The 56649-nt window shown below is 68.7% G+C and carries 49 protein-coding genes and 7 tRNA genes; 20 read left to right on the forward strand and 36 right to left on the reverse strand.

Annotated elements, in window-relative coordinates:
• The 10 genes from VDQ83_RS15990 to VDQ83_RS16035 all read right to left on the reverse strand — a co-directional run bounded on the left by VDQ83_RS15990 (window position 1) and on the right by VDQ83_RS16035 (window position 8178).
• Window positions 1-73, reverse strand: a tRNA-Asp gene (locus tag VDQ83_RS15990).
• 27 nt (window positions 74-100) lie between these two features.
• A tRNA-Val gene (locus VDQ83_RS15995) sits at window positions 101-175 on the reverse strand.
• Between the two features lie 11 nt (window positions 176-186).
• Window positions 187-504, reverse strand: a complete 318-nt coding sequence (locus VDQ83_RS16000; RefSeq protein WP_228320647.1) for an HU family DNA-binding protein — start codon at window positions 502-504, stop codon at window positions 187-189.
• Between the two features lie 183 nt (window positions 505-687).
• Window positions 688-3159 (reverse strand): endopeptidase La, encoded by a 2472-nt coding sequence (gene lon / locus VDQ83_RS16005; RefSeq protein WP_263397464.1) that lies wholly within the window; start codon window positions 3157-3159, stop codon window positions 688-690.
• A gap of 176 nt (window positions 3160-3335) precedes the next feature.
• Complete coding sequence (gene clpX, locus VDQ83_RS16010) at window positions 3336-4622, reverse strand: ATP-dependent Clp protease ATP-binding subunit ClpX (protein WP_003468538.1); 1287 nt, start codon at window positions 4620-4622, stop codon at window positions 3336-3338.
• Window positions 4623-4750: 128 nt separating this feature from the next.
• Window positions 4751-5377 carry an ATP-dependent Clp endopeptidase proteolytic subunit ClpP gene (gene clpP, locus VDQ83_RS16015; protein WP_145701584.1) on the reverse strand — a complete coding sequence of 209 codons (627 nt, stop codon included), beginning with the start codon at window positions 5375-5377 and terminating at the stop codon, window positions 4751-4753.
• 137 nt (window positions 5378-5514) lie between these two features.
• Window positions 5515-6810, reverse strand: coding sequence for a trigger factor (tig, locus tag VDQ83_RS16020; protein WP_263397463.1), 1296 nt, complete (start codon window positions 6808-6810; stop codon window positions 5515-5517).
• A 215-nt stretch (window positions 6811-7025) separates the two neighbouring features.
• Window positions 7026-7110 (reverse strand) — tRNA-Leu (locus VDQ83_RS16025).
• Between the two features lie 250 nt (window positions 7111-7360).
• On the reverse strand, window positions 7361-7966 hold the full coding sequence (locus tag VDQ83_RS16030) for a winged helix-turn-helix domain-containing protein (RefSeq protein WP_455435690.1): 606 nt from the start codon (window positions 7964-7966) through the stop codon (window positions 7361-7363).
• A complete protein-coding gene (locus VDQ83_RS16035; protein WP_455435691.1) occupies window positions 7963-8178 on the reverse strand; it encodes a hypothetical protein in 216 nt (71 codons plus the stop codon). The genes VDQ83_RS16030 and VDQ83_RS16035 overlap by 4 nt, the downstream gene beginning before the upstream one ends.
• 12 nt (window positions 8179-8190) lie before the next feature.
• Between VDQ83_RS16035 and VDQ83_RS16040 the strand changes: the two genes are divergently transcribed.
• The gene (locus tag VDQ83_RS16040) at window positions 8191-9378 is read left to right on the forward strand and encodes a S41 family peptidase (RefSeq protein ID WP_455435692.1); all 1188 of its coding nucleotides are present in this window, start codon (window positions 8191-8193) and stop codon (window positions 9376-9378) included.
• Between the two features lie 95 nt (window positions 9379-9473).
• Here the strand turns inward: VDQ83_RS16040 and VDQ83_RS16045 are convergent.
• The 4 genes from VDQ83_RS16045 to VDQ83_RS16060 all read right to left on the reverse strand — a co-directional run bounded on the left by VDQ83_RS16045 (window position 9474) and on the right by VDQ83_RS16060 (window position 9938).
• Window positions 9474-9549 (reverse strand) — tRNA-Lys (locus tag VDQ83_RS16045).
• A 76-nt stretch (window positions 9550-9625) separates the two neighbouring features.
• Window positions 9626-9702, reverse strand: a tRNA-His gene (locus VDQ83_RS16050).
• Between the two features lie 36 nt (window positions 9703-9738).
• Window positions 9739-9815 (reverse strand) — tRNA-Arg (locus VDQ83_RS16055).
• A gap of 46 nt (window positions 9816-9861) precedes the next feature.
• Window positions 9862-9938, reverse strand: a tRNA-Pro gene (locus tag VDQ83_RS16060).
• Window positions 9939-10092: 154 nt separating this feature from the next.
• Between VDQ83_RS16060 and VDQ83_RS16065 the strand changes: the two genes are divergently transcribed.
• A complete protein-coding gene (locus VDQ83_RS16065; RefSeq protein ID WP_286038036.1) occupies window positions 10093-10869 on the forward strand; it encodes a Bax inhibitor-1/YccA family protein in 777 nt (258 codons plus the stop codon).
• Between the two features lie 141 nt (window positions 10870-11010).
• On the opposite strand, the gene VDQ83_RS16070 is transcribed toward VDQ83_RS16065, so the two are convergent.
• From VDQ83_RS16070 to grxC, 3 genes are all read right to left on the reverse strand, one after another.
• Complete coding sequence (locus tag VDQ83_RS16070; protein ID WP_263397460.1) at window positions 11011-12018, reverse strand: isocitrate dehydrogenase; 1008 nt, start codon at window positions 12016-12018, stop codon at window positions 11011-11013.
• 176 nt (window positions 12019-12194) lie between these two features.
• Window positions 12195-12611: a carboxymuconolactone decarboxylase family protein gene (locus VDQ83_RS16075; protein WP_455435693.1), complete on the reverse strand. Its 417-nt coding sequence runs from the start codon at window positions 12609-12611 to the stop codon at window positions 12195-12197.
• Window positions 12608-12919: a glutaredoxin 3 gene (gene grxC, locus VDQ83_RS16080; protein ID WP_263397458.1), complete on the reverse strand. Its 312-nt coding sequence runs from the start codon at window positions 12917-12919 to the stop codon at window positions 12608-12610. Before grxC ends, VDQ83_RS16075 begins: the two co-directional genes overlap by 4 nt.
• Window positions 12920-13074: 155 nt before the next feature.
• Here grxC and VDQ83_RS16085 point away from each other — a divergent pair, with 155 nt between their 5' ends.
• The 8 genes from VDQ83_RS16085 (at window position 13075) to lpxH (ending at window position 23322) form a co-directional block, all read left to right on the forward strand.
• Window positions 13075-14718: a M48 family metalloprotease gene (locus tag VDQ83_RS16085; protein ID WP_263397457.1), complete on the forward strand. Its 1644-nt coding sequence runs from the start codon at window positions 13075-13077 to the stop codon at window positions 14716-14718.
• 82 nt (window positions 14719-14800) lie between these two features.
• Entirely contained in the window at window positions 14801-15490 is a 690-nt protein-coding gene (gene phoB / locus VDQ83_RS16090) for a phosphate regulon transcriptional regulator PhoB (RefSeq protein ID WP_003468516.1), read from the forward strand.
• A gap of 67 nt (window positions 15491-15557) precedes the next feature.
• A complete protein-coding gene (phoR, locus tag VDQ83_RS16095) occupies window positions 15558-16883 on the forward strand; it encodes a phosphate regulon sensor histidine kinase PhoR (RefSeq protein WP_263397456.1) in 1326 nt (441 codons plus the stop codon).
• 11 nt (window positions 16884-16894) lie between these two features.
• The gene (gene ppk1 / locus VDQ83_RS16100) at window positions 16895-18991 is read left to right on the forward strand and encodes a polyphosphate kinase 1 (protein WP_455435694.1); all 2097 of its coding nucleotides are present in this window, start codon (window positions 16895-16897) and stop codon (window positions 18989-18991) included.
• Between the two features lie 59 nt (window positions 18992-19050).
• The gene (gene ppx, locus VDQ83_RS16105) at window positions 19051-20574 is read left to right on the forward strand and encodes an exopolyphosphatase (RefSeq protein WP_455435695.1); all 1524 of its coding nucleotides are present in this window, start codon (window positions 19051-19053) and stop codon (window positions 20572-20574) included.
• Between the two features lie 152 nt (window positions 20575-20726).
• Window positions 20727-21857, forward strand: coding sequence for a glycosyltransferase family 4 protein (locus VDQ83_RS16110; protein WP_263397453.1), 1131 nt, complete (start codon window positions 20727-20729; stop codon window positions 21855-21857).
• Window positions 21841-22386, forward strand: a complete 546-nt coding sequence (locus VDQ83_RS16115; protein ID WP_263397452.1) for a phosphatase PAP2 family protein — start codon at window positions 21841-21843, stop codon at window positions 22384-22386. The genes VDQ83_RS16110 and VDQ83_RS16115 overlap by 17 nt, the downstream gene beginning before the upstream one ends.
• A gap of 198 nt (window positions 22387-22584) precedes the next feature.
• A complete protein-coding gene (lpxH, locus tag VDQ83_RS16120; RefSeq protein WP_455435696.1) occupies window positions 22585-23322 on the forward strand; it encodes a UDP-2,3-diacylglucosamine diphosphatase in 738 nt (245 codons plus the stop codon).
• A 40-nt stretch (window positions 23323-23362) separates the two neighbouring features.
• On the opposite strand, the gene VDQ83_RS16125 is transcribed toward lpxH, so the two are convergent.
• The 9 genes from VDQ83_RS16125 to VDQ83_RS16165 all read right to left on the reverse strand — a co-directional run bounded on the left by VDQ83_RS16125 (window position 23363) and on the right by VDQ83_RS16165 (window position 34529).
• A complete protein-coding gene (locus VDQ83_RS16125; RefSeq protein ID WP_455435697.1) occupies window positions 23363-23860 on the reverse strand; it encodes a hypothetical protein in 498 nt (165 codons plus the stop codon).
• Window positions 23861-24038: 178 nt separating this feature from the next.
• Window positions 24039-25283, reverse strand: coding sequence for a zinc-dependent metalloprotease (locus tag VDQ83_RS16130; RefSeq protein WP_455435698.1), 1245 nt, complete (start codon window positions 25281-25283; stop codon window positions 24039-24041).
• A 325-nt stretch (window positions 25284-25608) separates the two neighbouring features.
• A complete protein-coding gene (locus tag VDQ83_RS16135) occupies window positions 25609-26430 on the reverse strand; it encodes a ferritin-like domain-containing protein (protein ID WP_455435699.1) in 822 nt (273 codons plus the stop codon).
• A 22-nt stretch (window positions 26431-26452) separates the two neighbouring features.
• Window positions 26453-27919 carry an amidophosphoribosyltransferase gene (gene purF, locus VDQ83_RS16140; RefSeq protein WP_263397447.1) on the reverse strand — a complete coding sequence of 489 codons (1467 nt, stop codon included), beginning with the start codon at window positions 27917-27919 and terminating at the stop codon, window positions 26453-26455.
• Between the two features lie 28 nt (window positions 27920-27947).
• A complete protein-coding gene (locus tag VDQ83_RS16145; RefSeq protein WP_455435700.1) occupies window positions 27948-28709 on the reverse strand; it encodes a CvpA family protein in 762 nt (253 codons plus the stop codon).
• A gap of 97 nt (window positions 28710-28806) precedes the next feature.
• The gene (locus VDQ83_RS16150; RefSeq protein ID WP_455435701.1) at window positions 28807-29856 is read right to left on the reverse strand and encodes an SPOR domain-containing protein; all 1050 of its coding nucleotides are present in this window, start codon (window positions 29854-29856) and stop codon (window positions 28807-28809) included.
• Window positions 29857-29925: 69 nt separating this feature from the next.
• Window positions 29926-31188 (reverse strand): bifunctional tetrahydrofolate synthase/dihydrofolate synthase, encoded by a 1263-nt coding sequence (gene folC / locus VDQ83_RS16155; protein WP_455435702.1) that lies wholly within the window; start codon window positions 31186-31188, stop codon window positions 29926-29928.
• A gap of 364 nt (window positions 31189-31552) precedes the next feature.
• Window positions 31553-32197 (reverse strand): histidine phosphatase family protein, encoded by a 645-nt coding sequence (locus tag VDQ83_RS16160; RefSeq protein WP_263397443.1) that lies wholly within the window; start codon window positions 32195-32197, stop codon window positions 31553-31555.
• A gap of 178 nt (window positions 32198-32375) precedes the next feature.
• A complete protein-coding gene (locus VDQ83_RS16165; protein WP_455435703.1) occupies window positions 32376-34529 on the reverse strand; it encodes a S46 family peptidase in 2154 nt (717 codons plus the stop codon).
• A gap of 162 nt (window positions 34530-34691) precedes the next feature.
• On the opposite strand from VDQ83_RS16165, the gene tdh reads away from it, so the two are divergent.
• Window positions 34692-35723, forward strand: a complete 1032-nt coding sequence (gene tdh / locus VDQ83_RS16170) for an L-threonine 3-dehydrogenase (RefSeq protein WP_263397441.1) — start codon at window positions 34692-34694, stop codon at window positions 35721-35723.
• A 123-nt stretch (window positions 35724-35846) separates the two neighbouring features.
• Here tdh and VDQ83_RS16175 read toward each other — a convergent pair whose 3' ends face one another.
• The 5 genes from VDQ83_RS16175 to VDQ83_RS16195 form a co-directional block, all read right to left on the reverse strand.
• Window positions 35847-36554, reverse strand: coding sequence for a TorF family putative porin (locus VDQ83_RS16175; protein ID WP_455435704.1), 708 nt, complete (start codon window positions 36552-36554; stop codon window positions 35847-35849).
• Between the two features lie 368 nt (window positions 36555-36922).
• The gene (locus VDQ83_RS16180) at window positions 36923-37966 is read right to left on the reverse strand and encodes a sulfate/molybdate ABC transporter ATP-binding protein (RefSeq protein ID WP_455435705.1); all 1044 of its coding nucleotides are present in this window, start codon (window positions 37964-37966) and stop codon (window positions 36923-36925) included.
• A 7-nt stretch (window positions 37967-37973) separates the two neighbouring features.
• Window positions 37974-38933 (reverse strand): sulfate ABC transporter permease subunit CysW, encoded by a 960-nt coding sequence (cysW, locus tag VDQ83_RS16185; RefSeq protein WP_455435706.1) that lies wholly within the window; start codon window positions 38931-38933, stop codon window positions 37974-37976.
• A 1-nt stretch (window position 38934) separates the two neighbouring features.
• The gene (locus VDQ83_RS16190) at window positions 38935-40029 is read right to left on the reverse strand and encodes an ABC transporter permease subunit (RefSeq protein ID WP_455435707.1); all 1095 of its coding nucleotides are present in this window, start codon (window positions 40027-40029) and stop codon (window positions 38935-38937) included.
• A gap of 10 nt (window positions 40030-40039) precedes the next feature.
• Window positions 40040-41062, reverse strand: coding sequence for a sulfate ABC transporter substrate-binding protein (locus VDQ83_RS16195; protein WP_309912171.1), 1023 nt, complete (start codon window positions 41060-41062; stop codon window positions 40040-40042).
• A 196-nt stretch (window positions 41063-41258) separates the two neighbouring features.
• Between VDQ83_RS16195 and kbl the strand changes: the two genes are divergently transcribed.
• Window positions 41259-42461, forward strand: a complete 1203-nt coding sequence (gene kbl / locus VDQ83_RS16200) for a glycine C-acetyltransferase (RefSeq protein ID WP_455435708.1) — start codon at window positions 41259-41261, stop codon at window positions 42459-42461.
• A gap of 1 nt (window position 42462) precedes the next feature.
• Complete coding sequence (locus tag VDQ83_RS16205; protein WP_455435709.1) at window positions 42463-42870, forward strand: HNH endonuclease; 408 nt, start codon at window positions 42463-42465, stop codon at window positions 42868-42870.
• Here VDQ83_RS16205 and VDQ83_RS16210 read toward each other — a convergent pair.
• From VDQ83_RS16210 to VDQ83_RS16225, 4 genes are all read right to left on the reverse strand, one after another.
• On the reverse strand, window positions 42806-43642 hold the full coding sequence (locus VDQ83_RS16210; RefSeq protein WP_455435710.1) for a pseudouridine synthase: 837 nt from the start codon (window positions 43640-43642) through the stop codon (window positions 42806-42808). The genes VDQ83_RS16205 and VDQ83_RS16210 overlap by 65 nt on opposite strands.
• A gap of 46 nt (window positions 43643-43688) precedes the next feature.
• A complete protein-coding gene (locus VDQ83_RS16215; protein ID WP_455435711.1) occupies window positions 43689-44192 on the reverse strand; it encodes a hypothetical protein in 504 nt (167 codons plus the stop codon).
• Window positions 44193-44494: 302 nt separating this feature from the next.
• A complete protein-coding gene (locus VDQ83_RS16220) occupies window positions 44495-45589 on the reverse strand; it encodes an OmpA family protein (protein WP_263397432.1) in 1095 nt (364 codons plus the stop codon).
• A 278-nt stretch (window positions 45590-45867) separates the two neighbouring features.
• Window positions 45868-46779 carry a LysR family transcriptional regulator gene (locus VDQ83_RS16225; RefSeq protein ID WP_309912163.1) on the reverse strand — a complete coding sequence of 304 codons (912 nt, stop codon included), beginning with the start codon at window positions 46777-46779 and terminating at the stop codon, window positions 45868-45870.
• A gap of 97 nt (window positions 46780-46876) precedes the next feature.
• Between VDQ83_RS16225 and VDQ83_RS16230 the strand changes: the two genes are divergently transcribed.
• From VDQ83_RS16230 to VDQ83_RS16250, 5 genes are all read left to right on the forward strand, one after another.
• Window positions 46877-48118, forward strand: a complete 1242-nt coding sequence (locus tag VDQ83_RS16230; RefSeq protein ID WP_455435712.1) for an MFS transporter — start codon at window positions 46877-46879, stop codon at window positions 48116-48118.
• Entirely contained in the window at window positions 48115-49389 is a 1275-nt protein-coding gene (locus VDQ83_RS16235; protein ID WP_455435713.1) for an SGNH/GDSL hydrolase family protein, read from the forward strand. Before VDQ83_RS16230 ends, VDQ83_RS16235 begins: the two co-directional genes overlap by 4 nt.
• Window positions 49390-49432: 43 nt before the next feature.
• Window positions 49433-50467: an aldo/keto reductase gene (locus VDQ83_RS16240; protein ID WP_263397428.1), complete on the forward strand. Its 1035-nt coding sequence runs from the start codon at window positions 49433-49435 to the stop codon at window positions 50465-50467.
• 52 nt (window positions 50468-50519) lie between these two features.
• Window positions 50520-51545, forward strand: coding sequence for a zinc-binding alcohol dehydrogenase family protein (locus tag VDQ83_RS16245; protein WP_455435714.1), 1026 nt, complete (start codon window positions 50520-50522; stop codon window positions 51543-51545).
• Window positions 51546-52036: 491 nt separating this feature from the next.
• On the forward strand, window positions 52037-54085 hold the full coding sequence (locus VDQ83_RS16250; RefSeq protein ID WP_455435715.1) for an oxidoreductase: 2049 nt from the start codon (window positions 52037-52039) through the stop codon (window positions 54083-54085).
• A 28-nt stretch (window positions 54086-54113) separates the two neighbouring features.
• Here the strand turns inward: VDQ83_RS16250 and VDQ83_RS16255 are convergent, their stop codons facing one another.
• Window positions 54114-54497 (reverse strand): Rap1a/Tai family immunity protein, encoded by a 384-nt coding sequence (locus tag VDQ83_RS16255; protein ID WP_455435716.1) that lies wholly within the window; start codon window positions 54495-54497, stop codon window positions 54114-54116.
• 571 nt (window positions 54498-55068) lie between these two features.
• On the opposite strand from VDQ83_RS16255, the gene VDQ83_RS16260 reads away from it, so the two are divergent.
• Both VDQ83_RS16260 and VDQ83_RS16265 read left to right on the forward strand, forming a co-directional pair.
• Window positions 55069-55530 carry a cell wall hydrolase gene (locus VDQ83_RS16260; protein WP_228320640.1) on the forward strand — a complete coding sequence of 154 codons (462 nt, stop codon included), beginning with the start codon at window positions 55069-55071 and terminating at the stop codon, window positions 55528-55530.
• Between the two features lie 79 nt (window positions 55531-55609).
• Entirely contained in the window at window positions 55610-56218 is a 609-nt protein-coding gene (locus tag VDQ83_RS16265; protein WP_455435717.1) for a glutathione binding-like protein, read from the forward strand.
• Window positions 56219-56649: the final 431 nt, after the last annotated feature.

Raw genomic sequence — 56649 nt, forward strand, 5'->3', positions numbered from 1 at the left:
GGAGTGGACGGGACTCGAACCCGCGACCTCCGGCGTGACAGGCCAGCATTCTAACCGACTGAACTACCACTCCGCTTCTGAAACTTGTCGCTCGGTGCTCTGGTGGGTGCTGAGGGTTTCGAACCCCCGACCCTCTCCGTGTAAAGGAGACGCTCTACCGCTGAGCTAAGCACCCTAGCGAGTCGATTAGTTTACGGCATCCTTCAGCGCTTTGCCAGCCTTGAAGGTCGGATTCTTCGACGCGGCGATCTTGATCGAGTCGCCGGTCTTCGGGTTGCGGCCGGTGCGCTCGGCACGGTCGCGCACCTGGAAGGTGCCGAAGCCCACGAGGGTCACGCTGTCGCCCTTCTTGAGCGCCTTGGTGACTTCGGATACGAAGGCGTCGACGGCGCGACCGGCTTCGGCCTTGGAGATATCGGCAGCGGCGGCGATAGCGTCGTTCAGTTCGGCTTTATTCATTTCTTGATGACTCCATGTGCGGCAGAAAACCGCGGAATTGAGGATCGGGTGTCGGCTTGGCCTGCCTCGTCCGGGACGAGGCCCCCGATTGATTTTTCACTACCAAGCACGCCCGTTCGCAGTGCTCGCAAGTCGTGCATTTATACCAGCGGCCTCGTACCCGCGCAAGCCGAAAAGCCAGCAACGGCGCGGGTTTGAGCCACTTGGGCGGGTGCGGTTCAGCGCTTTTCAGTGCTTGACGCGCGCGTTCGGGGATGCTTTCGGCTTGGGCTTGCGCCGCACCGGCGCCTGCTCGCCATCGGCGGCGACCTTGGGCTTGAGCGGCGTCTCCAGCGCCAGATCCAGCACTTCGTCGATCCACTTCACCGGCACGATCTTCAGGTCGCGGGTCACGTTGTCCGGGATGTCGGCCAGATCCTTGCGGTTCTCTTCGGGGATGATCACCGTGCGGATGCCGCCGCGCAGCGCCGCCAGCAATTTCTCCTTGAGCCCGCCGATCGCCGAGACGCGGCCGCGCAGCGTGATCTCGCCGGTCATCGCCACGTCGGCCTTGACCGGCACCTTGGTCAGCATCGACACCAGCGAGGTCACCATCGCGATGCCGGCGCTGGGGCCGTCCTTCGGCGTGGCGCCATCGGGCACGTGCAGATGCACGTCGTGCTTCTGCAGGAAGTCGACCTCGATGCCGAGCCGCTCGGCGCGCGAACGCACCACCGACAGCGCCGCCGATGCCGATTCCTTCATCACGTCGCCGAGCTGGCCGGTCAGGATCACCGCGCCCTTGCCCGGGACCAGGGTCGACTCGATCTGCAGCAGGTCGCCGCCGACCTCGGTCCAGGCCAGGCCGGTGACCAGACCGACCTCGTTCTGCTCCTCGGCGCGACCGAAATCGAAGCGGCGCACGCCCAGGTACTTGTCCAGGTTCTTGGAGCCGACACTGACGCGCGCCTTGTCCTTGCGCGCCGCGCCCTTCTTCGCCACCGCCTTCTTGGCGACCTGTGCCTGCGGCCCGGCCAGCGCGATCTCCTTGACCACCTTGCGGCAGATCTTGGCGACCTCGCGCTCGAGGTTGCGCACGCCGGATTCGCGCGTGTAGTAGCGCACGATGTCGCGGATCGCGTCGGCGGCGATCTCCAGCTCGTCGCCCTTCAGGCCGTTGGCCTTCAGCTGCTTGGGCACCAGGTAACGCATGGCGATGGCGAGCTTTTCGTCCTCGGTGTAGCCGGGGATGCGGATCACCTCCATGCGGTCGAGCAGCGGGCCGGGGATGTTGAGCGAGTTGGAGGTCGCCACGAACATCACTTCCGACAGGTCCAGATCCACTTCCAGGTAATGGTCGTTGAATGCGTTGTTCTGCTCGGGGTCGAGCACTTCCAGCAGCGCCGAGGACGGATCGCCACGGAAGTCCATCGACATCTTGTCGATCTCGTCGAGCACGAACAGCGGATTCTTGCTGCCGACCTTGTTGAGGTTCTGCACGATGCGGCCCGGCATCGAGCCGACGTAGGTGCGCCGATGCCCGCGGATTTCGGCCTCGTCGCGCACGCCGCCGAGCGACATGCGCACGAACTTGCGGTTGGTCGCCTTGGCGATCGACTGGCCGAGCGAGGTCTTGCCGACGCCGGGCGGACCGACCAGGCACAGGATCGGGCCCTTCATCTGCTTCACCCGCGACTGCACCGCGAGGTATTCCAGGATGCGGTCCTTGACCTTCTCCAGGCCGTAGTGATCGGCGTCCAGCGTTTCCTGCGCGACCTTCAGGTCCTTGCGCACCTTGCTGCGCTTCTTCCACGGCACGCCCAGCAGCCAATCCAGATAGTTGCGCACGACCGCGGCCTCGGCCGACATCGGCGACATCTGCTTGAGCTTGTTGAGCTCGGCCTTGGCCTTGGTCTCCACCGGCTTGGGCATGCCCGCCTCGGCGATCTTGCGCGCCAGCTCTTCCAGTTCGCCGGGCGCGTCGTCGAGATCGCCCAGCTCCTTCTGGATCGCCTTCATCTGCTCGTTGAGGTAGTACTCGCGCTGGCTCTTCTCCATCTGCGACTTGACCCGGCCGCGGATGCGCTTCTCCAGCTGCTGGACGTCGATCTCGCCGTCGACCAGGCCGACCAGCATCTCCAGGCGCTCGCCCACTTCCAGGGTTTCCAGCAGGCGCTGCTTGTCGGACAGGCGCACGCCGATGTGCGCGGCGATGGTGTCGGCCAGGCGGCCCGGCTCGTCGATGCCCGCCAGCGTCTGCAGCAGCTCCGGCGGCAGCTTGCGGTTGGTCTTGACGTACTGCTCGAACAGCGACATCAGCGAGCGCGCGATCGCCTCGACCTCGCGCTCCTCGCGCGACTCGGCGGCCTCGATCTCGCTGCCTTCGCCCTGCAGCGCGCCGTCGCGTTCGACCACCTTGTCGACGCTGACCCGCGACAGCCCCTCGACCAGCACCTTGATGGTGCCATCGGGCAGCTTCAGCAGTTGCAGGACCTGCGCCAGGGTGCCGACGTTGTACAGATCGGCGGCCACCGGATCGTCGGTCTCGGCGGATTTCTGCGCGACCAGCAGGATGCGCTTGTCGGCCTCCATCGCGTGCTCGAGCGCGCGCATCGACTTGTCGCGGCCGACAAACAGCGGGATGACCATGTGCGGGAAGACCACGACGTCGCGCAACGGCAGGACCGGCAGGTCGAGGACTTCGGATTTGGACTGGGCCATGAGGGTTCCGATGTGGGGTGCGGGAATGCGTAAAAGGCGGGCATAAAAATGCCGATGGCCCCGTTATGGGGCCATCGGCTGGATGATGCAAGGGCAGCGAAAAAGCCCCTTTTCTTTCAACCGCTTAGCCGGCCGCGAAGACCACGGCGGGACAGCGCCGCGGCCTCACCCGAGCCTCACTCGGCGGACGCCACCTTCGGCGCCGGCGGCGGGGTCTGGTAGATCAGGTACGGCTCGGACTTGTGCTCGATCACCGACTCGTCGACCACCACCTTGCTGACGTTTTCCTGCGACGGCAATTCGTACATCGTGTCCAGCAGCACCGACTCGACGATGGTGCGCAGGCCGCGCGCGCCGGTCTTGCGCTTGAGCGCCTTCTTGGCGATGGCCAGCAGCGCGTCGGGCCGGAATTCCAGCTCCACGCCTTCCATCTCGAACAGCTTCTTGAACTGCTTGGTGATCGCGTTCTTCGGCTCGGTCAGGATCCGGATCAGCGCCGGCTCGTCCAGTTCCTCGAGCGTGGCGACCACCGGCAGGCGACCGACGAACTCGGGGATCAGACCGAACTTGATCAGGTCCTCCGGCTCCACTTCCGCCAGGATCTTGCCGACTTCGCGCTTGCGCTCGGAACTCTTCACCTTGGCGCCGAAACCGATGCCGCCGACGTCGTTGGAGCGCTGCTGGATCACCTTGTCCAGGCCGGCGAACGCGCCGCCGCAGATGAACAGGATGTTCTTGGTGTCCACCTGCAGGAATTCCTGCTGCGGATGCTTGCGCCCGCCCTGCGGCGGCACCGAGGCGACCGTGCCTTCGATCAGCTTCAGCAGCGCCTGCTGCACGCCTTCGCCGGACACGTCGCGGGTGATCGACGGGTTCTCGCTCTTGCGCGAGATCTTGTCGATCTCGTCGATGTAGACGATGCCCTGCTGCGCCTTGTCGACGTCGTAGTCGCACTTCTGCAGCAGCTTCTGGATGATGTTCTCCACGTCCTCGCCGACATAGCCGGCTTCGGTCAGCGTGGTCGCATCGGCGATCGTGAACGGCACGTTGAGCAGCCGCGCCAGCGTCTCGGCCAGCAGCGTCTTGCCCGAACCGGTCGGGCCGACCAGCAGGATGTTGGACTTGGCCAGTTCGACTTCGTCGTTCTTCTGGCGACTCTCGATGCGCTTGTAGTGGTTGTACACGGCCACGGCGAGCGTGCGCTTGGCGCGCAGCTGCCCGATCACGTACTGGTCCAGCACCTCGAGGATTTCCTTGGGCTTGGGCAGGCTGCTGCGTGCGGACTGCGCCTTCTCCTCGAGTTCCTCGCGGATGATGTCGTTGCACAGCTCGACACATTCGTCGCAGATGAACACGCTCGGCCCGGCGATCAGCTTACGGACCTCGTGTTGACTCTTGCCGCAGAACGAGCAGTACAGAATCTTGTTGCTGTCGCCGGAACGGCCTTGCCGGTCTTCGCTCATTGCTTCGCTTACCCAGTTACCCCACCCGATGAACGGGGGTTCGATTTCGAGAATAGCACAGGGCCGGGAGGACGCTAGCCCGACCCCGGCCCTGCGGAATACGCTGCGTTTTGCAGTACATGCAAGCCTTATGCCGGCTGAATCGACTCTTCCGGACGGCGCTCCAGCACCTGGTCGACCAGCCCGTAGGTCTGCGCGTCGACGGCGCTCTTGAAGTTGTCGCGCTCGGTGTCGCGGGCGATAGTTTCCAGCGACTGGCCGGTGTGCTTGGCGAGGATTTCGTTCAGGCGCGCGCGCAGGGTCAGGATCTCGCGCGCGTGGATGTCGATGTCGGTGGCCTGGCCCTGGAAGCCGCCCAGCGGCTGGTGGATCATCACCCGCGAATTCGGCAGCGCGTAGCGCTTGCCGGCCGCGCCCGACGCCAGCAGCAGCGCGCCCATCGAAGCGGCCTGGCCGACGCAGATGGTGCTCACGTCCGGCTTGATGTACTGCATGGTGTCGTAGATCGCCATGCCGGCGGTGACCACGCCGCCCGGCGAGTTGATGTAGATGCTGATGTCCTTTTCCGGGTTGTCCGCTTCCAGGAACAGCATCTGCGCCACGATCACGTTGGCCATGTGGTCGTCGATCGGACCGACCAGGAAGATCAGACGCTCCTTCAGCAGGCGCGAATAGATGTCATAGGCGCGCTCGCCGCGGCTGGTCTGCTCGACCACCATCGGAACCAGATTCAAGGCCTTGGTCACATTGTCCACGCGGGAACTCCTGCTCTGTGTGTCGTCCCTGCACGGGGATGTGCAGGGCTTGCATCGTGTCGCGCCCCCGCAATTGCGGAAGCCTGGGATTGCACCTCAACCCACATGCAATATGCGGGCCGCCGCGAAGCGTCGCCTTACTGGCGGATCGCTTCCTGGAACGTCATCGCCTGCTCGGTGTGCTTGGCGCGCTCGGCGATCCAGTCGATCACCTGCTCCTCCATCACACGGCTCTGCAGTCCACCCATCAATTGGGGGTCGTTGCGGTACATCTCAATGACCTGTTCCGGCTCTTCGTAGGTCGAGGCGATCAGGCGCAGCGTCTCCGAGACCCGCTTGGGGTCCAGGCGCAGCTCGTTGCGGCGGGCGACCTCGCCGACCAGCAGGCCGACCAGCACGCGCTTGCGCGCCGCGTCGACGAAGCCCTGGTGGGCGTCGTCCGGCACCTGGCCCGGATCGCGGCCGGAGCGGCGCATCTGTTCCACCTGCTGCGCCAGCATCGAACGCGCTTCGTTCTCGACCAGCCGCGGCGGCATTTCCACCGACGCGTAGGCGGCGATCAGCTGCTCGCCGACCTCGCGGCGCAGCCGGTTCATCAGCGCGCCCTTGAGCTCGCGCTCCAGGTTGATGCGGATGTCCTTGCGGAACTGCTCGGCATCGCCGCTCTTCACGCCGAAGCTCTTGATGAACTCCTTGTCCACCTCCGGCAGCACCGGCGCGGCGACGTCGACCGCCTTCACGTGCACCTGGACCTGCTTGCCGGCGAACTGCGGCACGCGCCAGTCGGCCGGGAAATCGACCGTCAGGGTCTTTTCCTCGTCCTTGGACAGGCCGACCAGGCCCTGCTCGATCGCCGGGAACATGACGCCCGACCCGATCACACTGCTGCCCTTCTCCACGCCCTCGGCGGGCAGGCGCTCGTCGCCGGCCTGCGACCAGGTCTCCAGGGTCACCAGGTCGCCGTCCTGCGCCGGGCGCTCGGCAGGCTGCCAGGTGCGGCGCTGCAGGCGCAGGTTCTCGATCATCTGCTCGATGTCGGCATCGGTGACCTCGGCGGTGTGGCGGACCACTTCCAGCTTGGCCACGTCGATGTCGCCGAAGTCCGGCACCACTTCGAAGGTCGCCACGAACTGCAGCTCGTTGTCGCCGGCGCGGTCGATGCGCGGATTGCCGGCCAGGCGCAGCTCGTGCTCGCGCACCGCCGAATCGAAGGTCTCGCGCAGCAGGCCGTCCAGCGCCTCGGCGCGGATCTGCGGGCCGAAGCGCTGCTCGATCACCTTCGGCGGGATCTTGCCGGGGCGGAAACCCTTGATCCGCGCGGTCCGCGCGACTTCGCGCAGGCGGCCGCCGATATGGGTCTCCAGGCGCTCCTCCGGCAGGGTGAAGGTCAGACGCCGTTCCAGGGTACCGGTGGTTTCGATCGAAGCTTGCATGTGGACTCCTGCCACCGGGAGCCCACGGCTCTCGGCACGATGTAGAGAAATACGGGTTGACGCGGGCACGGGACGGCCGCCGCAGCCGGATAGTTTCGCCTATTCCCGCGGTGCCTGCCAGCGCACCCGGTCGGCCGGCGCCGGCATGGGCCTGGCGCGACGGGCCTGCGGACGGGGCTGCAGGGGGACGGCGGGCCGCGCGAGCGGCGCCGGGATGGTGCGAAAGAGGGGACTCGAACCCCTACGCCTTGCGGCACTGGTACCTAAAACCAGGGCGTCTACCAATTCCGCCACTTTCGCGCTGCGGCGCAGGACGCGCTCGCCTGCGCATTGTTGCAGGCCTGCCGGCAAAGAAAAAGGCACCCGGCGGGCTGGATGCCTCCGGGCGGCTACCGGGATGCGCGGCTCCACATCTGGTGGAGCGCGGGACGCGACGTCGACCGGCTGCGAGCAATACGTTGGGCATGCGCGTCGCGAAGACGGGTCTCGGGTGGCCGACGGATGGGCGCCCCGCCAAACGCCAGCCGCGAGGCGACGTCCCGCCTGCCGTTCAGCGCTTGGGTGCTCGGCGCCGGCCGCGCACCGCCGCCGGCGCGAGCACGAACGCCAGCGACATCGGCCGGTCGCGCGACGGGTCGCGCGGGCGGCTCAACAGGTCGCAGAGCCGCTCCAGCAAGGCATTGGCTTCGGCCAGTTCGGCCGCGTTGAGCCAGCCCTTGTTGCGTGCCGCCCACAGTTGCCGGGCGGGGCCTTCGACCTCGACCCCGGGCTGCTTCAAGGCCGCCTGGAAGTCGCGCTCGGCGACCTGCGCCAGGCCCTTGGCATACGCGGCCAGGGCCACAGCCGCCTGTTCGTCGGCCAGATCGTAGGCCAGGCGCAGCGGTGCGCCGGCGCTGCCCGCGAGCCGGAAGATCCGCTCCCCGGCCGCGCCCTCGCCTTCGCGCACGAGTTCGCTCTCGGCGAGCAGTTGCAGGTGGTAGTAGAGACCGTCCGCCGGCCGCCCCAACTGTTCCGAGAGCTCCGCGACGCTGGCCTCCCCGCCCAGCGACGCCAGCGTATCGACCAGTTCCTGGCGGACCGGCGAGGCGAGAAGACGGATGTGGGCCGGATCACGGATCGCGGCCGCATCGAGCGGCGGTTTGGCTTTCTTTGTCATATTGAAATTTTATGGTATTTTTTCAACACACTTTCCGGAAGGTCTTCATGCCAAGGCTGCCACTGCTCCGAACATGCCTGCTCTTGCTTGCCGCCACGCCAGCGCTGATCGCGCCCGCCCTGGCGGCTGAACGCTACAGCACGCAGCAGCTGCGCGCCGACATCGACGCCCTGGAAGCGGGAATCGCCGCGACCCACCCGCAGCCATCGCATTCGACCGATCCCATGCGGCTGCAGTCCGCGCTCGACGCGCTGCGCCAGCGGGTCGCGACGAGGTTGGACCGCGATGCGGCCTGGCGGGAATTCTCCACACTCAACCCGCTGCTTGCCGATGGTCACTTCTTCGTCGGTTATGCCGACTGGCGCGCGGAGACGGAATGTCATCTGCGCGACGGGGGCGCCCTGTTTCCCTTCGAGGTCACGGTCGATGCGCAGGCGCGGGTGCGGATCCTGTCCGACCTGGGCGGCGCCCCGACCGCCCTCGCCGGCCGCCGGGTCGCGACCATCAACGGCGTTCGCGCGGACGCGGTCGCGCGCGCATTGCTCGCGCACGTGCACGGCGACAGCGCACGCTTCCGCGCCGACCTGCTGTCGCGGCGCTGGTGGTTCTTCTACTGGAAAGTGTACGGCGCACCCGCGACATTCCGGCTGACCCTCGCCGGGCCGCCGCAGGCGCGGCTGCACCAGACCGCAAGCCACGCCCGCCCTTCGATCCTGGTCGGCGAGGACGAGTTCGACCGGCAGTTCGGCTTCGAGCTGCGCCCGGGCGCCGCCGCGGTCATGACCATCCGCACCTTCTCGTGGCCGGAGCCGGCCGCCTTCCTGGAGTTCACACGCCGCGCGTTCCAGCAGATGCAGGCCAGCGGCGCGCGGACGCTGATCATCGACGTGCGGCAGAACGGCGGCGGCGACGATGCGCTGTGGCTGCAAGGGCTGCTGCCCTACATCGCCGATCGCCCCTACCGCTGGGCATCGCGCTACACCAAGAAGGTGATCCGCGCCGACCCGTCGAAACACGAACGGCTGGGCGAGGTGCTGAGCGGCCCCATAGAGACATGGAGCACCCCGCAGACGGCGGACCCGCTGCACTTCGACGGCAAGGTCTATGTACTGGTCGGCCGCGGCACCTATTCCTCGGCGGTGCTGTTCGCCGACACGATGCAGGACTTCGGCTTCGGAACGCTGCTCGGCGAAGGCGCCAGCGTCAGGAGCACGCAGACCGGCGGCGTGCAGAAGATCGTGCTGCCGCACACCGGGCTGGCGCTGTGGGTTCCGCGGCTGCTGCTGGTGCGGCCGTCGGCAGCGGCGACACCGACGCTGCTGACGCCGGACATCGCCATCGACGACGATCCGCTGCGGCCCGACGCGATGGTGCAGGCCGCATTGGCGATCGCGGCGGCGGCGCGGGACTGAGCAAGGCACCGTGCGCGCCCATGCCGTCGCCGGCCGTTCCGCGCGCGGCACATAAAAAAACAGCCACTTGGCTTGCGCTAAGTGGCTGCTTGATTTGGTGGGCCGTCAAGGATTCGAACCTTGGACCTATTGATTAAGAGTCAACTGCTCTACCAACTGAGCTAACGGCCCTGAAACTGAGTCGCGCATTTTATGCGCTTTTTTGCCTCGTTGCAACACCCCGCGAAGCAGCGGGTCACGCGATCAATGGGGTGGCTGAGGGGACTCGAACCCCCGACATCTGGAATCACAATCCAGTACTCTAACCAGCTGAGCTACAGCCACCATTGAACTCTTGCAACACCCTGCCCGGCACCGGTGTGGCGCGCCCGACAGGAATCGAACCTGTAACCGCCGGCTTAGAAGGCCGGTGCTCTATCCGGTTGAGCTACGGGCGCCCGGGGCCGGATTGTCGCATTCCTCTCCGCCGTTTGGACATCGGATTGGTCGGGGTAGAGGGATTCGAACCCCCGACATCCTGCTCCCAAAGCAGGCGCGCTACCAGACTGCGCTATACCCCGGCGGAACATCCCTCGCGGCCGAGGCCGGAAAGGTCGGCTATTGTGGGAACCTCGCGGCCCGGTGTCAACGGCACGCGGCGTCACCGTGGCCTGCGCTATGCTCGGCACTTGCGGCCGATACGGGCCAATCGTCTTTTTTACAGGGAGAAACAGCATGATCCGCAGCGGCAACCCCGCCTTGAAGGAATCCACCTTCCTCGACCTCGGCAGCGGCGCGGTGGTCTCGCGCGACGGCGAGGCGATGACCCTGAACGGCACCATCCACAAGACCGGCGCGTTGCTGCTGTTGACCGTGCTGACGGCGGCGTTCGCCTGGAGCCAGTCGATCTCGATCGACGGCGCCGGCAAAGAAGTGATCGCCCCGGGCATCATCGGCTACGTGCTGGGCGGCGCCATCGGCGGCTTCATCCTGGCCATGATCACCACCTTCAAGAAGACCTGGGCGCCGATCACCGCGCCGCTGTACGCGCTGGTGGAAGGCTTCTTCCTGGGTTCGATCTCGGCGATGTACGAAGTGCGCTTCAACGGCATCGTGCTGCAGGCGGTGCTGCTGACCTTCGGCACCCTGTTCGCGCTGCTGTTCGCGTACCGCAGCGGGCTGATCAAGGCCACCGAGAACTTCAAGCTCGGCGTGGTGGCGGCCACCGGCGGCATCGCACTCGTGTACCTGGCGACCATCGTGCTCGGCTTCTTCAACATCCAGATCCCCTTCATCCACGCCTCCGGCACGGTCGGCATCCTGTTCAGCCTGTTCGTGGTGGTGGTGGCGGCGCTGAACCTGGTGCTGGACTTCGACTTCATCGAGAGCGGCGTGGAACAGGGCGCGCCGAAGTACATGGAGTGGTACGGCGCGTTCGGGCTGATGGTCACCCTGGTGTGGCTGTACATCGAGTTCCTGCGGCTGCTGTCGAAGTTGCAGTCGCGAAATTAAGCCGGGAATCGGGAATCGGGATTGGGGATTCGCAAGAGCGGCTCCCCGCGATCGATGAGCGGAAGTGGCTTCAGACAAACTTCCGAGCAAAAGAAAGGGCGCATCGAGGCGCCCTTTCTTTTTTGCGATCTTCCGGCGCGCTCAGAGGCGGCTGGCGATGGCCTTGGCGAAGCCCATGGTGTTGCCGCTGCCGCCCAGGTCCGGGGTCAGCCCGTCCTTGGCTTCCAGCGTGGCGACGATGGCATTGCGCAGGCGCTCGGCGTTCTGCGGCTGGCCGACGTGGTCCAGCAGCTGCGCCGCGCCCAGCAGCAGCGCGCACGGGTTGGCCTTGCCCTGCCCGGCGATGTCCGGCGCCGAGCCGTGCACGGCCTCGAAGATCGCCGCGTCGACGCCGATGTTGGCGCCCGGCGCCAGACCCAGGCCGCCGACCAGGCCGGCGCACAGGTCCGACAGGATGTCGCCGAACAGGTTGGTGGTGACGATGACGTCGAACTGCTCCGGACGCATCACCAGCTGCATGCAGGCGTTGTCGACGATCATTTCCTGGAATTCGATCTCCGGGTAGTTCGCCGCCACTTCGCGCGCCACCTTCAGGAACAGGCCCGAGGTCGACTTGATGATGTTGGCCTTGTGCACCGCGGTGACCTTCTTGCGGCCGGTCGCCCGCGCCAGGTCGAAGGCATAGCGGACGATGCGCTCGGAGCCCTTGCGGGTCACCTTGGCCATCGACACCGCGGTCTCGCCGTCGGCCGACACTTCCTGGCCTTCGCTCAGGTAGGCGCCTTCGGTGTTCTCGCGCACGGTGATCAGGTCCACGCCGGCGCCGAAGCGCGACTTGGTGTTCGGGAACGACTTGGCCGGGCGCACGTTGGCGTACAGGTCGAACTGGCGGCGCATGGCCACGTTGATCGAGCTGAAGCCCTCGCCCACCGGCGTCGTCAGCGGGCTCTTCAGCGCGATCCTGTTCTTGCGGATCGAGTCCAGGGTGGCGGCCGGCAACAGATCGCCGTGCTTCTCCAGGGCGACCAGGCCGGCGTCGGCGTATTCGTAGGTGAGGCCGGCGTTCAGCGCGTCGAGCACGAACAGCGTGGCGTCCATGATCTCGGGGCCGATGCCATCGCCACGGATGACCGTGATTGTCTGCGTCATAGGATTGCGGTTTCCGTACAGAGGGGGAGCGCGCCGGCCGGAAGCCCGGGCTGCAGGCGCAAGGAGGTTTCACCGGTAATTATGCCCGAAGCCGGTGAAGGCTCCCAAACCGCCGCGGCGCCGAAACGCAGCGCGCCGCCCGCAGGCGGCGCGCATCGGGCCGATCCGGGCGGCGCTCAGGCGTGCGCGTGCTCCGCCGGCGCGGCGGCCGCGCCGTCCTCAAGCTTGTCGAGGAAATCCACCGCCCGGCGCAGGTGCGGGATCACGATCGAGCCGCCCACCACCAGGCCCACCGAGAAGGTCTCGAAGAACTCGTCGCGCTGCACGCCGGCCTCCTTGCACTGGGCCACGTGGTAGCTGATGCAGTCGTCGCAGCGCAGCACCAGCGAGGCGACCAAACCAAGCAGTTCCTTGGTCTTCACGTCCAGCGCGCCGGCCTGGTAGGTCTGGGTGTCGAGCGCGAAGAAGCGCCGCACCACCTGGTTCGGCTCGGCCAGGATGCGCTGGTTCATGCGCTGGCGGAACTCGGTGAACTCGCGCACCCGGTCCTCCTGGCCGTCACCACCTTCGCCGCCGGTCTGCGCAGCGCTCATGCCTGCGCCTCGGGCGCCTGGCCGTCGAGCAGCGGCTGCAGCTTGCCGGCGCGGTGCAGCGCCATCATGTCGTCGTAGCCGCCGACGTGGGTATCGCCGACGAAGATCTGCGGCACGCTGGTGCGCCGCGCCAGGGCCACCATCTTCTCGCGCTCGGCCGGGTCCAGGTCGATGCGTACCTCGGTCCAGCTGCGGCCCTTGCTCTTCAGGAAGTTCTTGGCCGCCACGCAGTACGGACAGATCGCGGTGGAGTACAGGGTGATCGGCGGGCCGCCGGCCTGGCCGGCGTCGGCATGCTGGGTGTCCATGGGAAACTCCGGGCGCTGTAAGTGGTCCAAGCCACTATGGTAGCGGGCGGGTGGATTTTCGAGTCCGCTGCCGCAACACTGCGGATTACCCTGGATTCACCCGTCGTATCCGGAACGCCGCCCGCGGCGCCCTTGCTTTTCTCCTGGAGCCTGCCTTGCGCCCGCTGCCGCTTGCCTTCGCAATTACCCTGGCCACTGCCGCCGCCGTCGCGCCGGCGCAGGAGAACAAGCTCCCGGACATCGGCTCCTCGGCCGGGGAATTGCTGACGCCGGCGCGCCAGGCCGAGTACGGCAAGATGATGCTGGCCGAGCTGCGCAACTACGACTACGTGCTCGAGGACCCGCTGATCGGCGACTGGCTGCAGACCATGGGCACCCGGCTCGGGGCCAACAGCGACCAGCCGCAGCAGAAGTACACCTTCTTCATGCTGCGCGACCGCCAGATCAATGCCTTCGCCACGCTGGGCGGCTACGTCGCGGTCAACGCCGGACTGGTGCTGACCGCCGAGCGCGAGGACGAGGTCGCCGCGGTGCTGTCGCACGAGATCGCGCACATCACCCAGCAGCACGTGCTGCGTGGGGTGGAGCGGGCGCAGCGCGACCAGGTGCCGATCCTGCTCGGCATGCTCGCCGCGGTGGTCGCCGCGCAGCAGGCCGGCGGCCGTTCCAGCGGCGACGCCACCCAGGCGGCGATCGCCAGCGGCCTGGGGCTGATGCAGCAACGCCAGATCGACTACACCCGCTCCAACGAATCGGAAGCCGACCGGCTGGGCATCCGCACCCTGGCGCGCAGCGGCTACGACGTGGATGCGATGGCCGGCTTCTTCGAGCGCATGTCGCTGGCGATGCGCGGCAACCAGGGCGGCTACAGCACCCCCGACTACCTGATGACCCACCCGGTCACCACCACCCGCATCAGCGAGGCGCGGCAGCGCGCCGAGCAGATGAAGAAGAACACCGTGACCCTGACCACCCGCGTGCCCGGCGGCACCTTGCAGGAGCGGGTCGACCCCAACGACGTGTCGCTGAGCCAGCCGCTGGGCGCGCCCAGCAACCCGTTGCTGCCCGGGAGCCTGCAGCTGCCGTTCGACACCTATGCGCGCGGCACCAGCGGCCAGTTCGAATGGGCCCGCGAGCGCCTGCGCGTGCTCAGCGCCAACACGCCGGCCGATGCGGTGCGCGAGTACGAGGGCCTGCGCCAGGGCAGCAAGCAGGGCCTCAGCGATGCCCAGCGCTATGGACTGGCGCTGGCCCGGCTGCGCGGCGGCGGCAGCGCGCTGGACGCGACCAAGACCCTGGAGGAGCTGTTGCAGGCGCACCCGGACAGCTGGTGGTTGGGCCTGGCGGTGGCCGAGGCCGAATCGCGCAACGGCCGCGTCGCGCAGGCCAATCAGCGCTTCGACGGCCTGCTCAAGCGGCTGCCGAGCAACCGCGCGGTGGCGCTGACCTATGCCGCCGCGCTGAACGAGCAGGGCGGCCGTGCCGCCGGCCAGCGCGCGCAGGCGGTGCTGCGGCCATTGCTGGCCGCGGCGGCCGACGATCCGGTGTTCCAGCGCACCTTCGCCCGCGCCTGCGAACTGGCCGGGGACGGCAATCGCGCCGGCGAGGCCTATGCGGAAGCCGCGTATCTGAACGGACGCCCCGAACAGGCGCTGATCCAGTTGAACAACCTGAAGAAGCGCGAGGACCTGGATTACGTGGCGCGCGCCCGCATCGATGCGCGCATTGCGGCGATCACGCCCACGGTGCTGGAGCTGCGCCGCCAGGGCGTGGAGGATCCGGATGTGAAACAACGCTGAAACGCCATACAAGCGCCGTCACTGAATCGTAATAAAACCGTAGTCTACTGGCGACCTCTCCTCCCAGTCCCACGGTGCCGTCGTGCAGAAACGCATCCTGATCGTCGACGACGAACCCGCCATCCGCGACATGGTGGCGTTCGCCCTGCGCAAGGGCGACTTCGAACCGGTCCACGCCGGCGACGCGCGGGAAGCGCAGACCTCCATCGCCGACCGCGTCCCCGACCTGATCCTGCTGGACTGGATGCTGCCCGGCACCAGCGGCCTGGAACTGGCCCGGCGCTGGCGCAAGGACGCGATGACCCGCGAGGTGCCGATCATCATGCTCACCGCGCGCGGCGAGGAAAACGATCGGGTCGGCGGCCTGGAAGCCGGGGTCGACGACTACGTGGTCAAGCCGTTCTCGGCGCGCGAGCTGCTGGCGCGGATCCGCGCGGTGATGCGCCGCACCCGCGACGACGACGAGGACGGCAGCGTCTCGGTCGGCAGCCTACGCATCGACGGCGCCGCGCACCGCGTGTTCGCCGGCGACGCGCCGGTGCCGATCGGCCCCACCGAATACCGCCTGCTGCATTTCTTCATGACCCATCCCGAGCGCGTCTACAGCCGCGCGCAGCTGCTCGACCACGTGTGGGGCGGCAGCGTCTACGTCGAGGAGCGCACCATCGACGTGCACATCCGCCGGCTGCGCAAGACCCTGGAGCCGTTCGCGGTGGAGAACATGGTGCAGACGGTGCGCGGCTCCGGCTATCGCTTCTCCTCGTCCATCTGACTGTCGCCGTCGCCTGCTATAAACGGCGGACGACGAACACGATCCATTGCGACAGAGCGCGCTCCCGATGCCCCGCCACATCCGTTCCGCCTGGTTCAAGACCCTCGGCACCCTGGCCGCGCTGCTGCTGCTGGCGGTGCTGGTCGGCTGGCTCGGCGGCCACGTGTGGATGGCGCTGACCCTGATGTCGCTGGCGGTGATGGGCTGGCACTACTGGCGCCTGCGCCGCGTGCTGCGCCGGCTGACCGCGCGCCAGCGCTGGGAACCGCCGGCCGGTACCGGCGTGTGGAACGAACTGGACCGGCTGCTGTATCGCAGCCAGGCGGAAATGCGCACGCGCAAGCGGCGCCTGCTGGACATGCTGCGCGCCTACCGCGCCGCCGCCGCCGCGCTGCCCGACGCGGTGGTGGTGGTGGACCGCAACAGCCAGCGCATCCAGTGGTTCAACGAGGCCGCGGGCACCCTGCTCGGCCTGCGCCATCCCGGCGACCTCAACGTGCCGGTGGTCGAACGCCTGCAGCCGATGCCGTTGGCGCACTGGCTGGCCGGCGGCCGCAACGCCGAGCCGATGCTGGACACGCCCTCGCCGATCGACGACCGGCTGCGCCTGAACCTGCGCCTGATCCCCTACTCCGACGACTACTGGCTGCTGGTCGCGCGCGACGTCAGCAAGCTGCTGCAGCTGGAGCAGGTGCGCCGCGACTTCGTCGCCAACGTCTCGCACGAACTGCGCACGCCGCTGACCGTGGTGCACGGCTACCTGGACATGCTCGACCCGGAGGATTTCCCCGATTCCGGGCCGATGATCGCCGAGATGCGCAAGCAGTCGCAGCGCATGACCCAACTGGTCGAGGACCTGCTGACCCTGTCGCGACTGGAATCGCAGGAACACGCCAACGAGGAGAGCATCGCGATGGCGCCGATGCTGGCCACGCTGCGCCGCGAGGCCGAGGCGCATAGCCAGGGCCGGCACCGCATCGAAGTGCACGACGAGGCCGATCTGGACCTGGTCGGTTCCAACAAGGAACTGCACAGCGCGTTCTCCAACCTTGTGACCAACGCGGTGCGCTACACCCCCGCCGGCGGCGCGGTCAGCATCACCTTCGCCCGCGAAGGCGACGGCGCGGTGCTGTCGGTGCGCGACAGCGGCTACGGCATTCCGTCGCACCATCTGCCGCGCATCACCGAACGCTTCTACCGCGTCTCCAGCAGCCGCTCGCGCGAAAGCGGCGGCACCGGGCTGGGACTGTCGATCGTCAAGCACGTGCTGGGCTTGCACCAGGCGCGGCTGGACATCGAAAGCGAAGTCGGCAAGGGCAGCACGTTCTCCTGCCACTTCGGCGCCGGACGCGTGCATCCGCGGCACGACCATGCCACCCTGACCTCCGCCTAACGAGTACCGCCATGCCCCGCGCCGCCGCCCTGCCGCCCACGCCGCCACCGGACGTTCCCAGCGACCCGCTGCGCGACCCGTCGTTGTACCTCAACCGCGAACTGTCGCAGCTGGACTTCAATTTCCGCGTGCTGGCGCAGGCGCAGGATCCGAGCGTGCCGCTGCTGGAGCGGCTGCGCTTCCTGTGCATCTCCTGCACCAACCTCGACGAATTCTTCGAGATCCGCGCCGCCACCGTGCGCCATGCGCTGGAATTCGGCTTGCCGCCGGCGCCGGACGGGCTGAGCTCAAGCGCGATCCTCAACACCATCCACGATCGCGCCGCACAGCTGGTCGACCATCAGTACCGCTGCTGGAACGAGGTGCTGCGCCCGGCGCTGAAGGAAGCCGGCATCGGCGTGCTCGGCCGCAACAGCTGGAACGCGCGGCAGAAGCGCTGGCTGCGCGCCTACTTCCGCAACGAGATCATGCCGGTGCTGTCGCCGCTGGGCCTGGACCCGGCGCATCCGTTCCCCAAGATCCTCAACAAGTCGCTGAACATCGTGGTGGTGCTGAAGGGCACCGATGCGTTCGGCCGCGTCGGCCACCTGGCGATCGTGCGCGCGCCGCGCTCGCTGCCGCGCATCATCCAACTGCCGGAAAGCCTGTCCGAAGGCGGGCAGAGCTTCGTGTTCCTGTCCTCGGTGCTGTCCACCTTCGTCGACGAACTGTTCCCGGGCATGGAGGTGATGGGGTCCTACCAGTTCCGCGTGACCCGCAATTCCGAGCTGGTGGTGGACGAGGAGGAAGTGGAGAACCTGGCGCTGGCGTTGCGCGACGAGCTGGTCAACCGCGGCTACCGGCCGGCGGTGCGGTTGGAGATCGCCGCGGACTGCCCGAAGTCGATCATGCGCACGCTGCTGCAGAACTTCGAATTGCCGGAGAACGCGGTCTACCGCATCGACGGCCCGGTCAACCTGAGCCGGGTCAACCAGGTCTACGATCTGGTGCAGCGCCCGGACCTGAAGTACCCGTCGATGAACCCGCGCACGCTGCGCGACAGCGAGGGCATCTTCGAGATCGCCGCAGCCGGCGACGTGCTGCTGCACCATCCGTTCGACGCGTTCACCGCGGTGCTGGACCTGATCAAGCAGGCCGCGGTGGACCCGCAGGTGCTGGCGATCAAGCAGACCCTGTACCGCACCGGCAAGGACTCGGGCATCGTCGATGCGCTGGTGCTGGCCGCGCGCAACGGCAAGGACGTGACCGTGGTGGTCGAACTGCGCGCGCGCTTCGACGAGGAAGCCAACCTGGGCCTGGCCGATCGCCTGCAGGAAGCCGGCGTGCAGGTGGTGTACGGCGTGGTCGGCTACAAGACCCACGCCAAGATGCTGCTGATCGTGCGCCGCGAAGGGCGCAAGCTGCGCCGCTACGTGCACCTGGGTACCGGCAACTACCACAGCGGCACCGCGCGCGCCTACACCGACCTGAGCCTGATCACCGCCGATGCGGACATCTGCAACGACGTGCACCTGCTGTTCCAGCAGCTGTCCGGGCTGGCGCCGAAGATCCGCCTCAAGCGCCTGCTGCAATCGCCGTTCACCCTGCACCCGGGCGTGCTGCACCGGATCGAGCGCGAGACCAAGCTGGCCCTGGCCGGGCGTCCGGGCCGCATCATCGCCAAGATGAACGCGCTCAACGAACCGCAGGTGATCCGCGCGCTGTACGTGGCCTCGCAGGCCGGGGTCAAGATCGACCTGATCGTGCGCGGCGCGTGCACGCTGCGCCCCGGCGTGCCGGGCGTGTCGGACAACATCCGGGTGCGTTCGATCGTCGGCCGCTTCCTCGAGCACAGCCGCGTCTACTGGTTCGGCAACGACGGCGCGCCGGAGCTGTTCTGCGCCAGCGCCGACTGGCTGGAGCGCAACCTGCTGCGCCGGGTCGAGACCTGCTTCCCGATCCTGGACCCGAAGCTGATCCAGCGCATCCATCGCGAAGTGCTGAAGAACTACATGGACGACAACCTCAACGCGTGGGAACTGGACGCCAGCGGCACCTACCGCAAGCTGACGCCGGGCCAGGACCAGCCGCCGCATTCGGCGCAGCTGGCGCTGCTCGACGGGCTCTGAGCCACGCCACCCGCGCGCCGATGGACGGCACCCGCCGTGCATCGGCTACCATTCCGCCCATGCCTCCCATCTCCCCGTACACGCCGTTGCGCGATGGCGACCTGCTGGCCGCCGTCGACCTGGGTTCCAACAGTTTCCACATGGTGGTGGCGCGGTATCAGCTCGGGCAGCTGCGGGTGGTGGACCGCCTGCGCGAGACCGTGCGCATGGCCGACGGCCTGGACAACAAGGGCGGGCTGTCGAGCGAAGCGCGGCAGCGCGCGCTGGAGTGCCTGGCGCGCTTCGGCCAGCGCATCCGCGACGTGCCGTCGCTGCGGGTGCGCGCGCTGGCCACCAACACCGTGCGCCAGCTGCGCTCGCCGCAGGCGTTCCTGATTCCCGGCGAGACCGCGCTCGGCCATCCGATCGAAGTGGTCAGCGGACGCGAGGAAGCGCGCCTGATCTACCTGGGCGTGGCGCATGCGCAACCGCCCAAGCCGGACCAGCGCCGGTTGGTGATCGACATCGGCGGCGGCTCCACCGAATTCATCATCGGCCGCGGTTTCCAGACCCTGGAGCGCGAGAGCCTGCAGGCCGGCTGCATCGCCAGCACGCGGCGCTTCTTCCCCGGCGGCAAGCTGTCGAAGAAGAAATGGAAGGACGCGCTGACCGAGATCGGCGCCGAGTTCCAGCAGTTCGCCGGGCTGTACCGCGCGCTGGGTTGGCACGAGGCGCTGGGCTCGTCGGGCACGCACAAGGCGATCGGCGAGATCTGCGCGGCGATGAAGCTGACCAAGGGCGCGATCACCGCCGAGGCGCTGCCGCAACTGCGCGAGCGCCTGCTGCTGGCCAAGCGCATCGAGGACATCGACCTGCCCGGCCTGTCCGCCGACCGCCGACCGATCATCGCCGGTGGCGTGCTGGTGCTGGAAGCCGCGTTCCAGGCGCTGGGCCTGCAGCGCCTGATGGTGAGCAAGGCGGCCATGCGCGAAGGCATCCTGTACGACATGCTCGGCCGCGGCGGCGAGAACGATCCGCGCGAGACCGCGATCGCCGCGCTCACCCAGCGCTACGGCATCGACGAGACCCAGGCCGCGCGCGTGGAAGGCACCGCGATGGCGCTGTTCGAACAGGTCGCCACGGCCTGGGCGCTGGATGCCGACGACGGGCGCATGCTCGGCTGGGCCGCGCGCCTGCACGAGCTGGGCCAGGTCATCGCGCACAGCCAGTACCACGTGCACGGCGCCTACGTGCTCGAGCACTCCGACATCGCCGGCTTCTCGCGGCAGGAGCAGCAGGTGCTGGCGACGCTGGTGCGCACCCACCGCCGCAACGTGCCCAAGACCGCGTTCGATGCCCTGCCCGACCGCCTGCTGCTCAGCGCCAAGCGCAAGGCCGCGCTGCTGCGGCTGGCGGTGCTGCTGCATCGCGCGCACGAATCCGAACCGATCCCGTCGCTGGAGCTGAAGGCCGACGGCGACAATCTGCACCTGATCCTGTCGCAGCCGTGGATCGAAGCGCGGCCGCTGCAGCGCGCCGACCTGATCGGCGAAGTCGAGGGCATGGCCGGGTTGGGGATCAATTTCCGGCCGTTCGTGGCTTGAAGGCCGGGATTGGAGATTGGGGATTCGGGAGGGTAGCGGCGCAGTAGCTGGCGCGTCGCTAAACGCCCTGGGCCGGCGTCATCATTCCTACATCCTCTGGACATGTTCGCTTCACCGCTGCGCGCGAAGCTTTGGCAAACCGGAGCCTCAACATGCGCTACGCGATCGTCACCGAGACGTACCCCCCTGAGGTCAACGGCGTCGCGCTGACCGTGCAGGGGCTGGAACTGGGATTGCGTGCGCTCGGCCATCAGGTCGACGTGGTGCGGCCGCGTCAGGTCGGCGACCACGACGACGATGCGCACTTGGTGCGCGGTGCGGCGCTGCCGCGCTACCCCGGCCTGAAGTTCGGCCTGCCCGCGCCGCGGCGCCTGGCCCGGTTGTGGCAGGCCACGCCGCCGGACGCGGTCTACATCGCCACCGAAGGCCCGCTGGGCTGGTCGGCGCTGCGCACCGCGCGGCGCCTGGGCATCCCGATCGCCACCGGCTTCCACACCCGCTTCGACGAATACCTGCCGCAGTACGGCGCCGCCTGGCTGCAGTCGACCGCGCTGCGTTGGATGCGGCGCTTCCACAACCAGGCCGACGCGACCCTGGTGCCGACTCGCGAACTGCTCGGGTTCCTCGCCGGACAAGGCTTCGAGCGCGTGCGCCTGCTGGCGCGCGCGGTGGACAACCGCCAGTTCGAACCGCAGCGCCGCGATGCGCAGCTGCGCCGCGAATGGGGCCTGGACGACGCTGGCTGCGCGGCGCTGTACGTCGGTCGCATCGCCTCGGAGAAAAACCTGCCGCTGGCGGTGCGCGCGTTCCGCGAGCTGCAGCAGCGGCGGCCGGACGCGCGCTTCGTGTGGGTCGGCGACGGCCCGATGCGCGAGCGCCTGGCGCAGGAGAATCCCGACTTCATCTTCTGCGGCGTGCAACGCGGCGACGCGCTGGCGCGTCACTTCGCCAGCGGCGACCTGTTCCTGTTCCCCAGCCGCAGCGAGACCTTCGGCAACGTGACCCTGGAAGCGATGGCCAGCGGCGTGGCCACCGTCGCCTTCGACTACGGCGCGGCGCGCGAATACCTGCGCGACGGCGTCAACGGCGCCGCGGTGGCCGACGACGCGGACTTCGTCGCCGCGGCGCTGCGCCTGGGCGGCGACGACGCGCTGCGCCGGCGTCTGGGCGAAGCCGCCTGCGCAGCAATGCAGCAGCTGCGCCCGGAACGGGTGGTGGCCGATTTCGAAGCGCTACTGGGCGAACTGGCATCCAGCAGGAGGACACATGTCGACGCGGCTTGAGATCTTGCGCGGGCACGAAGCCCGCTGGTGCCGTCAGGCCAACCACTGGTGCCGGCAACGTTCCGTGCGGCGCTTCTTCGCGATGATCAGCCGGCTCGGCGACGGCGTGTTCTGGTATGCGCTGATGGCCTTGTTGGTGGTCTGCGACGGCATGGACGGCGTGTTCGCGTCCGCGCACATGGCCGCCACCGGGGTGGTCGCGCTGAGCCTGTACAAGGGCCTCAAGCGCTGGACCCGGCGCCCGCGCCCGTACGCGGCCGACCTGCGCATCCGCGCCTGGGTGGCGCCGCTGGACGAGTTCAGCTTTCCGTCCGGACACACCTTGCATGCGGTGTCGTTCGGCATCGTGGCGCTGGCGTACTACCCGTGGCTGGCACCGCTGCTGATCCCGTTCATCGCCTGCGTGGCGCTGTCGCGGGTGGTGCTAGGCCTGCACTACCCCAGCGACGTACTCGCCGCCACCGGCATCGGCGCGCTGCTGGCCGGGATGTCGCTGTGGCTGCTGCCGATGCCGGCATTGCTTGGGTAGCGGGGACCGGGGACCGGGGACCGGGGACCGGGGACCGGGGACCGGGGACCGGGCCAGAATCTTTGACCTCGCTTCGATGTCAACCGTTCTTGAATTGCATTGGGAAAGTTAAAAAAAAGCGCAATTCCCGCCGTGCCAACACTGCGCTTTTCCGGGTCCCTGGTCCCTGGTCCCCGGTCCCCGCTCTACAATGCCCCAATGACCACCCTGTTCATCTCAGACCTGCATCTGGATCCGGCGCGGCCGGCGATCACCGAGTTGTTCCTCGAGTTCCTGCGTGGCGAAGCGCGCGCTGCCGAGGCCCTGTACATCCTCGGCGACCTGTTCGAGGCGTGGATCGGCGACGACACGCCGTCCGCGGCGGCCGATGCGGTAGCGCTCGAACTGCGCGCAGTGAGCGATGCCGGCGTGCCGGTGTATTTCATGCATGGCAACCGCGATTTCCTGCTCGGCGCCGACTACGCGCGCCGCGCCGGCATGCGCCTGCTGCCCGATCCGTGCGTGATCGACCTGTACGGCGAACCGACGCTGCTGCTGCACGGCGACCTGCTGTGCACCGACGACACCGCCTACCAGGCGTTTCGCGCACAGACCCGCGGTCCGGCGTTCCAGCAGCAGTTCCTGGCGCAGCCGCTGGCCGCGCGCATCGCCTATGCGCAGCAGGCGCGCGCCGCCAGCCAGGCGCGGCAGGCGGAAATGAAGCAAGGCGATCGGGCGCAGTTCGAAACCGTCACCGACGTGGCGCCGGACGAGGTCGTGGCCACGTTCGCGCGCTACGGCGTGGCGCGGATGATCCATGGCCATACCCATCGCCCCGCGGTGCACACGCTGGAGGCGAACGGCCGCAGCTGCACCCGCATCGTGCTCGGCGACTGGTACGAACAGGGCTCGGTGCTGCGCGTGGACGCGCAGGATTGCCGGCTGCAGCAGCTGTAGTCCGCCGCCGCGAAACAACGCGACAGACGAGCGGCGCGGGCTAGAGCATGCCGCCGGTGCGGTCCTGCGCACGTTGCGCATAGCCGACGAAATCGCCCTCGGCCACGTCGTACCACAGGATCGCGCCGGAGCGTTCGACCCGATAGCGGTCGCGCACTGGTGCGGTCTGCGGGTCGCCCGGACAGCCGTCGCCGTGCTTCTCGCGCACCGCGAACTCGATCGCAGCCGGTGCGGCGGCGGCGGCTCCGCCGGTCGCGGGTGGCGGAGCAGCGGCGTCATCGGCCACCGGTTCGGCGTCGGTCTCGGCGTCGTACTGCAGGCACTGCGCATCGGCATAGACATGGTCGGCCGCCAGCCGCGTCTCCAGCATGTCCAGCGCTCGGGTTTCGTCGAATGCCGCGGCAGGTGCGGCGGCCGGTGCGGCAGCGCTGGCCGGCGCCTGCTGCGGCGCTGCCGGCGGATCGGCCGCCGGGCCGCAGCCCATGCTCAACATCGCCAGCGCCAAGGCGGCTGGCACGCCAATGCTCTTCAACACCATCGCCGGATCCACACGTAGTGAGCGGTGCGCGCCCGGCCATGCCGGACACCTCGTCGCGCAGCATAGCCGAAGCCGGACGCCACGGCGTCCGGCCGGCCTGCAGGATCGGCAAGCGGGGCGTTCCGGCACGGGCCTGGCGCGGCCTGCACCGGAACGCCCCTGGAACGTACTGCCTCGATCAGCGGAACGCGGCGACCGCCGCCTTGGTGTTGACCAGCACGCGCTGGTTGTCGGCGCTGGTGGCATTGCCCATCGGCACGCCGCCGTAGCTAATGTTCGGGTTGGACCAGTAGTTCAGGCGCGGGCAGTTGACCGGGCAGTTGTAGGCCATGATCGTGCGCCAGTTGTTGCCGTAGCGGTAGCCGTGGCCATAGGCGTACGGCGAGGTGCTGGGATCGGTGGCGATGTCGTGGCGCGCGCTCTGCAGGTGGCCGATCTCGTGGGCGAAGCTGTAATAGCCCGTGGCGCAGTCCCAGTACACCGCGGCGAACGCGGTGGCCGCGGTCGAGCCGATGCCCGAGGCCAGGCCACAGTAGCTGGCGTTGTCGATGATCAGCACGCCGACGTCGGCGGCCACGCTGTTGCGCGTGGTGTGGATGCTGTCCATGTAGCCGTCGCTGGTGCCGCGGAAGCGGGTCAGGTCGGTGGTGAAGTTGCCCGACTCGGTATAGGTGGTGGTCTGATAGCCGGCGAGGACCAAGTTGATGCCGACGTTGCTGTTGACATAGCCCTGGTTGGACTCGGCCACCGCCAGCTGCACCAGCGACTGCATGTTGCCGCCGTAGCCGCTCACCGCCTGGTTGGTGGCCACCACCAGCACGCGGATCGTCGCGGTCGGGCCGGCGGTCGGGGACGCGATGACCGCGCGGTCGTCGATCGCGGCCTGCGGCATGCGGATGGTCGGCAGCAGCGCGTATTCGCCCGGATGCTCGGCCGGCATGCGGCTTTCGTCGACCTCGACCAACACGTGGCCGCCGCCGGCGATCGGACGCAGGTGGAACAGCGTGCCGTTGCTGCGGATGCTGCCGGTGATGGTGTCGCCGCTGCGCACCAGGATCGCCGAATTCAGCGGATCCAGGCCGGAGCGGGCGCGCGCCTTGGCCGCGGCGGCATTGCCGAGATTGCCGTACCAGATGCTGTTGCCGTCTTCCAGCCGCTCGGTCTTCAGTTGCGTGGCGGTAATGCGCTGGCCCAGCAGGTCCAGTTCCAGCTGCGCCTGCGTGGCGTCGACCGCAGCGGCGTCCACGCGCACGCTCTGCACGGCGCCGGTGGCGGGATTGGCCAGCACGCGACTCAACCCGGGCTCGCCGGGAATGGCCTTGGAAATGTACTGACTGCTCTGGAACAGGGGTTTTCCGGCCGCGGAGGCGGAACCGGCGACACACAGCGCAAGCATCGCGGTAAGGCAGCAGATCGACTTCATGTCGTACTCCCAGGGGTGGTGAGAAGAGACGGAGCGTCGTCCCTCGCGCAGAAGGCGCGTCCACAGCGCGCGGGGGATTCCGATTAGCCGCCCGGCCGACAGCCAGCGCAAGCGACAAATGCGCGGCGTTTCCACTCAGAGATAGCCATTCCAGAAGGCGCCGTGATCGCCATCAATGCCGACGACATGATGGTTCGCGCATCGACTGCACCTGCACGCCATTTCATCTTCGTCATGTCAGCGGCCCGCGCCAGTCGGTGCCGTGCGCGGTCGGTGCAGGAAGGCCCACCCGGCAGCGCGCGCTGCGCAGTTTCGCCGCCGCGCGTCAGCCTGCCTGGTGCTGCAGCGCCAGCAGTTCGTCCTCGTCGAAGCCGGCCAGCAAGCGTGCCGGCAGATTGAACGGGCCGTGCAGATAGCCGCCGGCGTATTCGCGCAGCAGTTCGGCGAAACGGGCGCGCGGCTCGATGCCGGCGCGCGCGCAATACCAGCGGTACCAGCGCGAGCCGGCGGCGACGTGCGCCACTTCCTCGCGCAGGATCAGTTCCAGGATCTCGACCGTGGCCTCGTCGCCGAGCGCGCGCAGCTTGACGATCATGCCCGGGGTCACGTCCAGCCCGCGCGCCTCCAGCACGCGCGGCACCAGCGCCATGCGCGCCAGCCCGTCGTGCGCGGTCTTCTCGCACATCTCCCACAGCCCATTGTGCGCGGCGAAATCGCCGTAGTCGTGGCCCAGCGCGCGCAGCCGATCGCGCAGCAGCGCGAAGTGGCGCGACTCATCGGCTGCCACCGCCACCCAGTCGGCATAGAACGCGTCGGGCAATCCGCGGAAGCGGTACACCGCGTCCCAGGCCAGGTCGATCGCGTTGAGCTCGATGTGCGCGATCGCATGGACGAAGGCGGCGCGGCCTTCGGCGCTGCCAAGGCCGCGCCGCGGCAGCTCGCGCGGATGCACCAGCACTGGCCGCGGCGGACGCCCCGGCATGCGGATCGGCTCCGCTTCGCCGGCATCGGCCGGCACGCGCAGTTCGCCGGCGGCGAACGCAGCGGCGTAGCGCTGGGTCAGGGCGACCTTGTCCTCGGGCGCGCTGGCGGCCAGGCACCGCCGCGCGGCTTGCAGCAGGTCTCCGCCGGCGTGCGCGTCCTGCATCCGTGCGTCCCGCAGCGCCGCGTCAGGCGCGGCGCTTCTTCTTCGCTTCGTCCGAACGCAGTTGCATGATGCGCTCGAAGTAGCCGGGCTCGATGCCGGTGGTGTATTCGCCGTTGAAGCACGAGGAATCGAAGGTCTTCAGTTCCGGGTTGCCCTCGCGCACCGCGGTCTCCAGGTCTTCCAGGTCCTGGTAGATCAGCCAGTCGCAGCCGAGGAATTCCTGGATCTCCTGCTCGCTGCGGCCGTGCGCGATCAGCTCGTCGGCGGCCGGCATGTCGATGCCATAGATGTTCGGGTAGCGCACCGGCGGCGCGGCGCTGGCCAGATAGACCTTGCGCGCGCCGGCCTCGCGCGCCATCTGCACGATCTGCCGGCTGGTGGTGCCGCGCACGATCGAATCGTCGACCAGCAGCACCACGCGGTTGCGGAACTCCAGGTGGATCGGATTGAGCTTGCGGCGCACCGACTTCACCCGCTCGACCTGCCCCGGCATGATGAAGGTGCGGCCGACATAGCGGTTCTTGACGAAGCCCTCGCGGTACTTCACCCCGAGCACGTTGGACATCTCCAGCGCGGCGTCGCGCGAGGTGTCCGGGATCGGGATGATGGTGTCGATGTCGTGGTCCGGGCGCAGGCGCAGGATCTTCTCGCCCAGCTTCATGCCCATGCGCATGCGCGCCTTGTGCACCGAGACGTTGTCGATCATCGAGTCCGGACGCGCGAAGTACACGTACTCGAAGATGCACGGGGTATGGTCGGTCGGCGAGGCGCAGACCTCGGAGAACAGTTCGCCGCGGCCGGTGATCACCAGCGCCTCGCCCGGGCGCACATCGCGCAGGCGGGTGAAGCCGAGGATGTCCAGCGCCGAGGACTCGGAGGCGACGATGTATTCGTCGCCTTCGGCGCTCTCGCGCTTGCCCAGCACCAGCGGACGGATGCCGTGCGGGTCGCGGAACGCCACCAGGCCCAGGCCCAGCACCACGCTGACCACCGCGTAGCCGCCCTTGCAGCGGCGGTGCACGCCGGCCACCGCGCGGATCGCCGCTTCCGGGGTCAGCATGCGCTGCGCGTCCAACTCGTAGGCGAACACGTTCAGCAGCACTTCGCTGTCCGAATCGGTGTTGATGTTGCGCCGGTCGGCCTCGAACACCTGCTGCCGCAGCGCCTCGGTGTTGATCAGGTTGCCGTTGTGCGCCAGCGCGATACCGTAGGGCGAATTGACGTAGAACGGCTGCGCCTCGTCCATGCCTTCCGAGCCGGCGGTGGGGTAGCGGCAATGGGCGATGCCGACCCGGCCTTCCAGCACCGCCATGCGCTTCTCGTCGAAGACGTCGCGGACCAGGCCATTGGCTTTCTGTACGCGCAGGCGGGTGCCATCGGCGGTGGCGATGCCTGCGGCATCCTGTCCGCGATGCTGCAGCACGGCCAGGCCGTCATACAGTTGCGCAGCGACATTCTGATTGCCGACGATTCCGACGATGCCACACATTTGAGCGCTCTCCGCGGCGACTGCGCCGCTATTGGGAAGGTGGCCGTGCCTGGCCGTTGGATTCGACCCGTGCCGGGTCGTTTGCTGCCGGACGCGCCTGCGCCGGATCGATGTTCGCAGGCAGGACCTGCGCCGGATCGCCTCCGGGCTGCGCGGATTGGGCACCCGGACGCCCCAGGGCCTTGGACACGATGTCCTGCAGGCCGCTGGCCGACAGGGCATTGCCCAGGGCGGCATTATCGCCTGCCGCGGGCAACTTGCCCAAATCCATCTGCTGCATGTTCATCTGCTGCATGTTCAGCTGCGGCATCTGCGGCATCTGCGGCATGCGCCAGTCCGGCAACTGCGCGCGCATCCAGTGCACGCCGGGGCTGAGCACCGGCAGCACCACCGACTGGTGCCAGGCCGGTTCGCGGGTCAGCGGGGTGAAGCTCATCAGCAGCACCAGCACCGCGGCGAAGAACCCGCCGCGCAGCGTGCCCAGGCCGAAGCCCAGCGCGCGGTCGGTGCCGGACAGCGCGGTGGCGCGCACCGCGCTGCGGATCACCATGCCGGTGATGCCGACCACCGCCATCGTCACCACGAAGGTCAGCGCATAGCCGCCGAGATAGTAGGTCATGCTCGGGCGCGCGCCGTCGGCCAGCCAGCGTCCGGCGTCGCCGCCGAACTGGAAGGTGGCCCAGCCGGACAGCAGCCACGACAGCGTGCCGACCACGATGCCGACGAAGCCGCGCAGGGCGCCGAGCAGCGCCGACACCAGGATCACCGCCAGCAGCACCATGTCGATCATGCGCGCCTCCCGCGGTCGGGCCGCGCCATGGCGGCGGCAGCGCGCCGCGGTTCCCTTCCCTGGTACATGCTTGCGACTCCGCGGGCCGAAACCCGGTTCAAGGGTGTGGACGTACCATACCGCTGATGCCGACCTTCGATGCGACCTGCGCGCGCAGCTGTTCGGCATCGGCGCGATTGGCGACCGGGCCGACCCGCACCCGGTTCAACGCGCCCTTGTCGGTGCGCACCTGTTCGACGAAGGCGCTGAAGCCGGCGGCGCGGACCTTGTCGCGCAAGGCGTTGGCATCCTCGGCCTTGCCGAAGGCGCCCAGCTGCACGGCGAAGCCGGTGCCAGACGCGGCCGGGGCCGCCGGCACGCTCGGGGCGGGCTTGGCCGCCGCGACCGGCGCCGGCGTCGCCGCCGGCTTGGCCGGTTCGGGCCTGGCCGGTTCGGGCTTGGGCGTCGCGGCGACCGGCGGCTTGGCCGCGGCCACCGGCTTGGCCGGCTCCGGCGGCAGGGTTTCGGTCTTGGCCGGCGCGGCGGCGGCCGCTGGCGCCGCGGCGGCCACCGACGTGGCGCTCGGCGCGTCCAGGGTCACCACCTGGGCGTTGACGTCGTTGCGCACCTTGACCGCCTGCAGCCGCACCGACTCGGCCTGGGCGCGGTCGGCATACGGGCCGATGCGCACGCGCCAGGCCTGGCGCCCGCCGATGGTGGCCGCCTCGCGGAAGCCCGGCAGCTGCGCCTGCTTGAGCCGCGCGATCACCGCATCGGCGTCGGCCGGCGTGGAGTAGGCGCCGAAATTGACCGCGTAGTTGCCGGCCGCCACGGTCGGCGGCAGCGGCTGCGCGGCACTGCCGGCGGCGGCCGGCGCTGGCGTGGCCAGGTCGGCGGCATCGGGGTTGTCCTGCACCGGCGCCGGCGCCGGCGCGGCAGGCGCGCTGGCCATGCCCACGGCGCCGCCGCTGGGCGTGTCGCCCGGCGTCACCAGCGGCAATTCGCGGGTCTGGAACTGGCCGTCGGCCGGAGCGTCCGGGGCGTTCAGCGGGACATTGGCGACGCCGCTGTCGGGCGCGGGGCCCTTGACCAGCATCGGCAGGAAGATCACGGCGAGCGCCACCAGGACGAGGGCGCCAATCAGTCGCTGTTTCAGGACGGTATCCACGGAAAGCTTGAGGGGGCGGCATGGCGGAGTGCCGCCGCGATTATAAGGTCGAGCCGGCCGCGGGCGGGGTCAGCCGGCTGAATGCAGCCAGTGCAAGGCGTCGGCGGCGGTGCGGAACGAGCCGAATACCAACACCCGATCGCCCGGCTGCGCCTGCGCCAGGGCCTGCTGCAGCGCCTGCGCCACGCTGTCGGCGACCGTGGCCGCAGCCGCCGCGTCGGTACCGGCCAGACGCGCCTGCAACTGCGCACCGCTCTGGCCGCGCGCGCCGGGCAGCCCGGCCAGGTACCAGGCAGCGACCTGCCCGGCCAGCGCCTGCACCACGCCGGCCGCGTCCTTGTCGGCCAGGGCGGCGAACACCGCGCGGGTGCTGCCGGCGCGCGGTTGCGCCTGCAGCGCCGCGGCCAGCTCGCGCGCGGCCTGCGGGTTGTGGCCGACGTCGACCAGCACCTCCACGCCATCGCGCACGAACGGCTGCAGGCGTCCGCGCAGCTGCGCCGCGGCCACGCCTTCGGCATAGGCGGTGCGCGGCAAGGCCTTGCGCAGCGCGCGCAACGCGGCGATGGCGGTGGCGGCATTGGCGCGCTGCACCGGCGCGCGCAGCTGCGGCGATGGCAGTTCCAACGTGGTGCCGACGTCGCGCCAACGCCATTGCTCGGCGTCGATCGGCTCATGGAAGAAATCGCTGCCGGCGCGGATCGCGTTGGCGCCGATCGCATAGGCGCGGCGCAGCACGCTCGACGGCGGATCGATCTCGCCCAGCACCAGCGGCTTCCACGGCCGCGCGATGCCGGCCTTCTCCGCACCGATCGCCTCGCGGTCCGCGCCCAGCCAGTCGGTGTGGTCGATGTCGACGGTGGTGATCACCGCTACGTCGGCATCGACCAGGTTCACTGCGTCCAGGCGCCCGCCCAGGCCCACTTCCAGCACCGCCAGGTCCAGGTCGGCCTGCTCGAACAGCCACAGCGCGGCCAGCGTGCCGTACTCGAAATAGGTCAGCGGCGTGTCGCCGCGCGCGGCCTCCACCGCCTCGAAGCCGGCCACCAGTTGCGCGTCGCCGGCCTCTTCGCCGCCGATGCGCACGCGCTCGTTGTAGCGCAGCAGGTGCGGCGAGGTGTAGCTGCCCACCGCCCAGCCGCCAGCGCGTGCGATCGCCTCGACGAAGGCCACGGTCGAGCCCTTGCCGTTGGTGCCGCCGACGGTGATGACCTTCTTCGCCGGCCGGGTCAGGCGCATGCGTCCGGCCACCGCGCGCACGCGCTCCAGGCCCATCGCGATGTCCTGCGGGTGTTGCTGCTCGATGTAGGCGAGCCATTCGGGGAGGGTTTTCATACGTTCGACTGGACTCGACTGATGCGCCGACAGCGCTTGAATCGCCGGGGTTGTGCTTTGCATTTGCTTTGGCTTTCCCGGGCCCCGTGAGGCACGGCAAGCCGATCGGACGAAAACCCCGCAGGGGCGGCGCGCACGATGCGCGCCGTTTTTCGACGGCACATGGATGTGCCGCCGAAAAATGTCCGGTCGGCTTGCGCACCCGGAGCGCGCAGCGCGGAGGGCGTGCCGCCCGGGTGTGCTTTCTTTTGGTTACTTTTCTTTGCACAAGCAAAGAAAAGTGACTCGCGCCAAGCGCGAAAGCATTTGCTCATGTCTTTGCGTCGCGCTAGCGAACCATGATGCGAAAACTTGGAACAGAGCCCTACAGCGCCCGGTGCTTGGCCTCGCCGAAGAACGGGGTGTGGTGCGCGCAGTCGTTCAGGCGCACCACTTCCAGATGCTCCACGTCCGGGCCTTCGAGCAGGTTCAGCGTGGTCGGCGCCTGGCGGAAGCTCCACAGCTTGGCAATCGGCAGGCCCAGCACCCGGCACAGGATCACCCGGTTGACCGCATCGTGCGCCACCACCAACAAGGTGTCGTCCCCGCCCAGGCCCTCGGCGGCGCGGGTCAGGCCGCGCCAGGAACGGTCCAGCACCTGGCGCAGCGATTCGCCGCCCGGCATCAGCACCGTGTCCGGCTCCTCGCGCCAGGCGCGCAGCCGCGCCGGATCCTTGTCGTTGATCTCGCTGGCCAGCAGGCCTTCCCATTCGCCGTGAGCGATTTCCTGCAGGTCCGGGTCGGTCAGCAGCATCGCCTCGCGCTCCGCGCCGAGCGCGTAGCGGGCCGTGCTCTGCGCGCGCGACAGCGGCGAGGCCACCGCGCGGGTCAGCGGCACCTCGCGCAAACGTGCGCCGAGCGCCTGCGCCTGCGTTTCGCCGACCGGCGACAACGCGATGTCGATCTGGCCCTGGTAGCGGCCTTCGGCGTTCCACGGGGTTTCGCCGTGACGAGCGAGCAGGATGCGCATGCTGCGGAATTCCGTTTGGGAGAGGTCCCGCCTCGCGAACGAAACGGAGCGGCATGATACCTGCTCCGTTGCCGGAAACCCCCGAACCGCATCCCGCTCCGCCGCCGCAACCGCCGCCGTTTAGCGGCGGGCAGGCCAGGCACTGGCGGCGGCCGCGCGCCGCCGCCGCGCCGCGCGGTTACTGCTTCAGGTTCAGCTCTTTCAGCAGCCGCGGCGCCGGCGCCACTTCCTGCATGATCCAGTGCAGGTAGCGCGCATCGACCGCGATCATCCGGGTCATGGCCGGGTCGAACACCCAGTTGGAGCTCACCGACTCCCAGTTGCCGTCGAACGCCAGGCCGACCAGCTTGCCCTGCGCATCGAGTACCGGCGAGCCGGAGTTGCCGCCGGTGATGTCCAGGTCGGACAGGAAATTGACCGGCACCGAACCCAACCGCTTGTCCTGCAGCCCGCCGTAGCGCTTGGCCTTGGCCGCATCGAGCAAGGCCTTCGGCGAATCGAACGGATCGGCGCCGGTGTCCTTGGCCAGCACGCCTTCCAGCGTGGTGAACGGGGTGTAGGCCACGCCGTCCTTGGGCGTATAGCCCTTGACGTTGCCGAAGGTGATGCGCAACGAGGAGTTGGCGTCCGGATAGACCGACTCGCCCTGGCTCTTCTTGTAGTCGGCCAGCGCCTGCAGGTAACGCGGACGCGCCAGCAGCTCCTCACCTTCGCGGCGCTTCTCCTCGCGCTCGATCTGCAGCAGCGCCGGCATCAGCGCGACCGCGTAGCGCAGCGCCGGGTCGTCGCTGGCTTCGAACGCGGCACGATCGGCGCGCAGCCACTTCAGGCGTTCCTCGGTGCTGCCCAGCTTGGTGCCGGCCAGGCGCGCGGCGGCGGTCTGCGCATCGGCGCCGGCCAGCCACTGGTCCAGCGCCGGCAGCCGCTGCGCCTTGGGCAGCTTCAGGTACTGGTCGAACCAGTAGCGCTGCAGCTGTCCATCCATCGAGGCGACGTAGCGGCGCTCCATCTGCTTCTGCGCGCCCTCGATCTCCGGCAGGTCGCGCTCCTGGTAGCCGGGCTCGCGCTCGGCGTCGGGCTTGGCGCGTTCGATCGACAAGCGGTACAGCGACACCGCACTGCCGAGCACGCCGGTGCGGCGCAACTGGCGCAGCACCAGATCGCGGTCGCGGGTCGCCTTGGCCTGGTCGTCCAGCGCCAGCAACTGCGCATGCGCCTGCAGCGCGGCTTTGCCGTCGCGGCCCTGGCGCTTGAGCCAGGCCAGCACCGCGCGTTCCTCGGCCTGCTTCTGCGCGGCCGCGTCGATGCGCTTGAAGCCCTCCAGCTGCCCCTCGTAGTTCTTGGCGACGTTGTTCCAGCTGGCCATCGTCGCCGCGTACTTCACCTGGATGTCCGGGTCCTGCTTGCCGGCCTGCTCGACCAGCGCGATCAGGTCGCGGTACTGGCGCCCTGCGGTCGGATAGGCCCAGCCGGCGGTGGCATCGAACTCCGACGCCAGCGCGTACCGGTTGGTGCGGCCCGGATAGCCGGCCACCATCACGAAATCGCCGGCGCCCAGCGGCTGGTCGGCGAACTTCAGGAAATGCTTGGGCTGGTACGGCACGTTGTCCTTGGCGTAGGCGGCCGGCTTGCCATCCTTGCCGACATAGGCGCGGTAGAACGAGAAATCGCCGGTGTGGCGCGGCCACATCCAGTTGTCGACGTCGCCGCCGAACTTGCCGATCCCCGACGGCGGCGCGTACGCCAGGCGCACGTCGCGGATCTCCAGGGTGCGGAACAGCCGGTAGGTGTTGCCGCCGGCGAAGCTGTACAGCTCGCAGCGGTAGCCGGCCTCGGCTTCGCAGGCCGCGACCTGGGCCTTGTCGAACGCCTCCAGCGCCTGGGTGCGCTTGAGCGCGTCGGTGCCGGCAACCGCCATCGCCGCCTTGGCCTGCTCGGTGACGTCGCTGATGCGGTCGAGCACGTAGATGCGCGCGTTCGGCCCGGCGCTGAGTTCGGCGCCGGCGCTGGCGGCGCTGAAACCGTCGCGGATCAGGTTCTTCTGCGGCGTGGAATTGAGCTGGATCGCGCCGTAGGCGCAATGGTGATTGGTCACCACCAGGCCCTGCGGGGAGACGAAGCTGGCGGTGCAGCCACCCAGCGACACCACCGCGCCCATCGGATCGCCGGTCAGGTCGGCCAGTTGCTGCGGCGACAGCTTCAGTCCGGCCTGCTGCAGCGGGCCGGCGATATCCGGCAATTGCTGCGGGACCCACATGCCTTCGCCGGCATGGGCGGCCGGGGCACAGGCCAGGGTGGCGACAACGGCGACAGCCAACAGATTCGAGCGCATCAAATGGATTCCTTCGCGACTAACGTTAGACAGACGTTAGATTGTAACGAACGCAACCGATCCCGCGACCGTGACCAACGGCACCCCGCACGCGCCGCAACATGGCCGCGCCCGCGGGCGGCTTATACTTCGCGCCCTCCCAACCCCGAGTCTTGCACCGCCATGGCGCAAACAATGAAAGCGCTGGTCAAGCGCGACGCAGCCAAGGGCATCTGGCTGGAACAGGTGCCGGTGCCGGTACCCGGCCCCAACGAGGTGCTGATCAAGCTGGAGAAGACCGCGATCTGCGGCACCGACCTGCACATCTACCTGTGGGACGAATGGAGCCAGCGCACGATCAAGCCTGGCCTGACCATCGGCCACGAGTTCGTCGGCCGCATCGCCGAGCTCGGCTCGGCGGTCAGCGGCTACCAGATCGGCCAGCGCGTGTCGGCCGAAGGCCACATCGTCTGCGGGCATTGCCGCAACTGCCGCGGCGGCCGCCCGCACCTGTGCCCGAACACGGTCGGCATCGGCGTCAACGTCAACGGCGCCTTCGCCGAATACATGGTGATGCCGGCCTCCAACCTGTGGCCGATCCCGGACCAGATCCCGTCGGAACTGGCCGCGTTCTTCGATCCGTACGGCAACGCCGCGCACTGCGCGCTGGAGTTCGACGTGATCGGCGAGGACGTGCTGATCACCGGCGCCGGTCCGATCGGCATCATCGCCGCCGGCATCTGCAAGCACATCGGCGCGCGCAACGTGGTGGTCACCGACGTCAACGACTTCCGCCTCAAGCTGGCCGCCGACATGGGCGCCACGCGCGTGGTCAACGTCGCCAACACCTCGCTCAAGGACGTGATGGCCGACCTGCACATGGAAGGCTTCGACGTGGGCCTGGAGATGAGCGGCAACCCGCGCGCGTTCAACGACATGCTCGACTGCATGTACCACGGCGGCAAGATCGCCATGCTCGGCATCATGCCGCGCGGCGCCGGCGCCGACTGGGACAAGATCATCTTCAAGGGCCTGACCGTGCAGGGCATCTACGGCCGCAAGATGTACGAGACCTGGTACAAGATGACCCAGCTGGTGCTGTCCGGCTTCCCGCTCGGCAAGGTGCTGACCCACCAGCTGACCATCGACGAGTTCCAGAAGGGCTTCGATCTGATGGAAGAAGGCAAGGCCGGCAAGGTGGTGTTGAGCTGGTGATGCCTGCCGCGGCGGCGGCGATGCCGCCCGCTGCGCCACCTGGTTTGCGTAAACCGTCCTGACATCGCACAAAAAGAAGGGCGCCACCAGGCGCCCTTCTTCGTTCGCGACGCTGCGGCCCGATCAGAACGCGATCGTGCCGGAGACCACGACACGGTGGTCGGCCAGCTTCTCGCCGAAGTTCTGGTTGCCCTTGTCGTCGGTGTCGTAGTAGCCCACGCTCAGCGCCAGCGGACCGACCGCCTTGCCGACGCTGACGCTGTAGTCGGTGTAGTCCTGGTACTGGGGCAGCGCGCTGGCATAGGTAGTGCGGCCGACGTGCGCGCCGATGGTGAACTCGTGCGGCAGGGTCCAGTTCCCGTCCAGCGCGTAGTAGAAGCTGTCCTCGTCCAGGCCGTAGACATCGTCGGTGTAGGCGACGGTCAGCGCGTAGGTGTCGAGGAACTTGGTCTTGGTGATCAGCTCGTTGTAGTTCGAACCGCCGGCACCGGGATAGCCGTAACGGTTGATCATCACGTCGAAGTTCCAGTTCTCGGAGAAGTCGACGTTGTAGCCGATAAAGCCGTCCACTTCCCAGTCCGGATCGCCGGCGCCGAAATCGACGTTGGAGCCCCAGGTGCCGACGTACAGGCCGAACGGCGAGGTGTAGGTGAGGCCGGCCTGGAACGCGGCGCCTTCGTCGGTCTGCGACACGCCGCGGAACACGTAGTCGCTGACCACGCCGTAGGAACCGGAGATCGGCGAGGCAGGCGCCTCGTCCTGGGCCAGGGCACTCAACGGAGAGGCGGCCAGCGCTACGGCCAGGGCGACACCAAGCTTGATCTTGTTCACCGGTAATTCTCCTGCGGTTGTCGAGGGGGTGGTTCCAGCGCCTTGCCCCGCACTGGCTTCACACTTTTTTAACCGCTTTTTTCTTGCAGTGCAACACTTTCAAGACAAACCAGTCATCCCAGGCCTTGTGCGGGTGCTCTTGGGGTCAAAGCTTGTCTACGTCATGCCCCGCGTGCGGCGCTGGCACAGGCCGGTCGGCAAAAGCACTTGTGGGAGCGACTTCAGTCGCGACGGGCCTTCCCTGGAAAGCCTCGTCGCGACTGAAGTCGCTCCCACAACCGCTCCGCTGGCTGCAAATACTCGATCGACGCAACTATTCGATCGAAGAACGCGCAAGCGCCGCTATGCGCCTGCACCCGAACGAATCGCTAGCTGCGCTGCGCGAACAGGCCGAAGCGGCACGCGCTCAGTTGCAGCACCTGGCCGGGCGCATAGCGCGCCGTGCCCTCGCCCGCCGGCAGTTCCACTTCCACTTCATCCTGGCCATGCGTCAGTTGCGCGCGCAGGCGCAGCCGCGAACCGCTGCGCTGCGAGGACAGCACCGTCGCCGTCCAGCCGCTGTCGCCGGGTGCAAGATCTTCCGGGCGCACGTACAGGTCGACCGGACCGCTGGACAACGGCGTGTCCGGCGCCGGCAACGCCAGTCCGGCGACCTGCAGCTGGCCGTCGCGCAGTTGCGCCGGCAGCCGGTTGACCGCGCCGACGAAGCCGTACACGAACGGCGACACCGGGCGGTCGTAGACGTCGGCCGGGCTGCCGAGCTGCTCGATGCGCCCGCGGTTGAGGATCGCCACGCGGTCGGCCAGTTCCAGCGCCTCTTCCTGGTCGTGGGTGACGAACACCGTGGTCAGCCCGGTGCGGTCGTGCAGCTCGCGCAGCCAGCGCCGCAGGTCGCGCCGCACCTGCGCGTCGAGCGCGCCGAACGGCTCGTCCAGCAGCAGCACGCGCGGCTCGATCGCCAGTGCGCGGGCCAGCGCCACGCGCTGGCGCTGGCCGCCGGACAGTTGCGTCGGATAGCGCGATTCCAGTCCGTCCAGTTGCACCAGCGCGAGCAGTTCGGTCACCCGCGCCCGGATCGCCGCCTCGGCCAGGCGCTCGGCGCCGCGGCGCACGCGCAGGCCGAAGGCGATGTTGTCGCGCACCGTCATGTGCCGGAACAGCGCGTAGTGCTGGAACACGAAACCGACCCGGCGCGACTGCACCGGCAGGCCGGTCGCGTCCTCGCCGTCGATCAGCACGCGCCCGGCGTCGGCATGCTCCAGCCCGGCGATGACCCGCAGCAGCGTGGTCTTGCCCGAACCGGACGGCCCCAGCAGCGCCAATAGCTCGCCCTGGCGGATGTCCAGGCTGACGTCGTCGAGCGCGACGAACGCGTCGAAACGCTTGCCCAGGTGCTGTACGCGGATGGTCATCGCAACCTCAGTGTCGGTGATTGGCGGCCAGCGATTCGCCGTGGCGCCATTCCAGGTAGGACTTCAGCGCCAGGGTCAGCAGCGCGGTCAGGGCCAGCAGGCTGGCGCAGGCGAACGCGGCGCTGTAGGCGTATTCGTTGTAGAGGATCTCCACGTGCAGCGGCAGCGTGTTGGTACGCCCGCGGATGTGCCCGGACACCACCGAGACCGCGCCGAACTCGCCCATCGCCCGCGCACTGCACAGCAGCACGCCGTACAGCAGCCCCCAGCGGATATTGGGCATGGTCACCCGCCAGAACATCTGCCAGCCGCTGGCGCCCAGGCTCAGCGCCGCCAGTTCCTCGTCGCTGCCCTGCTGCTCCATCAGCGGCATCAGCTCGCGGGCGATGAACGGGAAAGTGACGAAGGTCGTCGCCAGCACGATGCCGGGCAACGCGAACACGATCCGCGGCAGCTGCAGCAGCACTTCGCCGAACACCGGCGAATGCAGCCGGATACCTTCGTCGACCAGCGGCCACGCCCAGCCGTTGCGGCCGAAGATCAGGATGAAGACCAGGCCGGCGACCACCGGCGACACCGAGAACGGCAGGTCGATCAGGCTCACCAGCAAGCGCTTGCCGGGAAAGCGGTGCTTGCTCACCGCCCACGCCGCGGCCACGCCGAACACCAGGTTCAACGGCACCACGATCGCGGTCACCAGCAGGGTCAGGCGGATCGCCGCGAGCGCATCGGGATCGGAGATCGCCCGCCAGAACACGCCCAGGCCGCCGCGCAGCGCTTCGACGAACACCAGCAACAGCGGCAGGAACAGGAACGCCAGCAGGAAGCCCAACGCGCCGAGGATCAGCAACGCCTGCACCCACCGCGGTTCGGTGGTGACCGACGCGGCGCGGCGGCGGACGGGCGGCGATGCGCTCAACGCGTTCTCCGAAAACGGCACGGTCAACGTGGACACGGTATCGCTCATCTCACTGCGCCGCCAGGCCGCGCCGCGCGAACCGCGCCTGCAAGCCGTTGACCAGCAGCAGCATCACCAGCGACAGCAGCAGCATCGCCGCGGCGATGGCGGTGGCGCCGGCGTAGTCGAATTCCTCCAGGCGGATGGTGATCAGCAGCGGCGCGATCTCGGTCGCGTTGGGCAGGTTGCCGGCAATGAAGATCACCGAACCGTATTCGCCCACGCCGCGCGCGAAGGCCAGCGCGAAGCCGGTCAGCACCGCCGGCCACAGTCCGGGCAGCACCACGCGGCGGATGGTCTGCCAACGGCCGGCGCCGAGCGTGGCCGCGGCCTCCTCCAGTTCGCGCTCGGCCTCGGCCAGCACCGGCTGCACGATCCGCACCACGAACGGCAGGCCCACGAACACCAGCGCCACCACGATGCCGAGCGGCGTGTACGCGACCTTGATCCCGTCGGCTCCGCTCGCCTGCATCAGCCCGGCATAACCGATCACGATGACGCCGATGCACACTGCGGCCAGACTCGCCGCGGCCACGGCACCGAACAGGCGGCGCAGCGCCAACAGCGGTGCCGGCAGCGCGACATGGCCGCGGCGCAACAGCGCATAGCCGCCGGCGGACAGAGCCAGCAGCAGCGCCAGCCGCGGCCACAACCAGGCCAGGGTCGGCAAGTTGGCCGCCAACGCCTGCGCCGGCTGCTCCAGCCACTGCCCGACCCAGCCGTTGCCGCCGTACAGCGCGGTCAGCGCGATGCCGGCCACCGCGGTCGGCAGGGCGAACGGCAGGTCGATCATCGCGTCGAACAGGCGCTTGCCGGGGAAGCGATAGCGCACGAACACCCAGGCCACCCAGGTGCCCATCACCGCATTGAATGCGGCAGCGACGAAGGCGGTGCCGAAGCTGACCCGCAGCGCCGACAGCACCCGCGGTTCGCTCCACACCTGCCACACGCCATGCCAGCCCAGGCCGCTGGTCTTGAGCACCACGCCCAGCAACGGGATCAGCACCACCAGGCCAAGCCAGGCAAGCGTGATCCCCAGGCTCAGGCCGAGCCCGGGGATCACCCTGCGCCGCGACCGCGGCCGCGTGCCTGCCACGGTATTCACGCCCATCGCGTCACTTGCTCGCCTGGATCTGGTCGAACAGGCCGCCGTCGTTGAAGTGTTCGGCCTGGGCCTTGGCCCAGGAGCCGAACTGCTGGTCGATGGTCACCAGTTGCACCTTCGGCAGGCGCGCGATGTCGGCGCGGTCGGCGTACTCGGGATGGCGCGGACGGTAGTAGTGCCTGGCCGCAATCTTCTGCCCTTCCGGCGAATACAGGTATTTCAGGTACTCCTCGGCGGCGGCGCGGGTGCCGTGCTTGTCTACGTTCTTGTCGACCACCGCCACCGACGGCTCGGCCAGGATCGACAGCTTCGGCACCACGATCTCGAACTTGTCCTTGCCCAGTTCCTCCTGGGCCAGGAACGCCTCGTTCTCCCAGGCCAGCAGCACGTCGCCGATGCCACGCTGGACGAAGGTGGTGGTGGCGCCACGCGCGCCGGTGTCCAGCACCGGCACGTTGCGGAACAGCGCGCGCATGTAGCCGAGGATGCGCTCGCGGTCGCCCTTGAAGATGTGGTCGGCGTAGGCCCAGGCGGCCAGGTAATTCCAGCGCGCGCCGCCGGAGGTCTTCGGGTTCGGGGTGATCACCGACACGCCGGTGCGCAGCAGGTCCGGCCAGTCCTTGATCTTCTTCGGATTGCCCTTGCGCACCAGGAACACGATGGTGGAGGTGTACGGCGCGCTGTTGTCGGGCAGGCGCTTGGCCCAGCCCGGGTCGATCAGCTTGCCCTTCTCGGCGATCGCGTCCACGTCGTAGGCCAGCGCCAGCGTCACCACGTCGGCCTCGACCCCGTCGATGACCGAGCGCGCCTGCTTGCCGGAACCGCCGTGCGAGGTTTCCACCGTCACCTTGTCGCCGCTGTGGGTCTGTTCCCAGTGCTTGGCGAAGGCCGTGTTGTAGTCGCGGTACAGCTCGCGCGTGGGATCGTAGGACACGTTGAGCAGTTGCACGTCGCGCGCGGCCGCGGTGCCGACGAACGCGCACAGCGCGAGCGCGAGCAGCGGGCTGAATCGGCGCGGCAGAAGGCTGGGCATGGGCGGATCTCCGGGGTGAGGTGTGGCGGCACGGTGGTCGGCCATGCGAGCCACGGCCAGTGCGCCATGCTGCGCAGCCGCATTCGTGCGGTGAAATGACTTCGCCGCCGATGCTTATGCCATTTGTGCATGACGCCCGCCGACCTTCGCATACGCCGCGTTAAAATCTTCGCTTCTTTCCCTGCGCGTGCCCGTCATGACCGATTCCCGCCTTACCCAGCACTACGCCGACGAACTGGACACGATCCGCGCGCAGGGCCTGTTCAAGTCCGAGCGCATCATCGTCGGTCCGCAGTCGGCCGAGATCACCCTGGCCGACGGCCGCACGGTGCTGAACTTCTGCGCCAACAACTATCTCGGCCTGGCCGACCACCCGGACCTGATCCAGGCCGCCAAGGACGCGCTCGACAGCCATGGCTTCGGCATGGCCTCGGTGCGCTTCATCTGCGGCACCCAGGACCTGCACAAGCAACTGGAAGCGCAGATCGCCGCGTTCTTCGGCACCGAGGACACCATCCTCTACGCGGCCTGCTTCGACGCCAACGGCGGCCTGTTCGAGCCGCTGCTCGGCGAAGCCGATGCGATCATCTCCGACGCGCTCAACCACGCCTCGATCATCGACGGCGTGCGCCTGTGCAAGGCCAAGCGCTTCCGTTACGCCAATTGCGACATGGCCGACCTGGAAGCGCAGCTGCAGGCCGCCAACGCGGCCGGCTGCAAGACCAAGCTGATCACCAGCGACGGCGTGTTCTCGATGGACGGCTTCATCGCCCCGCTGGACGAGATCACCGCGCTGGCGCGCAAGTACGGCGCGCTGGTGCACATCGACGAATGCCATGCCACCGGCTTCCTCGGCGCGACCGGCCGCGGCTCGGCCGAGGTCAAGGGGGTGATGGACAAGATCGACATCTTCACCGGCACCCTGGGCAAGGCGATGGGCGGCGCACTGGGCGGCTTCACCACCGGCCGGCGCGAGGTGATCGAACTGCTGCGCCAGCGCTCGCGCCCCTACCTGTTCTCCAACTCGCTGCCGCCGCACGTGGTCGCCGCCGGGATCAAGGCGTTCGCGATGCTGGATGCGGCCGACGCCCTGCGCGCGCAACTGGTCGAGAACACCCGCCACTTCCGCGAACGCATGGCCGCGGCCGGCTTCGACATCAAGCCCGGCACCCACCCGATCTGCCCGGTGATGCTGTACGACGCGCCGCTGGCGCAGCGCTTCGCCGAGCGGCTGCTGGAGGAAGGCATCTACGCGATCGGCTTCTTCTTCCCGGTGGTGCCCAAGGGCCAGGCGCGGATCCGCACCCAGATCAGCGCCGCGCACACCCGCGAGCAGTTGGACCGCGCGATCGATGCGTTCGTGCGGATCGGGCGCGAGTTGAACGTGATCCCCGCCTGAGGTGCGTACGGTCCTGCGCCAACGGCTGTTGCTGGCGGCGCAGACCGACGCGCAGGCGCAGCCGGTGGACGGCGGTTGGGAGACACGGTGCCTGCACTGCCGGCGCCGCCTGCGCGTGCGCGATGACGGGGAACCGCTCGGCCACAGCACGCTGGAACACGTGGTACCGCAGGCTTGGTTCGGCCGCCGTGCGGCCATCGCGTTGTGCGGACTCGTCGGCGACGACCCCAACGACGCACGCAATCTCGCGCTGGCCTGTGCCGGCTGCAACCACACCAAGGGTCGCCACCACGACGCGCGCGGTCCGCAGGATGCGCGCGCCTACGACGTTGTCGCCGCCCTGCTCAGCGCGCGACTGGCGCGCTGGCGTCCGCCGCCGACACCAGTGCAGCGACTTCCGTCGCACTGAGCTCACGCCAAGCGCCCTTGCCCAGTTCGCCCAGCGCCAGCCCGCCAATCGCCACGCGCACCAGGCGCAGCACGCCCAGGTCGAGCTCGGCGAGCAGGCGCCGGATCTGCCGGTTGCGACCCTCGTCCAGCACCACTTCCAGCCAGGCGTGCTTGTCGCCCTGGCGCAGCAGCCGCACCTGCTTGGCGCGCAGCGCTTCGCCCTCGGCGACCACGCCGGCGCACATCCGCGCCAGCAGGTCCGCATCCGGCAGCGCATCGACCTGCACGTGATAGGTCTTGTCCGGGCCGCTGGCCGGGTCGGTGACCCGCGCCGCCCACTGCGGGTCGTTGCAGAACAGCAGCAGACCCTCGCTGGCCTTGTCCAGGCGCCCGACCGGCGCCAGCCAGGGCAGACCGGCGCCGTCGAAACAACGGTAGACGGTGTCGCGGCCGCGTTCGTCCTGCGCGGTGGTAACCAGGCCGCGCGGCTTGTTGAGCATCAGATAGACGCGCTGGGTCGCGGCCAGCGGCGCGCCGTCGAGCGCGAGGCGATGCCGGCCGCGCAGGATCGGGAATTCGGGATCGGTGACGATGCGCCCGTCGACCGCGATGCGGCCGGCGGCGATCCAGCGCGCGGCCTCGGTGCGCGAGCACAGGCCGAGCTTGGACAGCGTCCGCGCCAGGCCGTGGCGGGCCTCGCCGGCCGCAGCGGCAGCAGGCGGCCGCTTGGCGCCGGCCGCTGACGCCGACGCGCGCGATGCGGGACGGCGGGAACGCGAAGGAGGCTTCACCGCTCGCGCTTCGTACGCAGGCGCGGTCGGCGACCGCGCGCCGCGCTTACTGCTTGTCGGCCGGCTTGGCCGCGTCGGGCGCTGCCGCGGCCGGCACTACCGCCGCGGCCGGACGCGCCTTGACCACGCGCACGCCGCGCGCCTTCATCCAGGCGTCGAATTCCTCGGCGGTCATGCGCTTGCCGTTCTGGCTCATGTCGAAACGCCAGGGCGTGTTGTCGAACGCGGTGGTCGGCTTGTACGCGGCCGGATCGTTCGGCTTCACCGCGCCGCCGGCGGGCGCGACGTTGGCCAGGCTCTGGCAGCCTTCGGCGCGCAGCCGCAGCAGCACACGGTCCAGCGACTGGTCGCCGCTGTAGGCCTGGGCCAGCACGCCGCTGGGCATGCCCAGCTGCAGGTTGCGCGTGGACAGCTCGGAAGCGACCGGCGCACCAACCGTGGCCGGCAACGGCAGCGGCTTGGGCAGAACGTCGCCGGAGCAATCCGGTGCGGCATGGGCGGCAGGAATCAGGGCCAGACCAAGCAGGCCAGCCGTAACGATACGCAGCATCGGGTTTTCCATTCAGGCGAGACGACGCCGCGAGTGTAGGCAGGGCCAGGCGCAGTTTCAACCGATACCGGCACTGCATGCGCTAAATAATTGGGAAGGCTGAAAAAGTTCAGCTTGATGGGCACTATTCGGTGCTTCACCGGCCATCCCTGTAGGAGCGGCTTCAGCCGCGACCGGAGCTTGCACGGGAAAGCCCGGTCGCGGCTGAAGCCGCTCCTACAGATGCAGCGCGACGTTTTCCGGACGCACAAAAACAAAGCCCGGCGCGAGGCCGGGCTTTGCTTGAAGCATGAAGCGTCCGATTAGTTCTGGACGTTCAGCTCGGTACGACGGTTCTTCGCACGGCCTTCCGGGTTGTCCGAACCATCCGGGTTGGTGTTCGGCGCAATCGGGCGGCTCTCGCCGTAACCGATCGGACCGACCAGACGCGAAGCGTCCACGCCGTTCTTGGTCAGGTAGTCATACACGGTGGTCGCACGACGCTCGGACAGCTTCTGGTTGTAGGCGTCGGTACCCTTCGAGTCGGTGTGACCGGCGACCTCGACCTTCAGGTCGGGGTAACGCTTCAGGATCTCGGTGGCCTCGCTCAGGATCGCGATCGCGTCCGGACGCAGGGTCGACTTGTTGAAGTCGAAGTTGACGCCCTTCAGGTCGATCGACACAGGCACCGGGCAACCGTCCGGACCGATGGTCTGACCAGGCTGCGAAGCCGGGCACTTGTCGTCGCAGTTGTTGACGCCGTCACCGTCGTCGTCCATGTCCGCGCAGCTCGGGGCAGCGGTCGGAGCAGGAGCGGCAACCGGAGCCGACGGCGGCGGGCCGAGCGGGATCACGACGCCGACCGAGGCCAGCACGTCGCCGAACCAGTTCTCCGACGGAGCGGAAACGCTCTGGTCGTCGAAGTCAGCGCGGTAGGCCACTTCGGCACGCACGGCAACGCGCTTGTCGAAGGTGGTCTGCAGGCCGACGCCGGCCTTGGCGGCAAAGTTGCCGTCCTTGCGCTGACCCGGGGACACGGCGGCGCCGGTGTCGAACTCTTCTTCCGAGCGCTGGTAGCCCAGGCCGAACAGCAGGTACGGGTTCCAGCCGCGGCCTTCCTGGATGAAGTGGCGACGCAGGTCGAACGAGACGCCGTACTGGCTCCAGTTCAGGTCCTGGTTGGCGTCGAAGTTCGGGTTCTGATAGTTCAGTTCACCGTCGATCGACCAGTTCGGGCTGACGAACTTGCCCAGGCCCAGGGTGACGAACGGGGCGTCGTTGGTCAGACGGTCGTTGTCCTGGAAGTTGAAGCCGGCCGAACCGGTCAGGTACCAGCGGTCGTCGAATTCCTGTGCGGACGCTGCCTGGGCGACGGCCAGACCGCCCAGCAACGCGGCGGTGAGAATTTTCTTGTTCATTAATACAGCTCCTTGTTTCGGGGATATAGAAACCGATAGGGCATGGTTCAGTACAGATGTCTCGTCACATCCAGACGGCCGTTTCCGCACGCCATCGCCGCGCACATTATGCTCGGCATGGTGAAGACGGCGTTAACGGGCGCGTAACATGTGAAACCCATGGCCAGACCCTCAACGGTCGTGGATACACCGTATACAGCTTCATGAAATGATGCAATGCGGCGCCTGGACGGCCGTCTGCGTCCGTAGACAGTACGCCTGCGTGTTGTTTTTGCGACTCAGGCCAGGCGCTCCCAGGGCGGCGGGTCGGCCAGCTGCACCTGCATGAACTCGACGAAGGCGCGCACCCGTGGCGGCATCAGCCGGCGCTGCGGCATCACCGCATAGATGCCGGTCTCGGCGATCGCGTATTGCGGCAGCACCTGGCGCAGGCGCCCGCGGCGCAGGTCCTCGGCCACATGCCATACCGAATGCAGGGAAATGCCCTGGCCGTTCAGCGCCGCATCGCGCAGCACCTCGCCGAAGTTGGATTCCAGCGGACCGCGCACCCTGACCGCGACCTCGCCCTCGGCGCCGTGCAGGCGCCAGGTGTCCTGGCGGCCCTCGGCGCCGGTCAGCAGCAGGCAGGCGTGCGCGGCCAGGTCCGCCGCGGTCGCCGGTTCGCCGTGACGGCGCAGGTAGTCGTCAGACGCGCACAGCACGCGGCGGTTGCCGGCCAGGCGCCGCGCGACCAGGCTGGAATCGCGCAGCGCGCCGATCCGGATCGCCAGGTCGAAGCCCTCGCTGATCAGATCCACCACGTTGTCGCTCAGGTGCACGCTCAGCCGCATCTGCGGATATAGGGCCATGAACTGCGGCAGCAGCGGCGACACGTACTGGCGCCCGAACGAGGCCGACATCGTCACCCGCAAGGTGCCGGCGGCGGCGTTGCCGGCGGCGCGCAGGCCGCCGGCCAGCGACTCCAGGTCCTCGACCAGGACGCGCCCCTGCTCGGCCAGCTGCAGGCCTTCGGGCGTGGGATGCAGGCGCCGCGTGGTCCGGTGCAGCAGGCGCACGCCGAGGTCGCGCTCGAGCCGCTTCAGCCGCTGGCTGGCGACCGCCACCGACAGGTCCAAGCTGCGCGCCGCGGCGCTGATCGACCCCAGGTCGAGCACGCGCAGGAACAGGGCGATGTCGCCGATCCGGTCCACTTTATCGATTTCATTGAAAGTCACTCAACATATTGCCAGTTTCTGCTGATAAAGCGCGGACCTAGGCTGTGCTTCTCCCGCCTTCTCCGGAACCGCCATGTCTCCCTCCCTCACGCTACGGCCGGCCGCTGCGCCACCGCCGCGGCTGCCGCTGGCCCTGTTCGCGCTGACCGCCGGCGCCTTCGGCATCGGCACCACCGAGTTCGTGATCATGGGCCTGCTGCTGCAGGTCGCGGCCGACCTGCAGGTCAGCGTGCCGGCTGCCGGGCTGCTGATTTCCGGCTACGCGCTGGGCGTGTTCGTCGGCGCGCCGCTGCTGACCGTGGCCAGCCGGCGCTGGCCGCGCAAGCGGGTGCTGGTGGCGCTGATGCTGGTGTTCACCGCCGGCAACCTGGCCTGCGCGCTGGCGCCGGACTACGCCACGCTGATGGCGGCGCGGGTGGTCACCTCGCTGGCGCACGGCACCTTCTTCGGCGTCGGCGCGGTGGTCGCCACCGGCCTGGTGGCGCCGCAACGCAAGGCCTCGGCGATCGCGACCATGTTCACCGGGCTCACCGTCGCCACCCTGCTCGGGGTGCCGGCCGGCGCCTGGCTGGGCCTGCAGTTCGGCTGGCGCGCGACGTTCTGGGCGGTGGCCGCGATCGGCCTGCTGGCCACCGTGGTGATCGCCGCGCTGGTGCCGGCCGGCGACGACGCCACGCCGACCCTGCCGCTGCGCGAGGAACTGCGCGCGGTCGGCCGCGCGCCGGTGCTGCTCGGGCTGGCGACGACGGTGCTCGGCTATGCCGGCGTGTTCACCGTCTACACCTATATCCAGCCGATCCTGACCCGGGTCACCGGCCTGGGCGACGGCGCGGTGTCGCCGCTGTTGCTGGTGTTCGGGGTCGGCATGATCGTCGGCAACCTGCTCGGCGGGCGCCTGGCCGACCGCCATCCGCGGCAGGCGCTGCCGCTGACCCTCGGGCTGCTGGCGCTGGTGCTGGCGGCACTGGCCTTCGCGCTGCGCTCGGTGCCGGCGATGGTGCTGTTGGTCGGCCTGCTCGGGGTGGCCGCGTTCGCCACGGTGGCGCCGCTGCAGCTGTGGGTGCTGGGCAAGGCCGGCGATGCCGGCCGACATCTGGCCTCGAGCCTGAACATCGGCGCGTTCAACCTGGGCAATGCGCTGGGCGCCGGGCTCGGCGGGCTGGTGATCGGCCACGGCGGCAGCCTGACGCAGCTGCCGTGGGCGGCGGCGCTGGTCACCGCGACCGGCCTGGCGGTGGCGCTGCTGGCGCTGCGCCTGTCGCCCGCCGTCGCCCATGCGCCGGCGCACGCCTGCGCCGCGGGCGGTGCGGCATGAGCCGGCAGCTGCGCCAGGCCGCGCTGGCCACCACCTTGCTGGGCGCGCTCGCAGTGCCGGCCGGCGCCGCCGAGCGCGACTGGATCGCCACCTGGCAGGCCAGCCCGCAGCCGCTGTGGGCCGCCGACTTCCCGTTCCCGACCCAGACCCCGTTCAACCTGTGGCAGCAGACGGTGCGCCAGGTGGCGCGGATCAGCCTGGGCGGCGATACGGTGCGCGTGGAGCTGTCCAACGCCTACGGCCGCGAACCGCTGCACATCGGCGCCGCGCACCTGGCCCTGGCCGGAGACGGCGCGGCGACCGTGCCCGGCTCGGACCGCGAACTGCGTTTCGGCGGGCAGCGCGCGGTGACCATCCCGCCTGGCGCGCCGGTGCTCAGCGATCCGGTCGCGCTGCGCGTGCCGGACCTGGCGCGGCTCAGCGTCAGCCTGTACCTGCCGCAGCCGACCGCGCCGTCCACCTTCCATTGGGAAGGCCTGCAAAGCGCCTGGCTGGCCGCGGGCGAGCGCACCGCGGACGCGACGCTGGCCGACGCCACCGCGCTGCCGGTGCGCCTGTTCGTCAGCGGCATCCAAGTGCGTCGCGCCGATGCCGCCGGCGCGGTGGTGGCGCTGGGCGATTCGATCACCGATGGCGCCGCGTCCACCCCGGGCCACGACCGGCGCTGGCCGGACCAGCTCGCCACGCGGCTGGCCCCGCAGCGCGTGGCGGTGCTCAACGCCGGCATCTCCGGCGGCCGCGTGCTGCGCGACCGCATGGGCCGCAACGCGCTGGCGCGGCTGGACCGCGACGCGCTGGCGCAACCGGGCGTGCATACGCTGGTGCTGCTGATCGGCATCAACGACATCAGCTGGTATGCCACGCCGTTCGCGCCGGACGACACGCCGGTGTCCGCGCAGGAGCTGATCGCCGGCTACCGCCAGTTGCTGCAGCGCGCGCAGGCGCGCGGCCTGCGGGTGATCGGCGCCACGCTGACCCCGTTCGAGGGCGCATTGCCGGGCACGCCGATCCACGGCTACTACAGCGCAGACAAGGAGCGCGTGCGCCAGCAGGTCAACGCATGGATACGAAACGGCAACGGTTTCGATGCGATCATCGATTTCGACGCCCTGCTCCGCGACCCCGCGCACCCCACCCGCATGCTGCCCGCGTTCGATTCCGGCGATCACCTTCACCCCGGCGACGCCGGCTACGCCGCCATGGCCGAGGCCGCCGCGCGCGTGCTCGGCAGCGAGACCGACACGCACGCCGTCTCCGCTTCGCCACGCTGATTTCCGCATCCCGCCATTTCCCCCTGCATCAAGGAGTCTCACCATGGAATACCGTCATCTCGGCGCCTCCGGCTTCAAGGTCCCCGTGCTCAGCTTCGGCACCGGCACCTTCGCCGGCTCGAACGAGTTCTTCGCCGCCTGGGGCAATTCGGACGTGGACCAGGCGCGGCGCCTGATCGACATCTGCCTGGAGGCCGGGGTCAACCTGTTCGACAGCGCCGACATCTATTCCGGCGGCGCCGCCGAATCGGTGCTGGGCGCGGCGATCAAGGGCCGCCGCGACCAGGTGCTGATCTCGACCAAGGCCACGTTCCGCTTCGATCCCAACGACCCCAACAGCGTCGGTTCCTCGCGCTTCCACCTGGTGCGCGCGGTCGAGGCGGCGCTCAAGCGCCTGGGCACCGACTACATCGACCTGTTCCAGCTGCACGGCTTCGACGCGAAGACGCCGGTGGAGGAAACCCTGTCCACGCTCGACGACCTGGTCCGCGCCGGCAAGATCCGCTACCTGGGCGTGTCCAACTTCTCCGGCTGGCACCTGATGAAGTCGCTGGCGGTGGCCGACCGCTACGGCTGGTCGCGCTACGTCGCCAATCAAACCTACTACTCGCTGATCGGCCGCGACTACGAGGAAGAACTGATGCCGCTGGGCCTGGACCAGGGCGTCGGCGCGGTGGTGTGGAGCCCGCTGGGCTGGGGCCGGCTGACCGGCAAGATCCGCCGCGGCCAGCCGCTGCCGGAAAGCAGCCGCCTGCACAACAGCAAGGTCACCGAGGCCGGCCCGCCGGTCGAGGACGAGCGCCTGTACCGGGTGGTCGACGCGCTGGATGCGATCGCCGCCGAAACCGGCAAGAGCGTGCCGCAGATCGCACTGAACTGGCTGCTGCAGCGGCCCACGGTGAGCAGCGTCATCATCGGCGCGCGCAACGAGGAGCAGTTGCGGCAGAACCTGGGCGCGGTCGGCTGGAACCTCGACGCCGCGCAGGTGCGGCGCCTGGACGAGGCCAGCGCGGCGGTGCCGCCGTACCCGTACTGGCACCAGCGCGGCTTCGCCGAACGCAATCCGCGGCCGGTATGAGCCGGACACCCACCGCCTTCCCGCCACCGATTCCCCCACGCCTGGAGACATCATGAAAGCCGTCGCCCTCACCCATTACCTGCCGATCGACGATCCGCAGTCGCTGCTCGACGTGGACTTGCCCAAGCCGCCCGCGCCCACCGGTTTCGACCTGCTGATTCGAGTGGAGGCGGTGTCGATCAACCCGGTCGACACCAAGGTGCGCGCCCCCAAGCCGCAGGTGGAGGCGCAGCCCAAGGTGCTGGGCTACGACGCGGCCGGCGTGGTCGAGGCGGTCGGTGCCGATGTCGAGGGCTTCGAACCCGGCGACGAGGTCTATTACGCCGGCGACATCACCCGCGCCGGCAGCAATGCGCAATATCAGCTGGTGGATGCGCGCATCGTCGCGCGCAAGCCGGCGACGCTGGATTTCGCGCAGGCCGCGGCGCTGCCGCTGACCACGCTGACCGCGTGGGAACTGCTGTTCCAGCGCATGCCGTTCGACTTCGACGACGAGCGCAACCGCGGCCGGCGCCTGCTGGTGATCGGCGGCGCCGGCGGCGTCGGCTCGATCGCGATCCAACTGGCGCGGCACGCCGGCTTCGAGGTCATCGCCACCGCGTCGCGCCAGCAGACCCGCGACTGGTGTCTGCAACTGGGCGCGCAGCACGTGATCGACCATCGCCAGCCGCTGGCGCCGCAGCTGCAGGCCCTGGGCATCGAACAGGTGGATGCGGCATTGAACCTGGCCGACACCGACCGCTACTGGGACGCGCTCGGCGAACTGGTCGCGCCGCAGGGCCATGTCGGCCTGATCGTGGAACCGGCCGGCGCACTGCGCATCGGCGATCCGTACAAGTCCAAGTGCATCGGCATCCACTGGGAAATGATGTTCGCGCGGGCGCGCTTCAAGACCGCCGACATGATCGAGCAGCACCGGATCCTGGCACGCACCGCCAGCCTGGTCGATGCCGGCGAACTGCGCACCACGCTGACCGAGACACTGACGCCGATCGACGCGGCCAACCTGCGCGAAGCGCACCGGCGTCTGGAATCGGGCAGCACCATCGGCAAGCTGGCGCTGGCCGGCTGGGGCTGAGCGGCCAGCGCAGTTCGATCGGGGGCACGGGGGCGATCGCCTTCGCTTCGCGCGCGCGGCGGTCTTGACCGTGCGTCCCAGTCGCCGCTGCCTTCGCTGTTGCTGTTGCTATGCTTTTGATCTACCGGGGTCCCCTCAGCGCGGCAGACCCGGCGGGCGAATACCCGAAGGGCGGCGCGCAGGATGCGCGACGTTTTTCGTTGGCACATGGATGTGCCATCGAAAAATGCCCGTCGGGGCTGCGGACCTGGAGCGCGCAGCGCGGAAGGCGCGCTGCGGGGGTGTGCTTTCTTTTGGTTACTTTTCTTTGCACAAGCCAAAGAAAAGTAACCCGCGCCAGCGGAAGCTTTTTGCTCTTGCTTCAAAGCTTCAAAATCCTAGCGCCAGAACTCAAGACAACGGCAAAGACTAAAGGTAAAGGCACGCCCCTCTTGCCGTAGCCCAGGTTTCGCGTCACCCTGCGCGCTTCCGTACGCCAGCGTATCCAAGCCATGTCGCCCGCCTCCGGCCAGCCCGACCCGTCCCCCGCCGCCTATCCGCACCTGTTCGCCCCGCTCGACCTGGGCTTCACCCAACTGCGCAACCGGGTGCTGATGGGCTCGATGCACACCGGCCTGGAGGACCGCGCCCGCGACTTCCCCAAGCTGGCCGCGTATTTCGCCGAACGCGCCGCCGGCGGCGCCGGGCTGATCGTCACCGGCGGCTTCGCCCCGAACGTGGTCGGCTGGCTGAAGCCGTTCGGCGGCAAGCTGTCGTGGCCGTGGGAAGTGCGCCCGCACCGGCAGGTGACCCGCGCGGTGCATGCGCACGGCGCCAAGATCTGCCTGCAGCTGCTGCATGCCGGGCGCTACGCCTACCACCCGCTGTCGGTGGCACCGTCAAAGCTGAAGGCGCCGATCAATCCGTTCACCCCGCGCGCGCTGTCCGCACGCGGCGTCGAGCGCCAGATCGGCGCCTACGCGCGCGCCGCGCGGCTGGCGCGCGAGGCCGGCTACGACGGCGTCGAAGTGATGGGCTCGGAAGGCTATCTGATCAACGAGTTCGTGGCCCCGCGCAGCAACCGCCGCGACGATGCCTGGGGCGGCGACGCGAGCAAGCGCATGCGCTTCGCGGTGGAGATCGTGCGCCGCATCCGCGAGGCCTGCGGGCCGGACTTCATCATCATCTATCGGCTGTCGCTGGTGGACCTGGTCGAGGACGGCAGCGACTGGCAGGAGATCGTGGCGCAGGCGCAGGCGATCGAGACCGCTGGCGCGACGCTGATCAACTCCGGCATCGGCTGGCACGAGGCGCGCGTGCCGACCATCGCCACCTCGGTGCCGCGCGCCGCCTTCGCCGGCGTCACCGCCAAGCTCAAGCCGCATGTGCGGGTGCCGCTGATCGCCACCAACCGCATCAACATGCCCGACGTGGCCGAGCGCATCCTCGCCGGCGGCGGCGCCGACATGGTGTCGCTGGCGCGGCCGCTGCTGGCCGATCCGGAGTGGCCGAACAAGGCGCGGCGCGGCCAGGCGCAGGCGATCAACACCTGCATCGCCTGCAACCAGGCGTGCCTGGACCACGTGTTCGAGAACAAGACCGCCAGCTGTCTGGTCAATCCGCGCGCGGCGGCCGAAACCGAACTCAACTACCTGCCCACGGCGACGCCGCGGCGCATCGCCGTGGTCGGCGCCGGCCCGGCCGGGCTGGCCTGCGCCACGGTCGCCGCCGAGCGCGGCCATCGCGTGACCTTGTTCGACAGCGCCGCGGAGATCGGCGGCCAGTTCAACGTCGCCAAGCGCATTCCCGGTAAAGAAGAGTTCCACGAGACACTGCGCTATTTCCGCCACCAGCTCGACGCCACCGGCGTGGACGTGCGCCTGCGCACCACCGCCGATGCGGCGCTGCTGGCCGACTTCGACGAGGTGGTGCTGGCCACCGGCATCGTGCCGCGCGCGGTCGATTTCCCGGGCGCGGATCATCCCAATGTGGTCAGCTATCTCGACGTACTGCAAGGCCGGGTACAGGCCGCGGACAAGGTCGCGATCATCGGCGCCGGCGGCATCGGGTTCGACGTCGGCGAATTCCTGGTACACGCCGGCGAATCGACCGCGCTGGATCCGGCGCGCTGGATGGCCGAATGGGGCGTGGATCCGCAGTTCGAAACGCGCGGCGCGTTGCGCAAGCCGCAGCCGGAAGCGCCAGCGCGCACGGTGTGGCTGCTGCAGCGCAGTGCCGGCCGACCCGGCGCGCGCCTGGGCAAGACCACCGGCTGGATCCACCGCGCCGCGCTCAAGGCCAAGGGCGTGAGCATGCTCGGCGGGGTCGAGTACCTTGGCATGGACGACGCCGGCTTGCGCATCCGCGTGGACGGTACAGAACAGCTGTTGCCGGTCGGCACCGTGGTGGTCTGCGCAGGCCAGGAGCCGCGCCGCGACCTGCACGATGCACTGCAGGCTGCCGGCCGCAAGGTGCACCTGATCGGCGGTGCCGACGTCGCCGCGGAGCTGGATGCCAAGCGCGCGATCGCCCAAGGCAGCCGCCTGGCGGCGCAGCTCTAGGCGCGCGTGCGGCGATAGCGGCATGCGCTTAGCGGACGCAGGGAAAGGACGCGCGCAACACCTGGATCACCAGGGCGAGGCGCTGTCGCAACTGCGCAGGTGGCAATGCGCCGAGCGCGGTGTACACGCGCTCGGCCAGTTCGTCGCGCAGCACGCGCGTGGTACCGGCGCACCATCGGCGACACCCGCGCGATGCAGGGCTGCGCCGCGTCGCTGGCCTGCTGCCGATGGCGTTCGGCGCGCTGCGGCTCCAGTCCGGCAACGGCCTGCGGATCTCCCTTCCGGAGTTGCAGCAGGCGCTGTCCGGATAATTGATAGACAACGCATTCGACTTGCGCGCAGGCACGGCCGATACAGGCAAGGCACCGCGTCCGCCGCCAACAGACAGAATATGGCCAACGCGTAACGTCATGCGCACGCTTCAGCGCGGTTCGCTATGCGGCAACGCATACAACGCGATGTTCGCGTCATGCAGCTTGGCGATGCAGTTGCGGTTCTCCGACTTAGCGCATTGTCGAAGCCGGAACCGCAATCGCGCATCCACATGCGGCGTTCGCCACGACGCTATAGGCACAGCGTTGTCACTGTCGCCGCTCAGCACATCGTTGCCGCGTTCGATTCTTCGATGGAATCGTCATTGCGCGATACGCGTCGAGACCAATCGCGCAACTCCATGCAGCGTGATGCAAATGTGATGCACAAGGTTCGCGCATGCGCAACGATGCGACCGTCGACTCGCGCTGCAGCGCACCACAGCCAATGTGAGCGCTGTCAATGTCAGGGGTTCAGTTGCGATTGGGGAAGCGGCGCCTATTGTGCGCGCCACTTCTGATCCACCCATCTTGGTGGATCCGCCGGCCTCCAGATTGCGCCGGCACCCGGGCGGCCCGTGACAGGCCGCCTCCCCATGACGCCAAGCCGCATCGCCTTGCCGCGCCACCCGGTGCAGCCCCGATGACGGCCCATACGGAGCAAGGAGTCATATGAAACTGGCCTGGATTCTCTGGCTGTCGCAGCTGTTGCCGCAACCCGCCGCCGATTCGTTGTGTTTGAGCACCACCGTGTATCTGGAAGCGCGCGACCAGACGCTGCGCGGCCAGCAGGCGGTCGCCGAAGTGGCGCTGCGGCGCCTGGACAGCGGCCTGTGGGGCAACTCGATGTGCCAGGTGGTCACCGCGCGCAAACAGTTCGCGCCGGGGCTGGTGAAACCCGGCACCGAACTGAAGAACGACGATGCCTGGGCCGATGCGGTCGACGTCGCCTTTGCCGCGGAGCGCAACTGGGCGCTGCCGCAGGGCCAGCGCAAGGAGATCGTGCCCGGCGCCAGCCACTTCGCCGCGCATGCGATCGCCAGCCCCAGCTGGCGCAATGCCTACCAGGTCGCGACGATCGGCGACCACACGTTCTACCGCGTACAGAAGCTGCGGCCGCGCAACGCGTCCTGATCGCGCACTGCCGCACTATCGCCAACGGCATGCAGGGCCGGGTACGCTTCCCGGCCCTTTGTCTGTGCGGAGTGCCGCAATGAAACTGTATTCCAAGCCCGGCGCCTGCTCGCTGGCCGACCACATTGCGCTGCGCTGGGCAGACCTGCCGTTCGAACTGGAACTGCTCGATGCCGCGTCGATGAAGGCGCCGGCCTATCTCGCCCTCAATCCCGCCGGCGCGGTGCCGACGCTGCAGGTGGACGACTGGGCGCTGACCCAGAATTCGGCGATCCTCAACTACATCGCCGACCTGGCGCCGGCCGCGCAGCTTGCCGGCGACGGCAGCGCGCGCGGCCGCGCCGAAGTGCAGCGTTGGCTCGCCTTCCTCAACGCCGACCTGCATCCAGCCTTCCATCCCATGTTCGGCAGCACGCGCTACCTGGAAGACGCGGCGGTGATCGCGCGCACCCAGGAGCATGCGCGTGAGCGCCTGCGCACGTTGTATGCGCGCGTGGACGCGCACCTGGCAACGCAGGCATGGCTCGGCGGCGCGCAACGCTCCATCGCCGATGCCTATCTGTTCGTCACCTTGCGCTGGGCGCGCGCCTTGAAGATCGAGCTCGGCACGCACCTGCAACGCTTCTTCGAACACATGATGGCCGATCCGCAAGTGCAGGCGGCGCTGCATGCCGAAGGCCTGGACTGAACGCAGGCAACAGCGGCGCATGCAGTGTAACGCGCTGCGTGAATGAGCAGTTGCCAGAAAATTTCCATATCGACTGATGCCAAGGTGTGGGAGCGACTTCAGTCGCGACGGGCTCTACCGGCAATGCGTCGCGACTGAAGTCGCTCCCACAAACGCGCCGCGGGCTGCAACGGCCCGCATCCGGCATCCGCAAGACAGCCGACCTGCAGGTGCAGGTGGCGCGGCAGTCGGAAGGCCTAGAGAGCCCATGCAGTTCGAGCGATCTTTTTTGCTTGTTTGCACGCAAACGAAACCTTTAGGAGCGGTTTCAGCCGCGACAGGCTCTATCCGGATAAATCCTGTCGCGGCTGAAGCCGCTCCTTGTATCTGGACATAGGGCCTCTACGGCGTTATGTCTTCCGACTGATCATCGGAGGAGGTGCGGGAAGTCC

The sequence above is a fragment of the Xanthomonas sp. WHRI 7945 genome, from assembly GCF_035026585.1.

What these genes read in the sequence shown, in the direction of transcription:
- phoR (WP_263397456.1), top strand. Translation starts at nt 15,558, where the DNA reads ATGCCCCGCCACATCCGTTCCGCCTGGTTCAAGACCCTCGGCACCCTG.
- VDQ83_RS16130 (WP_455435698.1), bottom strand. Translation starts at nt 25,283, where the DNA reads ATGAAGTCGATCTGCTGCCTTACCGCGATGCTTGCGCTGTGTGTCGCC.
- VDQ83_RS16235 (WP_455435713.1), top strand. Translation starts at nt 48,115, where the DNA reads ATGAGCCGGCAGCTGCGCCAGGCCGCGCTGGCCACCACCTTGCTGGGC.
- VDQ83_RS16245 (WP_455435714.1), top strand. Translation starts at nt 50,520, where the DNA reads ATGAAAGCCGTCGCCCTCACCCATTACCTGCCGATCGACGATCCGCAG.
- VDQ83_RS16195 (WP_309912171.1), bottom strand. Translation starts at nt 41,062, where the DNA reads ATGCCCAGCCTTCTGCCGCGCCGATTCAGCCCGCTGCTCGCGCTCGCG.
- VDQ83_RS16240 (WP_263397428.1), top strand. Translation starts at nt 49,433, where the DNA reads ATGGAATACCGTCATCTCGGCGCCTCCGGCTTCAAGGTCCCCGTGCTC.
- lon (WP_263397464.1), bottom strand. Translation starts at nt 3,159, where the DNA reads ATGGCCCAGTCCAAATCCGAAGTCCTCGACCTGCCGGTCCTGCCGTTG.
- tig (WP_263397463.1), bottom strand. Translation starts at nt 6,810, where the DNA reads ATGCAAGCTTCGATCGAAACCACCGGTACCCTGGAACGGCGTCTGACC.
- VDQ83_RS16035 (WP_455435691.1), bottom strand. Translation starts at nt 8,178, where the DNA reads ATGCGATGGCTGCGGGTGGGTCGCGGCGATTCCCGCTTCCAGGGCGTC.
- purF (WP_263397447.1), bottom strand. Translation starts at nt 27,919, where the DNA reads ATGTGTGGCATCGTCGGAATCGTCGGCAATCAGAATGTCGCTGCGCAA.
- VDQ83_RS16135 (WP_455435699.1), bottom strand. Translation starts at nt 26,430, where the DNA reads ATGCAGGACGCGCACGCCGGCGGAGACCTGCTGCAAGCCGCGCGGCGG.
- VDQ83_RS16065 (WP_286038036.1), top strand. Translation starts at nt 10,093, where the DNA reads ATGATCCGCAGCGGCAACCCCGCCTTGAAGGAATCCACCTTCCTCGAC.
- VDQ83_RS16075 (WP_455435693.1), bottom strand. Translation starts at nt 12,611, where the DNA reads ATGAGCGCTGCGCAGACCGGCGGCGAAGGTGGTGACGGCCAGGAGGAC.
- VDQ83_RS16160 (WP_263397443.1), bottom strand. Translation starts at nt 32,197, where the DNA reads ATGCGCATCCTGCTCGCTCGTCACGGCGAAACCCCGTGGAACGCCGAA.
- lpxH (WP_455435696.1), top strand. Translation starts at nt 22,585, where the DNA reads ATGACCACCCTGTTCATCTCAGACCTGCATCTGGATCCGGCGCGGCCG.
- VDQ83_RS16070 (WP_263397460.1), bottom strand. Translation starts at nt 12,018, where the DNA reads ATGACGCAGACAATCACGGTCATCCGTGGCGATGGCATCGGCCCCGAG.
- VDQ83_RS16040 (WP_455435692.1), top strand. Translation starts at nt 8,191, where the DNA reads ATGCGGCTGCAGTCCGCGCTCGACGCGCTGCGCCAGCGGGTCGCGACG.
- kbl (WP_455435708.1), top strand. Translation starts at nt 41,259, where the DNA reads ATGACCGATTCCCGCCTTACCCAGCACTACGCCGACGAACTGGACACG.
- VDQ83_RS16030 (WP_455435690.1), bottom strand. Translation starts at nt 7,966, where the DNA reads ATGACAAAGAAAGCCAAACCGCCGCTCGATGCGGCCGCGATCCGTGAT.
- VDQ83_RS16215 (WP_455435711.1), bottom strand. Translation starts at nt 44,192, where the DNA reads ATGCTGCGTATCGTTACGGCTGGCCTGCTTGGTCTGGCCCTGATTCCT.
- VDQ83_RS16265 (WP_455435717.1), top strand. Translation starts at nt 55,610, where the DNA reads ATGAAACTGTATTCCAAGCCCGGCGCCTGCTCGCTGGCCGACCACATT.
- VDQ83_RS16255 (WP_455435716.1), bottom strand. Translation starts at nt 54,497, where the DNA reads ATGACGTTACGCGTTGGCCATATTCTGTCTGTTGGCGGCGGACGCGGT.
- VDQ83_RS16145 (WP_455435700.1), bottom strand. Translation starts at nt 28,709, where the DNA reads ATGATCGACATGGTGCTGCTGGCGGTGATCCTGGTGTCGGCGCTGCTC.
- cysW (WP_455435706.1), bottom strand. Translation starts at nt 38,933, where the DNA reads ATGAGCGATACCGTGTCCACGTTGACCGTGCCGTTTTCGGAGAACGCG.
- VDQ83_RS16165 (WP_455435703.1), bottom strand. Translation starts at nt 34,529, where the DNA reads ATGCGCTCGAATCTGTTGGCTGTCGCCGTTGTCGCCACCCTGGCCTGT.
- VDQ83_RS16125 (WP_455435697.1), bottom strand. Translation starts at nt 23,860, where the DNA reads ATGGTGTTGAAGAGCATTGGCGTGCCAGCCGCCTTGGCGCTGGCGATG.
- clpX (WP_003468538.1), bottom strand. Translation starts at nt 4,622, where the DNA reads ATGAGCGAAGACCGGCAAGGCCGTTCCGGCGACAGCAACAAGATTCTG.
- tdh (WP_263397441.1), top strand. Translation starts at nt 34,692, where the DNA reads ATGGCGCAAACAATGAAAGCGCTGGTCAAGCGCGACGCAGCCAAGGGC.
- VDQ83_RS16250 (WP_455435715.1), top strand. Translation starts at nt 52,037, where the DNA reads ATGTCGCCCGCCTCCGGCCAGCCCGACCCGTCCCCCGCCGCCTATCCG.
- VDQ83_RS16110 (WP_263397453.1), top strand. Translation starts at nt 20,727, where the DNA reads ATGCGCTACGCGATCGTCACCGAGACGTACCCCCCTGAGGTCAACGGC.
- VDQ83_RS16180 (WP_455435705.1), bottom strand. Translation starts at nt 37,966, where the DNA reads ATGACCATCCGCGTACAGCACCTGGGCAAGCGTTTCGACGCGTTCGTC.
- ppk1 (WP_455435694.1), top strand. Translation starts at nt 16,895, where the DNA reads ATGCCCCGCGCCGCCGCCCTGCCGCCCACGCCGCCACCGGACGTTCCC.
- grxC (WP_263397458.1), bottom strand. Translation starts at nt 12,919, where the DNA reads ATGGACACCCAGCATGCCGACGCCGGCCAGGCCGGCGGCCCGCCGATC.
- folC (WP_455435702.1), bottom strand. Translation starts at nt 31,188, where the DNA reads ATGAAAACCCTCCCCGAATGGCTCGCCTACATCGAGCAGCAACACCCG.
- VDQ83_RS16115 (WP_263397452.1), top strand. Translation starts at nt 21,841, where the DNA reads ATGTCGACGCGGCTTGAGATCTTGCGCGGGCACGAAGCCCGCTGGTGC.
- VDQ83_RS16230 (WP_455435712.1), top strand. Translation starts at nt 46,877, where the DNA reads ATGTCTCCCTCCCTCACGCTACGGCCGGCCGCTGCGCCACCGCCGCGG.
- VDQ83_RS16260 (WP_228320640.1), top strand. Translation starts at nt 55,069, where the DNA reads ATGAAACTGGCCTGGATTCTCTGGCTGTCGCAGCTGTTGCCGCAACCC.
- ppx (WP_455435695.1), top strand. Translation starts at nt 19,051, where the DNA reads ATGCCTCCCATCTCCCCGTACACGCCGTTGCGCGATGGCGACCTGCTG.
- VDQ83_RS16220 (WP_263397432.1), bottom strand. Translation starts at nt 45,589, where the DNA reads ATGAACAAGAAAATTCTCACCGCCGCGTTGCTGGGCGGTCTGGCCGTC.